Origin of the sequence: Promicromonospora sp. NPDC050880, assembly GCF_044456525.1 — a bacterium.
Taxonomy (GTDB): Bacteria; Actinomycetota; Actinomycetes; order Actinomycetales; family Cellulomonadaceae; genus Promicromonospora.
The window spans coordinates 1-55,244 of record NZ_JBITFV010000017.1 but is presented as its reverse complement, the minus strand read 5'-3'; the positions used below and the strand labels follow the sequence as shown (position 1 = coordinate 55,244).

Below are 55,244 nucleotides of genomic sequence, written 5' to 3'. Positions count from 1 at the left end.
GGCTCGTTCGCCCCTGCAAACCCTTGTCCCACCTTCCCGCAACACGGAAGCATTCGTTGCACGGCGATGCCTGGCACAGCGCCGGGTGCACCACGCACCGGGGTCGGACGCTCCCTCATACCGAGGAGGCACCGCGGGCGCCGGACGACGGAACGGGACGAACGATGCGACGGCAGGCAGCAGCTCTGGTCGGCGCGCTCGTCGCGTCCCTGCTCCTGGTCGGCTGCGTCGCCGCGGTGCGCCCGGCGGACATCCCCGCCGCCGAGCACTACGACACGGTCGAGCAGCTCGTCGCCGACGCCGACGTCGTCGCGCTGGTGCAGGCCGGTGAGGCGCAGGTCGACGTCGTGGACCGCGTGCCGTACACCCGGACCGAGCTGCGGCTGCGCAAGGTGCTGCTGGGCGCCGTCGCCCGGAACGCGAGCATCGCTGTCACGCAGATGGGATCGCGGACCGTGCCGCCCGGGGAGGGCCGGCCCGCCGTGCTGCGCGACGGACAGGAGTACGTGCTGGTGCTGCACCGCACCGGGCCGGGTGAGTTCGAGATCGTCGGTCCCGGCGTGTGGCACGCCGACACGCTGGGCGCCAGCCTGACCCTGTACACCGCCGCCGCCACCTGCGTCCCGGCAGGAATCCCGCAGGTGACGACGCCGTGGGAGCTCGAGGTGAAGCTCGGCGAGGTCGGCGGGGTGCTCGGCACGGGCGTGATCGGCCGCGCCTGACCGTGCGCGCCGTGACCTGGGCCAGACTGGGCGCATGACGCGCAGTCTCGTCCTCACCGCCGACGACGCCGGTACCGACCCGGACGCCGACCGGGAGATCGCGGCCCTGCTGGCCGGCTCACCGCTCACGGCGGTCGGCGTCATCGCCACCGGCACCACCGAGGAGCCGCCGGGCGTCCCGGACGGGCAGCCCCGGGACGCTGCGGCCGGCGTGGACAGGATCACCCGGCTGCTCGCCCGCGCCGGGATCGGCGTGGCCCCCGGCGTCCACGTGACGCTGCCGGAACCGGAGCCCGACGGCGGGTTCGACGACGTCACCGACCGGATCACGACCCAGGCCGACACCGTGGCGCGCGCCGCCGCGGCGGCCGGCCTGCCGGCCCCCGACCGGCTCGACTCCCACCGCGGCACGCTGTACGGCCTGCTGGGCCGGTCCTACCTCCCGGAGGCCATCGGGGTGTGCGCGCGGCGGGGCCTGGCGTTCCGGCTGCCCCGCGGGCTGGAGCTGTACGGCGACGGCGACCCCCTGCTGGCCCGCGACGACGTCCGCGCACGGCACGCGGGCGCCGTCGCGGCCGCCGACGCCGCCGGTGTGCGTCTTCCCCGGGTGATCGCCACCCACCGCGGCGGGGACGCCGAGGCGGGGGACTACCCGGCGCTGCGTGACCACTACCTGCGTCTGCTGGGCCGGCTGCCCGAGGGGACCAGCGAGATCTTCCTGCACCCCGCGCCGGACACGCCGCGGCTGCGGGCGGCGGCTGCCGGCTGGTGGCGCAAGCGGACGTGGGAGCTGCGGCTGCTCGGGGACCCGGTCTTCACCCGCGAGATGGAGCGGCAGGGCATCGACCTGGTCGGACGGTGGTGAGTAGGCTCACGAGCGTGGAGGCCCAGGACGCGGGGGACGCGCCGCGGGGAGCGGGTACGTCGCCGCTGCGCTACGGGCTGGGCATGTTCGGCACGTCGTTGCCGATCAACCTGGTCAAGGGCTCGATGTTCTACGTGTACGTGGAGCTGCTCGGCCTGGACGCGGCCGTCTACGCGACGGTCTACGCGGTCTACGGGGTCCTGGACGCGTTGGACAACCCGGTGTTCGGGTACCTGTCGGACCGCACCCGGTCCCGGTGGGGGCGGCGTCGGCCGTACCTGGTGGTGGGCGCACTGGTGCTGGCGTGCACGACGATCGCCCTGTTCACGGTGCCGGGGCCGGTGGCCGACTCCGCGGTCGGGCTGGTGGTGTGGTTCGCGGTGTTCGCGATCACCACCGAGATGGCGGACTCGCTGATCAACGCCAGCTACGGCGCGCTGCTGCCGGAGCTGTTCACGCAGGAGCGGCGCCGGGCCACGGCCAACGCGGTGCGGCAGGGCGCCCAGCTCGTGGCGCTGGTGGTCGCGCTCGCCCTGACACCCGTGCTGGCCCGGGGCGTGCTGGGACCGGAGGGCTCGGCCGTCGGGTACGGGCGGCTGGCGGTGGTGTTCGGGGTCGTGGCGGCGGCCGTGATCCTGTGGACGGCGTTCGGCGTGCGGGAGGACCCGGCGCTGGACGCGGAGCCGCGCCCGCAGTTCTTCCGGTCGATCGGGCAGGTCCTGTCGACGCCGCAGTTCTGGACGGTCGGGGTGGTCAACGCCTGCTACGGCGCGGCGATGGCGCTGGTGCTGGGCGGGTTGCAGCTCTATGTGGACCACACGCTGGGCGGCTCGGCGCTGGACGCCAGCATCCTGCAGCTCGTCGTGATCGTGGTGGCGATCGGGATGCTGGGCGTGTGGGCCGGCGTCGTGCGGCGCAAGGGCGCGGCCTGGACGTGGCGGCTCGCGCTGCCGGTGGCCGCGGTGGGGTTCGTGCCGCTCTACTTCGCCACGGACCTGCTCACCGGGATCCTCGCCGGGCTCGCGGTGGCGGTCGGGTACTCCGGGGTGCTCGCCACCAACGACCTCGTGATCGCCCGGGTGCTCGACGCGGACGCCGCCCGGCACGGGATGCACCGCAGCGGCCTGTTCCTGGCGGCGTTCGGTGTGCTGGGCCGGCTCAACGCGCTGGTGACGGCGGGAGCCGTACTGTCCCTGGCGGTGTTCTTCGGGTACCGGTCGGGTGCCGACCCCGGGCCGGACCCGGGGCAGGCGTTCCGCGTGTACCTGTCGGTGTACCCGTTCGCGCTGCTGCTGCTCGGCACGGTGGTCTCGCGGTTCATCCGGCTGCCCGCGGCGCCGGACGCCGGGCCGGTCACGCGCTGATCGCGAGCAGCGTCCGGTCCGGCGCCTCCAGGCGGTAGGGGCCGCGATGAGGCGGTGCGGAGACGGACACCCGGTCCCCGCGTACCCGGCGTCGCCGGTCCTGCCTGCCGGCGGGCAGCCCCTCCACGAGGACGGTGCCGTCCGCGTCGATCGCCACGAGGTCCTCGCCCACCCGCACGAGCACCGGCTCGCCCGGCCCGGGGAACCGGCTGACGGCGGTGCGCCGTGGCGGATGCCGTCGAGGATCGCCTCGGGCGTGCGGTCCTCGGCCGCGACCCAGGTGGTGGGCGTGCCGGGCGGGAATCCCTGGTCGGGGGTGTGGAAGTCGCTGCCGCCCAGGAGCACGGGGAGCTCAGGGCGCGCCAGCAGGTACGCCCAGGGGCCCGTGGCGGTCAGGTCCAGGAACCAGGAGATGTGCCACAGCTCGAGGTACCCGGTCCGCACCGGGTACAGCCAGCCGCAGTCGTCCTGGACCGGGTGGTTCACCGACAGCAGCCCGCCGCGCCTCTCGACCTCGGCCGGCCACTGCGCCGCCGGACGCCGGAAGTCGACCCAGCCGATGTCGCCGAACGCGTTGGCGTGACCCGCGTGCGTGGTCACCTCCTGGCCGGGCAGCAGGCACACGTCGTAGGTCGCGGCCACGGCGGGCAGGTGTGGGTGGTGGGAGACGGTGTTGTGGTCCGTCACGGCGAGGAAGTCCAGGCCCCGGCCCGCTGCCGCAGCGGTGAGCTGGGCGATGCCCAGCGTGCCGTCGGAGTGGGTGGTGTGCGCGTGCAGGTCGCCCGCGTACCAGGTCAGCCCGGCGGGTGCGGGCAGATCGCGCCCGAGCCGGGTCCCGCCGCGCTCGCCACGTCCGGGCGCCGGGGCCGGTGCCGGGGGCTCGGCCTCGACCCCGCCCGCGTCGACGCCGGTCGCGATCGTGACGGTGACGTCGACCGGCTCGGCCGGCATCCGGTGCAGGCCGAGCACCACCGCCCACCGCCCGGCGACCAGCTCGCCGGGCTCGTACCCGGGCGTCGCCGCGCCGGGGGTGATCGCGAACCGGGACCGGGCCCCGCCCGACCAGCCGCGCCAGCGTTCCGGGTCGCGGCAGCCGAGGTCGACCACCGCGGCGTCCCGGTCGTGGTCGAGCATCACCTCCAGGCGCGTGACGCCGCCGGACGGCAGCTCGAAGGGGACTTCCAGGTACCTGTTCTCGATCTGGTCGTCGACCGAGAGCCTCAGGCGGCGTTGCTCACGGGTCACGCCCCCGAGGCTATCCCCGGTGCCGGTCAGGGCACGTGTCCGGCGGGTGCGGTTGCGCCGCCGTCCTCCGCCAGGCAGGGTGCGGTGACCGCCCGGGGCGGACGACGACGCGCGGGCGCTCCAGCCTCGGGCCTGTCCCTGCCCCGTCCGCCTCGTCCGCCTCGTCCGCCTCGTCCGCAGGGAGTAGCAGTGCACCGTTCCGAAGCCCCGGCCGTCACCGAGATCGCCGTGGCGGACGCGAAGGCCGGCCCGTACGGCATCGCCTCCGGACCGGACGGCGCCCTCTGGGTCACCCTGGCCCGGACCGGCCGGATCGCGCGGCTGACCCCCGACGGGGCGGTCACCGAGCACGCGCTGGACTCCGCGGGGTGCCTGCCGCTCGTGATCACCGCGGGGACCGACGGCGCGCTGTGGTTCACCCGGTCCCAGGACCACCGGATCGGCCGCATCACGACCGACGGCACGGCACGGTCCGTGGCCGTCCCTACGCCCGGTGCCGGCCCGTACGGGATCACGCCCGGCCCGGACGGGGCCGTGTGGTTCACCGAGATGAACGCCGACCGGATCGGCCGGGTCACCGCCGACGGCCGTGTCTCGGAGGTCGAGGTGCCGGTCGCGGGCGGCATGCCGTCGGCGATCACGACGGGCCCGGACGGCGCGCTGTGGTTCACGCTCAACCAGGCCAATGCCGTGGGCCGGGTCACGGTGGGCGGCGAGATGACGATCCACCCCTTGCCCACGCCGGCCTCCGGACCCGTGGGTATCGCCAGCGACGGGTCCGCGCTGTGGTTCGCGCAGATCGCGGCGGGGCAGATCGGCCGGATCACGCCGGAAGGCGCGGTCCAGGAGTTCCCGCTCCCGGACCGCGACGCCAAGCCGCACGCCGTCGTCGCGGCCGGGCCGGGGGAGTGCTGGTTCACGGAGTGGGGCGGCAACCGGATCGGCCGGATCACCGCGGACGGCGAGGTCAGCGAGCACGACCTGCCCACGCCGTCCTCCGAACCGCACGGCATCACCGTGGGGCCCGACGGCGCGGTGTGGGCGGCGCTGGAGTCCGGCGGGGTCGCCCGGCTCGGGCGCTAGCTAGTCCCGTACGGCGGGCTGGTCCCGCACCGCCGCCGCCGTCTCCACCGCCTGCAGGGCCTCCCGCAGGCCTGCCGCCGTGCCCTCCGCCTGGGCCTGACCCGCGAGCGCGGCCGCACGCGACCGCTCGGCCTCCGTCACCTGCTCCCGCAGTGTGCCCAGTGCGTCGCGGGCCGCGGCGAGCTCGCCCTCCAGACGGGCGGCCGACGCCTCCGCGGCCGCCCGTGCGGTGTCGGCCGCGGCCCGGTCGTGCTGGGCACGCGTGACGTCGTCCCGGGCGGCCTCCAGCGCGGCGCGCACATCGGCGAGGGACTCGCGCAGCCCGACGGCGGCCCCGTCCGCCTGGGCCCGGGCTGCGTCGGCCGCCGCCCGGGCACGCTCGGCGGCGGTCACGGCGGCTCGTTCCTGGGCCAGCTCGTCCCGGGTCGCTGCCAGCGCGGAGCGCGTGTCGGCGAGCTCGGCCTCCAGCCGGGCGACCGTCGCGTGGGTGGTGGCCCGCTCCTGCTCGGCCGCGGCGCGTTCCTCCTGCGCGGTCCCGACGGCCTCGCGTGCGGTCTCCAGCACCGCGCGGAGCTGTGCGAGCTCGGCGTCCGCCTCGTCCACACGGGCGGCCAGCGCGTCCGCCTCACCGACCACCGCCGTCAGCGCCTCGTCCGACGCCGCGGCCGCTGCCTCGTGCTCCGCGCGGGCGGCCTCGACCGCGGCCCGCCACAGCGCGTCCATGCCGCTCGTCAGGAGGGCGCTGACGGTGGCGGGCAGGTCGGGGAGGGCCGACCGTGCCTCGTCCTGCGCAGCCCGCTCCTCGCGCCACTCGCGCAGGTACCTCGTCGCAGCCGCGTTGGAGCAGCCGGCGCGCTCGCGCACGCTCGTCACGGTGACCGTGGCGCCCTCGGCCACGAGGGTGTCGGCAGCCTGGAAGACCCGTTCCTTGTCCCGCACGTCATTTCTCCGTCTCGATCGGTCCGCCGGCGCATCCCGCGGTTCTCTTCCGCAGAGGATCGTTCACCCGCGTAGTAGTAGGCGTAGTACGACAATACTACGCCTACTTTCGATCCCACACAGTGCGCACCCGCTTTCCTGAAGCGGGTGCGCACTGAGGTTGAGAGCGGCTATTTATCAACGATTGGTCGCTCTCCGAGGAGCGCTACTGCGCACACAGGGAGCAGATAGTGAGCGGTGGATCCACGTGCGATCCAGCGGGGCCGCGCGGGGACGACCGCCCGGTCGCGCTCGGCGACGCTCTGCTCAGCCCTCGGCCACGTCGCGGAGGAACACGATGCCGTCCTGGTCCGTGAGCCGCGCCGGGTCCAGGGGCGCGTACCCGAACCAGGGAGACGTCCGGGCGGCGAGCGCCGGGCGAGCGGTGCCGGTCCCCGCGGTCTCGTCCCCGAGCGCGACCCTCAGCCCGGGCGCGTCCACGAGCAGCCGGTCCCGGTCCAGCGCGTACAGCCGTCCCTCGACGGTGTCCGGCTCCGGGACGTCCACGCCCTGGTGGCGCAGCGTCCCGAGCGCCGTGGCCACGAACGCGTACCGGTCGCCCAGCCGGGCGTCGACGAGCGCGCCGGCACCCCACCACTCCAGCCGGGGGTGGTCCCACATGCGCAGGGTGCTGCGGCCCCGCCGGAGGTGGCTGTTGTGGGCGTTGACCAGCACGGGGCTGCGTCCGGCCAGGGCGAGCAGGTTGTCGGCGATCATGGTGTCGCGGATCCCGAGCAGGCGGGTCATGCGCGCGGGTGACGGGTCGGCCATCCAGAAGTGGTAGCGCAGCAGGCCGGTCGCGGTACGCGCGTACAGGTGGGCACGATCCCGTTCTTGCGGTGTGGAGCGGGCCAGGAGCTGCGGGGCGTGGGTGTCGAGCAGGGTCGCCAGGTCGTCCGCGAGCAGGCGCAGCTCCCTGGCCTCGGCGGACTGCCCCACCGATCGGGTGGGGTCCGTCATGGCGGCGGGCTGGGTCCAGCGGTCGTCCGGGCCGATGATGCGGTCGAGCACGTCGGCGGTGCAGGGCAGCAGGTCGGCGTCCACCCGGGCGGCCAGGTAGCCGTGCAGTGCCGTGAGGGCCGCGCGCGGGCTGGCGGCCGCGGAGATCTCCAGGGGCCCGTCGACGCCGGCGAAGCGGACCTGCTGCGCGGCGGGGCGTCCGTCGTTGTGGGCGCGCATCCAGCGCACGAGCTCGCGGTTGCCGGGGTACGCGCCCCAGTCGTGGCTCAGGCCGTGGGCCAGGACGTGGTCGAGGTCGCCCCGGCCGGTCGTGACGTAGTCGTCCACGAGCAGACCCGCGAGGCAGTCGGTCTCCAGGGCGATGGTGCGGTAACCGTACTGTTCGACGAGCTCGCGGAACAGGGTGTTGCGCAACCTGAGCAGGTCCTGCGCGCCGTGCGTCGGCTCGCCCAGTGCCAGGACCTGTGGCGGGCCGGGGACGAGGGCCAGCAGGGAGGCGGCGTCGACGGGATGAACGGTGTGCTCGATGTCTCTCACCATTCCTTCAACGGTATCGTTGAAGGCTCAGTTGAGACCTTGCCGCAGAACGGAGCCGGGTGTGGTGCAGAACCTTCAAACGGGCGCACGGCTGCGGCCCGTCGATCTGGCCCGCGGGCACGGGCTGTCCACGCAGGCGGTGCGCAACTACGAGGACGCCGGCATCCTGCCGGCCGCCGACCGGACACCGGCGGGGTACCGGGTGTACACCCCGCGGCACGCGCGGGCGCTGCGCGCATTCCTTGCCCTGGTGCCCGGCCACGGCCACCAGGTCGCGGCCGCGATCCTGCGCGCGGTGCACGACGGCGCCGTCGGCGAGGCGTACCGGCTGATCGACGAGAGCCATGCGCTGCTCCTGGAGGACCGGCGGACCCTGCGGGCCGTCGAGGACGCCCTGCGCGACCTGGACGGCGCGCCGTCCGCCCGGCCGATCCCGCCAACCGAGCCGCAGGACACGTTCATCGGCCCGCTCGCGGCCCGGCTGCGGATCCGGCCCGCCACCCTGCGTACCTGGGAGCGCGCGGGCCTGGTCCGTCCGCGACGGGACCCGCGGACCGGGTACCGGGTCTACGACGCCGCCGCGGTGCGCGACGCCCGGCTGACCCACCAGCTCCGCCGTGGCGGGTACCTCCTGGAGCAGATCGTCCCGCTCATCGAGCAGGTGCGGACCGCCGGGGGCCTGGAACCGCTGGCGGCGACCCTGGACGAGTGGCAGGGCCGCCTCACCGCTCGCGGCCGGGCGCTGCTGGCCGGAGCGGCCGCCCTGGAGGCCTACCTCGTCTCGGCCGACGGGGCTGCCGTCACCGGCCGGCCCGCAGGCGCGCGGCCTGCTTGATCAGGTGCGTGCGCTCGGCGGCGCTGGTCGCCCGGTCCGCGGCGGCCGTGTAGTGCCTCACGGCCAGCTCGATGTCGTCGGCGCGCTCGTGCAGGTGCGCGGCCACGGCGTCCCACCGGGACAGCCCCGGGTCGACGTCGGCCAGCGCGGCCAGGCCGGCGCGCGGGCCGTCCACCTGCCCGACGGCGACCGCCCGGTTGAGCGCCACGACGGGGCTGTCCGTGAGCCCGGCGAGCTCGTCGTACCACTGCAGGATCTGCGGCCAGTCGGTCTCCGCGGCGCTGGGCGCGTCGTCGTGCAGGGCGGCGATCGCCGCCTGGGCCTGGTACTGGCCCAGGCAGTCGCAGGACAGGGCGGTCTGGAGCACGTCGACGCCCTCGGCGATCATCGCCGTGTCCCAGCGGCCCCGGTCCTGCTCGTCGAGCGGCACCAGCTCGCCCGAGGCGGTGTACCGGGCGTCCCGTCGTGCGTGGTGCAGCAGCATCAGGGCCAGGAGCCCGGCGATCTCGGGGTCCGCACCCTCCGGGCGCACCGCCGAGGACACGGCGAGCTGCCGCGTGAGCCGGATCGCCTCGTCCGCCAGCGAGATCTCGCCGGTGAAGCCCTCGTTGAAGATCAGGTACAGCACGTGCAGCACCGCGCGGACGTCGCCGGGTGTGTCGAACCGCTCGCCGGCGATGGTGCGCTTGGCCCGGGAGATCCGTTGCGCCATCGTGGCCTCGGGGACAAGGAACGCCCGCGCGACCTGGGCCGTGGTCAGCCCGCCCACGGCCCGCAGCGTCAGCGCGATCGCCGACGCCGGGCTGAGCGCCGGGTGGCAGCAGCGGCTCAGGAGCAGGAGCGTGTCGTCCGACTGCTCGGTGGGGCCCTGCGGCGGCTCGTCACCCGCCCGTTCCTCGCGGCGCCGCCGGGCCGCCTCGGACCGCTGCAGGTCGATCAGCTTGCGGCCGGCCACCCGCAGCAGCCACGCCTTCGGGTCGTCCGGCGGGTCCTCGGGCCAGTGCCGCACGGCCTCGATCAGGGCTTCCTGGACGGCGTCCTCGGCCGTCGCGAAGTCTGCTCCGCGGCGGACGAGGACGCCCAGGACCTGCGGCGCCAGCGTCCGCACCCGGTCGTTCACGGCGTCGTGGTCCACGTCCAGCCCTCCTCAGGTCGCCCGGCTCACTCAGCCGGCTCACTCAGAGATCGTCAGGTCCTCGCCGAGGAACGGCCGCACCTCGAGCCACTCGTAGATGGGACGCCCGCCGACGCCGGGTGCGGCGGACAGCTCCGCCGCGGCCTCGTAGGCGCGCTCCTGGGACTCGACGTCGATGATCATCCAGCCCGCGATGAGGTCCTTCGTCTCCGCGAACGGCCCGTCCGTCACCGGCGGGCGGCCCTCGCCGTCGTACCGGACGAACGTGCCCTCCGGCGAGAGCGCGCCCTCGCTCACGAACTCGCCGCTCTGCGTCAGCTTCTCGGCGAAGCGGCGCATGTAGTCGATGTGGGCCGTGATCTCCTCGGGGCTCCACTGGTCCATCGGCACGTCGGTGCCGGGCACCCACTCCGGGCCGGACCGCCGGTAGTGCTTGAGCAGCAGGTACTTCGCCATGGTCGTCTCCCTGGTTCACGGGCCCCGCGGGCCCTGCGTCGTGGACGCGGTTCGTGCGCCCTCGACCCTAGGACGGAGCCGTCGCCGGGTTCTCGACATCAGGATCACCGATCCGGGTGCAGAAGATCGCGGCGCTCTGCCGGCGCCGGTCAGGGGCGCGTCCCGGTCAGCCTGCCCGGCTCCGCACGGCCGTGATCGGCGTGACCGCCGCCGCCGTGCCCGGTGTGCCGCCGGCCGGCCCCGGGCGGACGGCGGACGCCTGGAACGCCGCGCTCATCGTCTCGCCCAGGGCGTCGAGGTCGTCCTCGAACAGGCCCGCGTACGTGGACAGCGTCAGCACCGGCGACTCGTGCCCCAGCATGCGCTGCACGGCCTTGACCGTGGCGCCGCCGGAGATCGCCAGGGACGCCGCGGTGTGCCGCAGGTCGTGCAGGGTGAGCGTGTCGAAGTCCTCGGCACCCGGGGCGAGCGTGGTCCGCGACAGCGCCGTCAGCAGCCGGGTGCGGCTCACCTTCTCGCCGCGCGTCATCGTCTGCCGGGCCCGGTCGTCGGCCGCCACCAGGGCCCACGTCGCAGGGTCGGTCACACCCGTGGGCTGCTGCCCGCCCGCGGCCTGGAGCCGGCGGACGGCGGCGACCACGCCGTCGTCGTACAGGCCGGCGGCGGGCAGGCCCAGGGCCTGCCGGAGGGTGCGGACGGCGCTGCCCGCCGCGTCGACGGCCGGGCGGAAGGCGGACCGGTCGAAGCTCTCCCGGCGCAGCGGACCGCCGCGCGTCCCGGTGAACAGCAGGTCGCCCGCGCCCCGGCCCGCCGCCTGCGCGGCCACCGCCTCGACCAGCGACGCGGGCAGCGGCACCTCCCGCCGGGCGTGGGTCTTGGTGTCGCCGAGCAGGAGCGTGCCGTCGTCCAGCCGCGTGTAGGCCTTGTCCACGCGCACGCGACGGCGCAGCGGGTCCACGTCGGCGACCGTCAGTGCGCTGACCTCGCCCCAGCGCAGGCCTGTCAGGGCCGTGAGCAGCACGAGCGTGCGCGTCTGGGGGGAGGAGGCGGCGTCGGCCACGCGGCGCAGCTGCTCGTGGGACAGGTACCGGTGCGGCTTGGTCTTCGGCGCCCGCGGCAGGGCCGGCACCTTGCCCGACGGCGTCCGTGCGGGGTTGGTGCGCAGCCGGCGGGCGTCCACCGCGGCGTCGAGCAGGGCGACCAGGAGGCGGGCCGCGTCCCGCCGCCGCGCGGGCGAGGCGGTCCGGCCGGTGGTGGGGGAGGTCATGGTGGCCGCCCAGCGGGCCACGTCCTCGTGGGTGACCTGCCGCAGCGGCCGGTCCCCGAACGTGGGCGCGACCAGCGACCGGAACCGCTCGTGCTCGGCCTCGAGCGTGCGGGGCGCGCGGTCCACGCGGGCCTCCTGCCAGGTCGCGAACCACTCGGCGACGGTGATGCGGCCGGCGGACGGGTCGATCCACTCGGCGTGCTTGCCCGCCTCCTCCTGGCGCCGGGCCTCCGCGAGCGCCTCGCGCCGCACGGTGAAGCGGCGGGTGCTGCGCAGGCGCCCGTCGACGCGGTAGCGGCCGACGTAGCCGGTGCGGCCCGCGGAGTCGGTGCGCTGCTCGGTGTACGCCACGGGGGCAGCGTAGTGGGGGTGGCCGGTGGCGGTGCGGCGGCAGGTCGGTCCTGCGTGTCGCGCGGGTCGTGGGTCCTGGGCCGTGCGTCCTCAGAGGGCCCGGGCGTGGCCGGTCAGCGCGTTCCACCCGATGCGGCCGCCCAGCGCGAGGAGCACGGTGCCGGTGACACGGTCGGTGGCGCGGGCGATCGCCCGTCCGGACAGCCAGCGCCGGGCCAGGCCCGCGGCATGGATGAGCAGGGCGAGCCAGGTCATCCCGATGATGTCGTGCTCCACGGCCAGCAGGAGGCCCATGAGCAGGTGGGGCACGTCGTCGGGCAGGAACTGCGGGATGGTCGCGAGGTAGAACACGCCGACCTTCGGGTTGAGCAGGTTCGTGGTGGCGCCGACGGCGAACGACCGCCAGGCGGACCGCTCCTCGCCCGCCCTGCCGGGCACGGGGGAGCGGACGGCGGCGTCGGGCAGCGCGTCGTAGCGGCCGGGGCGGAAGCTCGACCACAGCATCCGGCCGCCGAGCCAGACCAGGTAGGCCGCTCCGCCGAGGGTCAGGGCGCGGTAGGCGGTCTCGGACGCGGCCAGCACCGCCGTCGCACCCACCGCTGCCGCCACGCCCCAGGCCAGGCAGCCCGCGTTGATGCCCAGGGCGGTCGCGTAGGCGTGGCGGCGTCCGCTGACGACGGCGGTGCGCAGCACGAGCGCGCTGTCCAGGCCGGGCATCAGGGTCAGGGGGATCGCGACGAGCGCGAAGAGGAGCAGCGCCTCGGCCGTCGTCATGGGCGCGACGGTACCGGTGTCGGGCAGGCGCATGCCAACGGGTAGTTTGGAGGCATGCGCGTTCTCGTCTCCGGTGGGGCCGGCTACATCGGCTCGCACACCGTCCTCGCCCTGATAGCCGCCGGTCACGACGTCGTGGTGGTCGACGACTTCTCCAACTCCAAGCCCACCGTGCAGGGTCGCCTGGAAGCGCTCGCCGGGCGGGCCGTCCCGTTCCACGCGTTCGACCTGACCGACGTCGACAAGACCGAGCGGCTGTTCACGCACGAGCAGATCGACGCCGTCGTGCACTTCGCCGGGTACAAGGCGGTGGGGGAGTCGGTCACCAAGCCGCTGGAGTACTACCGCAACAACCTGGACTCCACGTTCGCCCTGGCGGCCGCGATGGCGAAGCACGGGGTGACGAAGCTGGTGTTCTCCTCGTCGGCCACGGTGTACGGCGAGAAGGCGCCCGTGCCCTACCAGGAGGACTACGAGCACCTGTCGTCCTCCTCCCCGTACGGGCAGACGAAGGTGATGATCGAGCGGGTCCTGTCGGACGTCGCGCACATCTCCGAGGGCTGGAAGGTGGCGCTGCTGCGGTACTTCAACCCGGTCGGGGCGCACGAGAGCGGGGACATCGGTGAGGACCCGCAGGGCGTGCCGAACAACCTGATGCCGTTCATCGCGCAGGTGGCGGTGGGCCGCCGGGACAAGCTGACCGTGTTCGGCGGCGACTACCCGACCGCCGACGGCACGGCCGAGCGGGACTACCTGCACGTCACCGACCTCGCGGCCGGGCACGTGGCAGCGCTGGAGCACCTCGACGACATGGCCGAGCCCGCGCGCGCGTTCAACCTCGGCACGGGCACCGGCACCTCGGTGCTGGCGCTGCTCAAGGCGTTCGAGCGGGCCGTCGGCCGGGAGCTGCCCTACGAGATCGGCCCGCGCCGCGCCGGCGACCTGCCCGCGTTCTGGGCGGACCCGACGCGCGCCAACACCGAGCTGGGCTGGCGTGCCACCAAGACGATCGACGACATGTGCGCCGACACCTGGCGGTGGCAGTCGAAGAACCCGGAGGGCTTCCCGGACGCCTGAGGGTGCTCCGCCGTCGCCGGCGGGTCAGATGACCGGGTTGCCGATCGGCGGGGTCTCCAGGCGGTCGAAGTCGAGCTGGGGGACGTCCTCGTCCGCGTCGGGCGCCCGGTGCCGGGGACCGGCGCCGGACTCCTTCGGGGCTTGCTGCGGGGGTGGCGTCGGTGCCTGCTGCGGGGTTCGGTCCACGGGTTGGGCGTGCGCCTCCTCGAAGGCGCGCACGATCGACCACGGCAGCCGGATGTAGCCCTCGACGTCGAACCCGTTGGCGATGGCCCAGGCCCGCATCTGGGCCGGGGTGGCGCGGTTGCGGCCGTCGGTGGGCTTCTTGGTCCCCGACTCGTCGACCAGCTTGGGGAACTCGACCGGCGTCGCCTCGACGATCGGCTCGATCACGGAGTCCCGCGAGCAGCCCAGGGTGTCGGCCACGCGCCACAGCTCCTGGCGTGCCTCCAGGTGGTACCGGTCCGCCTCGATCGCCTGGTGCACCAGGGCGTCGAAGAACGCGCGCCGGATGTCGGCCGCCGCCTCGGGGGTGAGCCGGTACAGCGGTTCGGCGTCGGCCAGGTGGGCGGCCGTGGCCGGGGTCAGGCGCCCGTCGTGCAGGGTCTCGGCCACCAGGGCCAGGTATCCGTGCGTGTGCACGTCGGCGACGGCGGCGATGGCGTCGGCGAGCGGCTGCCCGGCGAGCGTGGTGAGGATGCCGGGCCCCCGCCGTCCGGGCCACGGGCGGGGCGGCTCGGCGGCGCGGCTCGGCCCGTCCGGCCACGGGTAGACCCAGGCGCGCAGGGTGACCTGCAGCAGCTCGGGCAGGTCGGGTATCCCGCTCGCGCTCTGCAGGAACCGGCCCAGCAGGCCCGCCACGGCGCGGGCCTCGTTGACCGGGTGTGAGTTGGGCGGTATGCCGCCGCCCTCCAGCGCCACGCCGGCGGCGGTGCAGCAGTCCGACAGCCGCCGGTGCTTCAGGGCCGGCAGGTAGTGGTAGCTCGCGTCGATGATCGTGAGCTGGGCGAAGGCCGGCAGGTCCCAGCCGAGGTGCGCCAGCTCCGCCCGCAGCACCTCGATGCCCAGGCGCCCGTTGTGCGTCACGATCGCCATCTGCGACAGCCGCTCGCGGAGCGTGGCCGCGACGTCGGCGAGCGCTATCCACGCTCCGTCCGGGTGGAGCACCGCCGACCACTCGTCGACGACGGTTCCGCGCTCGTCGACACGCACGACGGCGATCTCCCGCAGGCGCGCCGTCGCGACCTCGATGCCGGTGATGCGTGTGGACACCGCTGCGTACGCCGGCTTGCCTACGCGTTCATCCCTCGCCATGCGCGTCCTTTCTCGACAGCCGTGCCGCCGGCAGCGCTACGACGCGCCACAGGGTGCCATCAGTGCGAGAGTCCTGAAAGTGGAGATCGTACGAATATGTCGGATTCTGTGAAAATCACTACCAAAGATAGCGGACCGCCCCCCGATTATTAACACTTGTCATGGGTGTTTGGCCACTGTCTGGGGTAGGTCAAAAGGGGAGGTCATGGTGTTGTCGAAGCTCTCGGTCATGGACTGGCGCGCGATAGCCGCGCTGGTCTTCGCTCTTCCGTACGCCGCCCTGGTCCTGGTGGGAGAGCGGTTCGGGTGGCTCGAACCCTCGGCGTCCGACGCTCTGACCAGCCCGATCACCATTGTGACACTGGGTTGCCTCCTGGCCGGCGCAGGCCTGGCGCTGACCCCGGTGCTGCAGGGCGGGAGCTACCCCGTCCTGAACATCCTCGTCGGTGGTGCGATGCTGCTCGGCTTCTGCTGGGCGGTGCTGGTGCTCGCGCAGGCGAAGTACGGGTGCGACCCGTTGAACGTGCTGCCCGGCTGCGGGTGATCTTGCGAAAGTTTGCGCCTCAGCCGGCGGGGACGTTTTCCCGTGCCGGCCGTCACGCGGTCGGTACACAATGCGAGCGTGTTCCGCCGCCCCGACAGCCACCGCCTCGCCAGCCGTGAGCTGGTCACCCTCGGTACCGCCAGCCAGGTACCCACCAGGACCCGCAACCACAACGGCTATGCGTTGTTCTGGGACGACGAGGTCATCCTGTTCGATCCCGGCGAGGGCACCCAGCGCCAGATGCTGCACGCCGGCATCTCCGCCACGGCACTGACCCGCATCGCGATCACGCACCTGCACGGCGACCACAGCCTCGGCCTGGCCGGCGTGGTGCAGCGCATCAGCCTCGACGCCGTACCGCAGACCATCCCGGTCACCTTCCCGGCCTCGGGCCGGCGCTGGGTCGAGAACCTGTGCGACGCCACCGCCTACTACCACCAGGAACGCCTGGCGCTCCAGGGGCTGACCCGCGACGGCGAGGTGCACCGCGTACCGGGGGAGCTGCACGGCCCGGCGGTGCTCAGCGCCGCCCGCCTGGACCACTCGCTGGAGGCCTACGGGTACCGGCTCGACGAGCCCGACGGCCGCCGCATGGACCCGGCCCGCCTGGCCGCCGCCGGCATCACCGGGCCCGACGTCGGCCGGCTCGTCCGTGCAGGCAGGCTGGACACCCCGCACGGCACGGTCCGGACGGAGGACGTCAGCGACCCGCGCCCCGGGCAGTCGTTCGCCTTCGTGATGGACACCCGGATCTGCGACGCCGTGTGGCGCCTGGCCGACGGCGTGGACCTGCTCGTCATCGAGTCCACGTACCTGGACCGCGACCGGAACCTGGCACACGACCACGGGCACCTGACCGCCCGGGAGGCCGCGACGGTGGCCGCGCAGACCGGCGTGCGCAGCCTCGTGCTGACCCACTTCTCGCAGCGGTACACCGACCCGGGCGAGTTCGAGCGCGAGGCCCGCACCGTGTTCGACGGCGAGCTCACCGTCGCGGCCGACCTCGGCCGGGTGCGGGTGCCGCGGCGGCGGTGAGCCGGGCGCGCCCACCGCGGGCGCGCCCACCGCGGGCGCGCCCACCGCGGGCGCGTCCGGTGCGGACGCTCGCGGTGGCGACGGTGCCGCAGGTGGTCTAGGCTTCTTGTGAAAGCCGGGGCAGGTCTCCCGGTTAATAGTTCGGCCGCGGCCCTTTCAGTCTTCACTGAGGGGGCCGTTAGGCATTTCCGGGGCCGAGTCGGGCTGCTGAGCCACCATCGTCGAGACCTGCTGGTGCGACACGAGCCACATCTCCGCAGCCGGGTCGATCTCTCGCAGTACACGACGCGCGGCCTTGACCTGGAGGCTGACCACCCCGACGACCAGCAGTGGTTCGAGGTGTGCCACCCGGTTGCGAAGCCGGTGCAAACGGTCGACGTCACGCACCAGGTCCCGTACCGGACGCCGCAGTCCCGGGAAAGCCCCGTGGATCGCGTCCCGCCACAGCAGCTGTCGCCCTGGGTCCCTGCCGGGCAGCAGGAAGCGCCATGTGCCGAACATCAGCTGTGCCAGCACGTCGTCATGGGTGATCGGGCGCAGACCCGTCGCCGAGTCCCTGACGGCAAGCCTTGCTCGTCGCGTCGCCTTGTCGATCTCGTCGCGTCGCACCACTCGTTCGATCAGGCGCGAGGGGTCCAGGAGCCAGTCCCCGCTGTGCGGACGGTCGGTCCGCGGGTCGATCTGGGTTGCGTTCCAGGCGCGCAACTGCGCGTCGATGGCGTTGCGAAGGAACACCTCGACAAGGTGCAACATCATGTACACCGCCGACGACATCTCCACGTTCCATTGATAGAGCTTGAGTGCGGCTCGCAGGTTGCCAGCGGCGGCCCGCAGATAGGGCGCGAGCCGTGGCGCGCTGAGCAGCACGGCGACCGCGCGGTGGTGGGTCGCGGTCAGGGTAGGGACGGCCATCGATGACTCCTCGGAACTGGGGCTGAACGCTCCCCAGGTTCCCAGAGAAGCATCCTCTTGGCCTGCGTTGACCCTCGTTGTTGCATATACGCAACGGCGGTCGTCCGTGGGCCCGGGCCGCTGGCCAGGAACCGGTGTCCACGGGCAGTTCTCCCCGTTGACCTGCCGGTGGGCCGCCACCACGATGCGGGTCATGAGCAACCCGGCGAACCTGATGACCTGGGACGGTGCCGTCAACCTCCGCGACCTCGGCGGCCTCCCTCTGGAGGACGGCACGACCACCGCGGCCGGGCAGGTCTGGCGCTCCGGGGCGCCCGACCCGATCACCTCCACCGGCTGGGCGGAGGCTGTCGAGGCGGGGCTCACGACGGTGGTCGACCTGCGCAACCCCGCCGAGGTCAAGCTGGCTCGCGACCTCCTGCCCGGTGCCGTCCGTCCCACCGGGATCATCACCCGCAACACCCCTACCGAGGATCCGGGCGACCCCCACTTCCAGGCTGCCTGCGGCCCCTGGCTGGACCACCCGCGCTCCTACGCACCCACCACGGCCATGTACCCGCACCTGGTCGGTGCGGCCTTCCGGGCGCTCGCGGACGCCCCGGGGCCGGTCCTGGTGCACTGCTCGGCGGGCCGTGACCGGACGGGCATGATCACGGCGATGCTGCTGTCGCTGACGGGTGTCGAGCACGAGGCGATCGCCACGGACTACGAGCAGGCCTTCCGCGGGACGAGCCATCGCGGGGGTGGTGTCGCCTACGACGTCGAGCGGGGTGCATGGGTGCAGCACCCGGGTGAGACGTGGACGGCCCGGCAGATGGACGGGCGGGTCCGCGAGCGCCGTGCGGCGCTGCTGGACTGGCTGGCGGGGCTGGATGTGGTGGCGTACCTGCGGTACGTGGGTCTGGACGAGGCGCGGGTCAGGCGGTTGCGGGAGCGTCTGCGGTGAGCGTGGCGGGCAGCTCGAGCGTCATGTAGGTGCTGTGCGGGTCGAGGGTGTAGTCGCCGAACGGGCCGCACTCGGTGAAGCCGTGCCGGGCGTACAGGCGGCGGGCGGGGGCGAAGTAGTCCTGGGTGCCGGTCTCGAGGCTGACGCGCCGGTAGGTGCGGCGGTGTGCCTCGGCGAGGATCGTGGCCAGCACGGCGGAGGCGACGCCGCGGCCGCGGGCGGTGGTGGCGGTGCGCATCGACTTGATCTCGCCGTGGGTGGCGGGGGTGCCGGGGCGGGCGTCGAGCTCGTTGAGGGCGCCGCAGCCGAGCAGGGTGCCGTCGTCGTCGCGGGCGGTCCAGAAGGTGAGGGTGGGGGCGAGCAGAGCGGAGTGGTCCAGGGCGTGCACGCTCTCTGCGGGGGAGGTGGCGTACATGTCGGTGAGGTGCTCGTCCAGCAGCTGGCGGACGTCGTCACGGGCGGGGGAGTCGGTCTCGATGTGCACGCCACCATCTTGCGGGTGGTGGCGGGGTGGTGACGTCCGTATGGCGGGCCCGTGTGGCGCACGTCACGCCCTGGGGGTAGGAATCTCCAGGTGCGCGCACGCCCGTGCGCCTGTGCCGGCCGACGAGGGCCGGGGACCGAGGAGAACGACGATGTCGCTGCCGAGCCCGAGCTACACGATCACCCTGCGCGTGGAGGTGGCCGCCTCGCAGCGCGCCACGAGCACGGTGGTAGCGGCGGTGGCCGACGCCGGGGCCGCGGTGATGGGCGTGGACATCGCGCACTCGACGTCGCACGGGCTGGTCGTGGACGTCACGTGCGACACGATCGACGCGGAGCACGGTGAGCGGGTGGTGGCGGCGGTCGACGCCGTCGAGGGCGCCCACGTGCTCAAGTGGAGCGACTCGACGTTCCTGATGCACCTGGGCGGCAAGATCGAGGTGACGAACAAGGTGCCGCTCAAGACGCGCCGGGACCTGTCGCGCGCGTACACGCCGGGTGTGGCGCGGGTGTGCCTGGCGATCGCGGACAAGCCGGAGGACGCGCGCCGGCTGACGATCAAGCGCAACACGGTCGCCGTGGTCACGGACGGTACGGCGGTGCTGGGCCTGGGGAACATCGGGCCGGCGGCGGCGCTGCCCGTGATGGAGGGCAAGGCGGCGTTGTTCAAGGAGTTCGGCGGGGTGGACGCCTGGCCGGTATGCCTGGACACCACGGACACCGACGAGATCGTGCGCATCGTCAAGGCGATCGCGCCCGTGTACGGCGGCGTGAACCTGGAGGACATCGCGGCGCCGCGCTGCTTCGAGATCGAGGCGCGGCTGCGTGCTGAGCTGGACATCCCGGTGTTCCACGACGACCAGCACGGTACGGCGATCGTGGTGCTGGCGGCTCTGGTGAACGCCCTGAAGGTGGTGGGCAAGGACCTGGCCGAGGTGCGGATCGTGGTGTCCGGGGTGGGTGCGGCGGGCAACGCGATCATCCGGCTGCTCAAGGCGCAGGGCGCCCGGCACGTGGTGGCGTTCGGGCGGGACGGAGCGCTGCACCCGGGTGTGGTCACCGACGACCCGCACCGGCGCTGGATCGTGGAGAACACGAACGTCGACGGGTTCTCCGGCACGCTGCAGGAGGGCCTCAAGGGCGCCGACGTGTTCGTCGGGGTCTCGGCGGGCGGCATCCTGTCGGGTGCGGACGTGGCACAGATGGCGCAGGACGCGATCGTGTTCGCGCTGGCCAACCCGACCCCGGAGGTGGACCCGCTGGAGGCGGCGCGGACCGCCGCGGTGGTGGCCACCGGGCGCAGCGACTATCCGAACCAGATCAACAACGTGCTGGCCTTCCCCGGCCTGTTCCGGGGGCTGCTGGACACCGGTGCCCGGGACATCACCACCGAGCTGCTACGGGTGGCGGCCCTGGCGATCGCTGACGTCGTGGGTCCGCAGGAGCTGAACAGCGCCTACATCGTGCCGGGCGTGTTCGACCACCGGGTCGCCGAGGCCGTCGCGGACGCGGTGCGCGCTGGCGCGGAGGCGTCCGGGACGGCCTCGGCGACCCGGTAGGCGGGCGGGTCAGCCCAGCAGGCCGCCGAGGGTGGCGTTGACGGCGCTGCTGACCAGCGCGGCCGCGCCGAAGACCATGGCGAGCAGGGCGCCGGTGGAGGCCACCAGCGGGATCCACCAGCGCACGGAGTCGCGTGGGGCGGAGGAGAGGACGGGACCGTCGGTCCGGTCGGACGAGGCGTAGTTCGGGTGCACACTGTTTCTCACACCCTGATAGACGTCCGGGAGGGCAGGATCGATGCCCGCCGACCGGTAACGGTTCGGGAACGGTCGTCCCCGACCGGGACGGCGGGCCGACGAGGGAGGGTTGAGGTGGGCGTGAAGAGCATCGGGTTCCTGTCCTTCGGTCACTGGACGCCGCACCCGCAGTCGGGGACGCGCTCGGCGTCCGACGCGCTGCTGCAGTCGATCGACCTGGCGGTGGCCGCCGAGGAGCTGGGCGCCGACGGCGCCTACTTCCGCGTGCACCACTTCGCCCGCCAGCTCGCCTCCCCGTTCCCGCTGCTGTCGGCGATCGGCGCCCGCACCAGCCGCATCGAGATCGGCACCGGCGTGATCGACATGCGCTACGAGAATCCCCTCTACATGGCCGAGGACGCCGGCGCGGCCGACCTCATCTCGGGCGGCCGCCTCCAGCTCGGCATCAGCCGCGGCTCACCCGAGCAGGTCGTGGAGGGCTACCGGTACTTCGGCTACGAACCCGCCCCGGACGACGCCGGCGCCGCGGACCTCGCTCGCGAGCACACCGCCCGGTTCCTGCAGGTGCTCGACGGCGAAGGGTTCGCCGAACCCAGCCCCCGGCCCATGTTCCCCAACCCGCCCGGGCTGCTGCGCGTCGAACCCCACTCCGAGGGCCTGCGCCGGCGCATCTGGTGGGGCGCCGGCTCCCGCGCGACCGCCGAGTGGACCGCGACCCAGGGCATGAACCTCATGTCCTCCACGCTGCTCACCGAGGACACCGGCATACCCTTCCACCGTCTGCAGGCCGAGCAGATCCAGCGGTTCCACGACGCCTGGGCCGCCGCCGGCCACGAGCACACGCCACGGGTCTCCGTCAGCCGCAGCATCTTCCCGATCACCGACCAGCGCGACCGCCAGTACTTCGGCATGGAGGTCCACAGCCAGGACCAGGTGGGCCGCCTCGAGACCGGGACCGCCCGATTCGGCAAGACCTACGCGGGCGAGCCCGACGCCCTGATCGAGGACCTGCGCGAGGACGAGGCGATCGCGGCTGCGGACACGCTGCTGCTGACGGTGCCCAACCAGCTCGGCGTGGACTACAACGCCCACGTCATCGAGAACATCGTCCAGCACGTGGCGCCCGCGCTCGGCTGGCGCTGAGGATCGATCGGAACGGAGCCCGGACGGCGGGTGAGCGGGGATCTCACCCGCCCACCCGCTGTCGGCCCCGCCCCGGCGGTGGGACTCTGACGGACATGAGCATCATCCGCACGCCCGAGCCCGCCCAGGCGACCGGCGCCTGGGCGGAGCAGTACGCCGGGGACCTCGAAGCCCTCGGCTACGTGCCGAGCCACACCCGCGTCATGGCCACCAACCCCCAGGCGCACCAGGCGTTCGAGGACCTGACCGGCGCCGTCGCGCAGAGCATCGGCCTGCGCCTGTACGAGCTCGTCACCCTCGCCGCAGCCGGCGCCATCGGCTCCCAGGCGTGCCGCCTGGCCCACGGCCGCAGGTCCCGCAGCCTGTTCGACGACGCCCAGCTCGAACGCATCGCGCTGGACTACCACGCCGCCGGCCTGAGCGACCTGGAGGTCGCGGCCATGGAGCTCGCCGAACGAGTCGGCGGCGACTCCAGCGCCATCACCGAGCGCGACACCCAGCGGCTGCGCGAGCTGGGTCTGGACGACCGGCAGATCGTCGACGTCGTGCTGGCCGCCGCCGCACGCAACTACTACAGCCGCGCCCTGCACGCCCTTGCCGTCGAGCCCGACGTGCCGCCCGACCTCCCCGACAGCCTCCGCGAGGCGCTCCTGACGGGCATGCACCAGCCCGGCCGCTAGGCCGCACAGGGGCTGACCGCGCGCGCAGCCTCCGGCACCGCCGGGTCCGCACGGCCCGGGGCCACCACCAGCGACCGACGCCGCACCAGATCACTCACCGTGCCGAGCGCGTCGCACCGCTCCACCAGGTAGACGCCGGACCACGGTCCCCGCGGACCGCCGCCGACCGCCGCGAGGACCGACCGCTGAGCCGTCCACCGCTCCCAGTGCCGCACGAACTCGTCCGGCTGGACCACACGGCCCCGGTCGAGCTGTCCGTCCAGCGCGTCCGCCAGCGAGACGTCCACCGCGACCAGCACCGGGTCCCAGCCGAACCAGCGGGCCGCCAGACCCAGCAGCTCCCGCCGGCGCTCGCGGGTGGCGGTGTCGTGGACGAGCAGGGGCCTGGTCGCGCGCGGCCCGCGCACCAGGTGCAGCACCGTCGCCAGGAAGTGCAGGGTGTGCGCCGCCCACCGGTAGGCGCCGTACGGCACCCACGACGGCAGCCGCCGGGCCAGGCGGCGCCGGTGCCGGTCGGGGTCCAGCACCACGGCGCGCGGCACCTCCCTGGCCACCTGGGCCAGCAGCGTGCTCTTGCCCGCGCCCGGCACACCGCCCACCACGACCAGCAGACCGCCAGGGACACGAGGAGAGCCGGCAACAGAGCCGGACGGATCAGGGGAGCTCCGGACAGGGCGCGGCCGGGGGAGTGTGGCGGGTGTCGTCACGTGGTCCTCCATACGTAGGGGGCCGGGTGAGCAGCATCGCGCGTGCGGGTCCGCGCCTCCCGGGAACACCCTGGACGGGCGCTGGGCCAGGAACCGGACCACGACCTGACCGGGGGCGAAACCCCAGGTCACGGTCGCGAACAGATGCTCAGTTCCACTCCTAGGAACGAACAGAACCGTCCGTTTTGTTCCCCCTGGTTGTCAGGAGAGTGGGGAGGACGTGGGACGGGCCCGCACACACCGTGGCACCATCACCGGGTGAGCACCGCACCCGACCCGCAGCACCTGCGCGACCTCGCCCTCCTGCGCCGCGTCCGCGACCGCATGGACCGCGAGTACACCCAGCCGCTGGACGTCGCGGCGCTCGCGGCCGGGGTGCACATGTCGGCGGGCCATCTCTCGCGCCGGTTCAAGGCGGCCTACGGGGAGTCGCCGTACAGCTACCTCATGACGCGGCGCATCGAGCGGGCCATGATGCTGCTGCGGCGCGGTGACATGAGCGTGACCGAGGTGTGCTTCGCGGTGGGTTGCTCGTCGCTGGGCACGTTCAGCACCCGGTTCACGGAGCTGGTGGGCGTACCGCCCAGCGTGTACCGCGAGGACCCGGTGCTGGCGGGTCAGGGCGTGGACACCGCCGGGCTGCCGGCGTGCATCGCCAAGCAGGTCACCCGGCCGGTCAGGAATCGAGAAGCGCGCACCGGCTGACCGGATCTAGCGTGGCTCTCATGAGCACGCAGCCGAGCATCACCATCCACCAGACCTTCCTGCCGCACACCGACCCCGAGGCGTCGCTGGCGTTCTACCGTGACGCCCTGGGCTTCGAGGTCCAGCTCGACGTGGGGCAGGGCACCATGCGCTGGATCACCGTTGGACCCGCCGGGCAGGACACCTCGATCGTGCTGACGCCGCCCGCCGCGGACCCGGGCGTCACGGACGCCGAGCGGCAGACGGTCGCGGAGATGATGGCCAAGGGCACCTACGCCGCGGTCATCCTCGGTACGCACGACCTGGACGCCACGTTCGAGCGGGTGCAGGCCAGCGGGGCCGAGGTCATGCAGGAGCCCGTCGACCAGCCCTACGGGTTCCGGGACTGCGCGTTCCGCGACCCGGCGGGCAACACCGTGCGCATCAAGCAGCTCTGAGGCCCGCACCGTGTGCATCCCCGGCCTGTCCGTACCTCCTGGAAGGTCCAGCATGAACGCAGCCAGCACGACCACCACGACGACCGGCACGACGACCGGCACGACGCCCGGCACCGCCTCCGCGACCGGTACGCCCGACGCCGTCCACCCGGCCGACCGGCACGACACGATCGCCGTGCACGGCGCGCGGGAGAACAACCTGCGCGACGTCAGCCTCCGGGTGCCCAAGCGCCGCCTGACGGTGTTCACCGGCGTGTCCGGATCCGGCAAGAGCTCGCTGGTGTTCGCCACCATCGCCGCCGAGTCGCAGCGGATGATCAACGAGACCTACAGCGCGTTCGTGCAGGGCATGATGCCGTCGCTGTCCCGTCCCGACGTCGACCTGCTGGAGGGGCTGACCACGGCCATCGTCGTCGACCAGGAGCGGCTGGGGGCCAACCCGCGGTCCACGCTGGGCACCGTGACGGACACGAACGCGCTGCTGCGCCTGTTGTTCAGCCGTCTCGGCACACCGTCGGCGGGCCCCGCGGTCGCCTACTCGTTCAACGTGCCCGCCCGGACGGCCAGCGGCGTGATGACGTCGGCCACCGGTGAGAAGCAGATCGTGCGCGAGGCGCTCTACCACGGCGGGATGTGCCCGCGGTGCGAGGGCCGCGGCACCGTCTCCGACATCGATCTCGCCGAGCTGGTCGACGAGGACAAGTCGCTCAACGAGGGCGCCATCACCGTGCCCGGCTACAAGGCGGGCGGCTGGTCGGTGCGGTTCTTCACCGAGTCCGGGTACCTCGACGGCGACAAGCCGATCCGCGACTACACCGACACCGAACGGCACGACTTCCTCTACCGGGACGCGACCAAGCGCAAGATCGGCGGCGCCAACCTCACCTACGAGGGACTGGTGCCGCAGGTGCGCCGCTCGATGCTCACCAAGGACCGCGACGCCCTCCAGCCCCACCTGCGCGCGTTCGTGGACCGGGCCGTCACGTTCATCACCTGCCCGGAGTGCGACGGCACCCGCCTGGCCGCGAGCGCCCGCGCCTCGAAGATCCGCGGCATCAGCATCGCCGACGCGTGCGCCATGCAGATCAGCGACCTGGCCGCGTGGGTGCACGGCCTGGACGAGCCGTCCGTGGCGCCGCTGCTGAGCAACCTGGGCAACCTGCTGGACAAGTTCGTCGAGATCGGTCTGGGCTACCTGTCCCTGGACCGGCCGTCGGGCACGCTGTCCGGGGGAGAGGCGCAGCGCACCAAGCTGATCAGCCACCTCGGCTCCGCGCTGACGGACGTCACCTACGTGTTCGACGAGCCCACCATCGGCCTGCACCCCCACGACATCCGGCGCATGAACGACCTGCTGCTGCAGCTGCGCGACAAGGGCAACACCGTGCTCGTCGTCGAGCACAAGCCCGAGACCATCGCGATCGCCGACCACGTGGTCGACCTGGGGCCCGGCGCCGGCAGCGCCGGCGGCACGATCTGCTTCGAGGGCACCGTGGCCGACCTGCGCACCAGCGACACCCTCACCGGGCGGCACCTGGGCGACCGCGCCCGCCTCAAGGACAAGACCCGCACGGCCACGGGCACGCTGGAGATCCGGGGCGCGAGCACCCACAACCTGCGCGACGTCGACGTCGACGTGCCCCTCGGCGTGCTGTGCGTCGTCACCGGTGTCGCAGGCTCCGGCAAGAGCTCCCTGATCCACGGCAGCCTCGCGGGCCGTGACGACGTCGTCATCGTCGACCAGTCCGCGATCAAGGGCTCCCGGCGCTCCAACCCCGCCACCTACACCGGGCTCCTGGACCCCGTCCGCAAGGCGTTCGCCAAGGCCAACGGCGTCAAGCCCGCCCTGTTCAGCGCCAACTCCGAGGGCGCCTGCCCCACCTGCAACGGCAACGGCGTCGTCTACACCCAGCTCGGCTTCATGGACACCGTCGCCACCACCTGCGAGGAGTGCGAGGGCAAGCGGTTCCAGGCCGCCGTCCTGGAGTACCGGCTCGGCGACGGCGAGACCGGCCGGAACATCGCCGAGGTCCTGGGCATGTCGGTCACCGAGGCCGAGGAGTTCTTCGGCAGCGGCCCGGCCCGCACCCCGGCCGCGCACAAGATCCTGCAGCGCCTGTCCGACGTCGGCCTCGGCTACCTCACGATCGGACAACCCCTGACCACCCTGTCCGGCGGCGAACGGCAACGCCTCAAGCTCGCGACCTACCTCGGCGAACCCGGCGGCGTCTACGTCCTGGACGAGCCGACCGCCGGCCTCCACCTCGCCGACGTCGAGAACCTGCTCGCGCTGCTCGACCGGCTCGTCGAGCACGGCAAGTCCGTCGTCGTGATCGAGCACCACCAAGCGGTCATGGCCCACGCCGACTGGCTCATCGACCTCGGGCCCGGCGCCGGCCACGACGGCGGGCAGGTCGTGTTCGAGGGCACGCCCGCCGACCTGGTCGCCCAGCGGTCCACCGTCACGGGGGAGCACCTGGCACAGTACGTCCAGCCGTAGGCCGTCCGTCAGCCCCCGGCACGCACCAGACCCGACTCGTACGCGCACACCACCATCTGCGTCCGGTCCCGCAGCCCGAGCTTGCTCAGGATGCGGGACACGTGCGTCTTGACGGTCTGCTCCGCCAGGAACAGCTCCGTGGCGATCTCCGCGTTCGACCGACCGCCCGCCACCAACCGCATCACGTCCAGCTCCCGGTCCGTCAACGCCCCCAGCGTGGCGTCCGGCGCGGAAGGCCGCGTCGGACGCGCCGCGTAGTCCGCGATCAGCGCCCGCGTGATCTTCGGCGACAGCAACGCCTCACCCGCGGCCACCACCCGCACCGCATGCGTCAGCTCCTCCGGCGGCGAGTCCTTCAGCAGGAACCCGCTCGCCCCCGCCCGCAACGCCGAGAACACGTACTCGTCCGCGTCGAACGTCGTCAGGATGATCACCTTGGGCCCCGTACCCGGCATCCCCATGATCGTGCGCGTCGCGTCCAGACCGTTCACCTTCGGCATCCGGACATCCATCAGCACCACGTCCGGCCGCGTGCGCCGCACCACCTCGGCGATCCCCACGCCGTCGTCCGCCGTCCCCACCACCGTGATGCCCTCGTGCGCCTCAAGGAGCGCCGCGAACCCCGCACGGATCATCGACTGGTCGTCGACCACCAGCACACGGATCGGTTCGGCGTCGGAGAGCGGCACCCACCCAACCTAGCCGACACCCCCGACTTCGCTCTCACGGGTGACGCGACACACCCACCCCAGCGCATAACCTGCCGGTGATGGACCACCCACACACCGCACCCGCGACAGCGGGCACCGCGCCGGGCACCGCACCCGCCCGCGGCGCTCGCCGACCCCGGCTGCGCTCCCTGCGTTCCCTGGCCCGGCTCGACCTGACCGCGTCCTCCATCGCCCGCCGAGAGGTGGTCTGGCTCTGGACCGTGGTCATCGTCGCCGCCGTCGCCCTCGCCGCCGTCGGCTGGCCCGTGACCGCCACCGGCTACGACACGCACCCCGCCGCGGCCATGAGCCTCACCCTGCTGCACTGCGCCGCCGCGATCCTCGCCGTCCGCTGGCCCTGGGCCGGCCTCGGCGCCTCCGTCGCAGCAGCCCTGCCGCTCATGATCGTCACCTCCCACGCCGGCCCCGCCTGGCCGTGGCCCTGGCCCGTGACCGTGCTGCTCACGCACTGCCTCACCGTGCTCGTGCTGGCCCTGCGCCACCCCTGGTACTGGGCCGCCTCCCTCTGGCTCGCCGGCGCCCTGCTCACCGTCCTGACGCCCGCGGCCCTGTCCCACCACCTCGCCCAGGGCGGCGTCGCCAACGGCGTCGTCCTGGTCTCCCTCAGCGGCGGTATCGCCCTGGTCGGCGTCCTCATGCGCCTGTGGATCCTCAGCATCGTCCGCATGGAACAGGCCGAACGCCTCAGCGCCGCCGAGACCAGCCGCCGCCGCGAGCTCGAGGAACGCAACCGCATCGCCCGCGAGCTGCACGACGTCGTGGCCCACAGCATGTCCGTCATCACCGTCCAGGCCACCACCGCCCGCTACCGCCAACCCGGCCTCGAACCCGCCGTCCAGCAGGAGTTCGAGGAGATCGCCACCTCCTCCCGCCGCGCCCTGGCCGAGATGCGCGGCCTCCTCGGCATCCTCCGCGGCCACGACACCGCCCCCACCGCACCCCTGCCCGGACTCGCCGACGTCGCCGACCTCATCGAGTCCACCCGCGCCTCCGGCATCGAGATCACCTACACCGGCACCACCGCAGAAGTCCCGGAAGCCGTCGGCCTCACCGCCTTCCGCGCCGTCCAGGAAGCCCTCAGCAACGCCCTGCGCCACGCCCCCGGATCCACCGCCGCCGTCACCATCACCCTCTCCGACGACGCCCACGACCTCCTCGTCAACGTCACCAACACCGCCCCCGCCCGCAACGACGAACCCACCCCCGGCGCCCGCCTCGGCCTGGCCGGCATCCGCGAACGCGCCGCCGCCCTCGGCGGCACCGTCACCACCGGCCCCACGCCCGACGGCGGCTTCGAGCTCACCGCCACCCTCCCCGTCACCCAGGACGACGACCCACTACTCACGTAGGGGGTCCGAATGGCTCCCACGGGGGACGCCACACCCACGACCCCGTTCCTAGGTTGACGCCATGACGACGACCGAGGCCCCGCCGCGGGCGGCCCGACAACGCCGCACCGCCCGCAACGCGCAGACCAACGACTACTTCGACCTCGTCGAACGAGCCAACGCCGCAGGCCTCATGGGCCGCCGCGTCGGCTGGTACGTCGGCCGCACCACACTCGTCGCCGCCGCACTGGCACTCGCGTTCACCCTGCTGCTCACCCTGGGCCACACCTGGTGGCAGCTCGCCGTGGCCGCCCTGTTCGGCATCGTGTTCACCCAGGGCGCGTTCCTCGCCCACGACGGCGGGCACATGCAGATCTTCGCCTCCGGCCGCCGCAACGAGTGGTTCTCCCGCATCGTCGGCAACCTCGTCGTCGGCCTCTCCATCGGCTGGTGGAACCGCAAGCACAACCGCCACCACGGCCACCCCAACGTGATCGGCAAGGACGGCGACATCGCCACCGGCGCACTCGTGTTCGTACCGGGCCAGGAGCAGGGCCGCACCGGCATCCTCGGCTGGGTCACCCGCCGCCAGGGCTGGCTGTTCTTCCCCATGCTGACCCTGTTCGGCCCCGTGCTGCACGCCAACTCGGTCCAGACCCTCGCCACCGTCCCCGGGATCAAGCACCGCGGCGCCGAGGCGGTCCTGCTCGGCATCCGCCTCATCGGGTTCCCCGCCCTCGTGCTCCTCACGCTCGGCCCCGCCCTCGGCACCGCGTTCCTCGCCGTCCAGCTCGCCGTGTTCGGCACCTACATGGGCGCCACCTTCGCCCCCAACCACAAGGGCATGCCCCTGCTGCCCAAGGACCTCAAGATCGACTTCCTGCGCCGCCAGGTCCTCACCTCACGCAACATCCGCGGCGGCCGGTTCGTCGAGTGGGCCATGGGCGGCCTCAACTACCAGGTCGAGCACCACGTCTTCCCCCGCATGCCCAGCGTCAACCTGCGCCACGCACGCCCCATCGTCCAGGACTTCTGCGCCGAGCACGACATCCACTACACCGAGACCGGACTGCTCGAGTCCTACGGGATCATCGTCGACTACCTCAACCGCGTCGGCCTCGGGCACGCCGACCCCATGGACTGCCCCATCGTCGCGCAGTACCGCTGACCCCACCCTCAGCACCCGGACGACGGCGCTCGCAGTGAGCGCCGGGACGCCGTCGGCGGCGTCGCACCCCGGAACCACCGAGGCGCGACGCCGCCGACGTGCGTCGTCACGCGGCCGGTACGACCGCGTCCAGGAGGGCGAGCTCGTCCTGCGTGAGGCGCAGGGCGCCCGCGGCGACGTTCTGCTCCAGGTGGGCGACGCTGCCGGTCCCGGGGATGGCCAGCACGTGCGGGCCGCGGTGCAGGGTCCAGGCGAGGCGGACCTGCGCCGGGGTGACGCCGTGGGCCTTCGCCACCGTGGCCAGCTCGGCGTCGCCTGTCGGGGCGCTGTCGGACGGCGCGCCGTCTGCCGGTGCGGAGCCGGACGGGCTGGGCGCCGCACCCGCGACCGCGAAGAACGGCACGAACGCGATGCCGTGCTCCCCGCAGAGCGCGAGCAGCTCGTCGGCGGACCGGTTGGTCAGGCCGTACTGGTTCTGCACGCACACGACAGGCGCCACCGTCAGTGCCTCGGTGAGCTGCTCCGGCAGCACGTTCGAGATGCCGAGGTGCCTGATCAGGCCGGCGTCGCGCAGCTCGGCGAGGGCGCCGAAGTGCTCGGCCACCGACTCCCGGTCCTGCTCGTGCCCGGTGCCCCAGCGCAGGTTGACCACGTCGAGGTGGTCACGCCCGAGCTGGCGCAGGTTCTCCTCGACCTGGCCGCGCAGCTGGTCGGGGCGGGCCATCGGCTCGAACCCGCCGTCCCGGGACCGGGCCGGGCCCACCTTGGTGGTGATGACCAGGTCGTCGCCGTAGGGCTGCAGGGCGGTGCTGATCAGCTCGTTGGCGGAGCGGCCGGGCGTGAAGTAGAACGCGGCGGTGTCGATGTGGTTCACGCCGAGCTCCACGGCCCGGCGCAGGACGGCGATCGAGTCCGCGCGCGGCCGCGGCGGGTCCCAGGGCATGCCCATGAGCCGCATGGCGCCGAGGCCGATGCGGTGGACCGTCCGGTCGCCGAGCTGCCAGGTGCCGGCTGCGGCGGCGTCGGGGGTCGTGGTGGTGGTCGGGTCGGTGGGTGTTGTCGTCATGCGTCCAGCGTCACGCCGTCTGCCGCCGGTCCCGGCACGATGGCAGGTTGTTGCCGTCCTTGGCACGGGGGAGCGGCAGGAGGGAGGATCGTGGTCATGCAGACGGGCCAGGCCGTGACCATCGTGCGCGGGGAGCAGGAGCTCATGGAGCGCACCATGCACCTGTTCGCGACGGCCACCGAGGTGTCGTGTGCCGCCAACGACCTCGCGACGTGGGCGGCCGCCCAGACGTCGGAGGAGCTCGCCCACCTGGTCCGGCACCGCCGGCCCGGCGACGTGAAGATCCGCAAGGTCTACCGTTCCGCCCTGCTGCTGGACGCCTTCGCGGCCCGGGGTCTGGCCCGCGACCGGGACCGGCACGGTGCGCAGATCCGGATCACCACCGAGGAGATCAACGAGACGATCATCCTCGACCGCCGGCTGGTGATCATCGCCGGCGACCTCACCGCAGGACAGCGCAGCTACAGCGTGATCACCCAGCCCGAGACCGTGCAGGGCGTCACCTCGCTGTTCGAGGCGGCGTGGCGCTCGGCCACCGACCTGGCCGTCTACGACGCGCGGATCGCCGACATCCGCCGGATCGCGCCCCAGGTGCTGGACCTGCTCGGTCAGGGCGTCAAGGACGAGACGGCCGCTCGCATGCTCGGGCTGGGCGTGCGCACCTACCGCCGTCGGGTCGCGGAGCTGATGGAGGCGCTCGGTGCCGGCTCCAGGTTCCAGGCGGGCGTGCGGGCTCGGGAGCTTGGGCTGGTCTGACGTCGGGCTGGTCTGACGTCGGGCCGGGGCGGGCGTCGGGAGGGCCGGGGCGGGGGAGCGGGGCGTGTCAGTGGCGGGTGCGAGACTCCTGCCGTGACTGAACGCGCCCCCGTACCGACCGACACCGTCGTCCGGCTCGCCGCGATCCTCGAGCGCCTGCCGGAGTGCAAGGAGCACGACGCCTGGACGGGTGTCGCGTGGAAGACGCGGGGAGCGACGGTCGCACACGTGTTCGGGGGAGAGGACGGCCTGGTCCGGATCACGTTCCGCGCCGAACCCGACGAGGTCGAGGCGTTCCAGCACCTGGGCCCGCACTACTTCAAGGCGGACTGGGGAAGCAACGTCGTCGGACTCGTGCTGGACGAGGCCACGGACTGGGAGGAGCTGACCGAGCTGCTCACCGATTCGTACTGCATCCAGGCACCGCAGCACCTGGCGGAGCAGGTCGACCGGCCGGGCATCCGGGATGCCGGATGAGTAGTGTCGTGTCATGACGCACTCAGGTGGAACGGTGGATCGCACCCTGGTGCAGAACTGGGTGCGCGACTACGAGCGGCTGTGGCGCACGCCCGGCACGGAGCGTCTGGCCGACCTGTTCAGCGCCGACGCCTCGTACCTGACGTCGCCGTGGGCGGAACCGATCGTGGGGCTGCCGGCGCTGCGGGAGTTCTGGGACGCGCACCGCGACGGCCCGGACGAGGCGTTCACGATGACCAGCGAGGTGGTTGCGGTCGACGGTGCGACGGCGGTGGTACGGGTCGCGGTGGAGTACGAGGCCCCTGACGGGAGCTGGCGCGATCTGTGGCTGCTCACGTTCGACGGCGCCGGACGCTGCGCGGCGTTCGAGGAATGGCCGATCGCACCGTCCCGTGATTCTGCCGTGTGATTTCGCCGTGTGACTGCGTCTGTGTGACCGCGTCCGCGTAGCTGCGTCGTGGCGAGTGGTTCAGGCCAGATTCTGCACCTGGTGCTTGAGTTTCCGGTCTTCAGCAGCAGAACCGATAATGTACATTATGTCATTTCGGCGGCGATGCAGGGGTGTCTTGCCTCTGCCCCGCGGTGCAGGCGGCCGGGTTCATACCTTCGCGCTCAGAGTCCCCGCGCACCGCTTCGCGCCGAGCTCTCTCACGAGCCCTGCGATCGCTGCGCAAGCCCTGCGATCGCTGCGCAAGTTTGCTGACCGCAACGTGGCGGGCTGCCGCGTGAGCCGGCACGTTGCCCGCGGCGCCACGGGCCGCCGAAGAGTCTTTCGGCCGTTCGGTCCATTGCACGACGCCGGAGCCTGTGTTCGGTCCGATGCCCTGAGATCGGTCGTGCGATGGGCCGATCTCAGGGCATCGGACCGAACACACTGTCGCCACCGATGCATCGGACCGAACGCGCTGTCACCGCCGGTGCATTCGACCGAGCTCGCCGTTGCTACCGGTGCGGATGACCGAAACCCCCCTGGCGCCGCCGTGCGGATGACCGAATCAGCTCGCCGTGGCAGTGTGGATCGCCGAACGGGACTGGCACGTCTTCGTGGTTGGCCCCGGTTGCACGCCGGGCCGTTCTGGATTGGTCACCCTTCCCCGCCCTCTTCCACATCAGGTCGTAACCACTGCTCTAAAGGATTGTGTATAGCGCAACACAAACCTATGCAAACCTCAGCATATTGGGGCGGCAGCGCACCGGAAACGAGCGGCGATCGGCGGCGTCCGGGACATACGATCCGGAGACGATGAACCTCGACGGCATGCTCGCGGCGTCCACGCGCACCGTGGTGCTCGTGGAGGGCGACAGCGACCGTGCGGCGATCGACGCCCTCGCTGCACGCTGGGCGCTCCCCCTGCCGGACCTCGGCGTGCAGATCATCGCCATGGGTGGCATCACGAACATCGGCCACTACCTCGCGGCCCTGGCAGAGGTCGCCACTCCGGAGGTCGCCACCCCGGAGATCACCGATCCGCACGACGGCACCCGGCCCCCCGCGCCCGGCACCGGCCCCGCAGAAGGGCACCGGTCCCCCGCCGTCGAGCACACAACCCCGCCCCCCACCGGCCCGGCCCGGACGGTACGCCTGTGCGGCCTGTACGACGCCGCCGAGGCGCGCTTCGTCGTCAACGGCCTCGACCGCGCCGGCCTGCGCCCCTCCGCGAGCGCCGCTCCCCTGGCGAGCGCCGGTTTCTTCCGGTGCGAGCGTGACCTGGAGGACGAGCTGCTCCGGGCCGTGGGCACCGAGCGGTTCCTGGCCCTGATCGGGTCGGAGGGTGAGCTGGGCAGCTTCGAGCGGCTGCGGCGTCAGCCGGCCCAGCAGGGGTGGTCCACCATGCGGGTGCTGCACCGGTTCCTCGGGAGCCGGAGCGGCCGTAAGGAGCGGTATGCGCGCCGCCTGGTGGAGGTGCTCCCCCTGGACCGGGTGCCGGATCCGCTGGACGCGGTCCTGCGGTGGGCGGTGGGTGACGGCGTCGCTCAGGGGCGTCGCGGGTCCAGCACGACCATCCCGGCGCGCGGGGCGGAGTCCATGGCCGGGACCAGCTCGGCGGCCTCGGCCATGCCGACCACCCGGTCCAGCAGGTCCTGCGGGCGCAGCGCCCCGGACGACACGAGGCCGAGCATCTCGGGGTAGTCGGCGGCGGCCATGCCGTGGCTGCCGAGCACGTCGAGCTCCCAGGCGATGACGCGGCCCATGGGGACGCGCGGGCCGCCGTCGACCGGGGCGAAGAGCCCTACCTGGACGTGGCGGCCGCGGCGGCGCAGGCTCGTGATCGCGTCGGCGCAGGTCTGCTCGCTGCCGACGGCGTCGACGGCGACGTGCGCACCCCCGTCGGTGAGCTGGTGCACCACGGCGGGTACGTCGAGCCCGTCGGCGAGCACGGTGTGCGTGGCGCCGGCGCGGCGTGCGGCGTCCAGGGCGGCCGGGGTGCGGTCGACGGCCACGACGTGGGCGCCGCGGGCCACGGCGATCATGACGGCGCTGAGCCCGACGCCACCGGCGCCCACCACGACTGCCCACTCCCCTGCCCGGACCTGGGCGCGTCCGGCCACGGCGCGGTAGGCGGTGGCGAACCGGCACCCGAGGCTCGCGGCGGTCTCGAACGTGATGTCGTCCGGGACGGGGACGAGGTTGGCGTCGGCGGCGTGCAGGACGACGAGCTCGGCGTAGGAGCCCCAGTGGGTGAAGCCGGGCTGGGTCTGGTCGGGGCAGACCTGGGCCTGCCCGGTGCGGCACCAGTGGCAGGTGCCACAGCCGCTGACGAACGGCACGGTGACCCGGTCCCCCACGTGCCAGCGCGTGACGCCCGCGCCCACCTGCGCGACGGTGCCGGCGAGCTCGTGCCCGGGGACGTGCGGCAGGGTGGTGATGTCGGCGTCGTGCCCGGACCAGGCGTGCCAGTCGCTGAGGCACAGGCCGGTGGCGTGGACGCGCACGACGACACCGCCGTCGGGCGCCACGGGGTCGGGCACCTCGCGGACCTGGACGGGGCCGTGGAACTCGTCGAACTGGATGGCGCGCACCCGCGGATTCAACCACGGGCACCCGCACCGTGTCCGGCAGGCGCCCCTACTCCCCTGCCAGGATCCGCCGCACCGGGTCGAACGCCTCGGTCAGCTCCTGCCCCACCACCACGTACGAGATGCCCAGGCGCTCGCGGCGTTCGCGGGTGTGCCCGGGCCGGCGTGGTGGGGGTGGGTCTTGTCGCAGGTCAGGGGCGCATTCCGGCATATCGGGAGTGTCAGTGGTGGCGCTTAGGGTGGCGGTCATGGTCGCTCCTCCGCGCCTTGAGCGCATCACTGTCGACGAAGCCGTGCGCCGTTATCTGGCGGCGGTGGAGGTCGAGACGATCCGTGGTGTCCTGTCTCCTGCGACGGCGCGCAGCTATACGCGTGACGTGACGGAGTTCGGGCGGTTGGCGGGCCGGGAGCGGGTCCTGGACGACGTGACGGGTGCTGACGTGGACACGGTGCTGGTGCGGTACCAGTCGGCGCCGGACGCCCGGTACACGGATCCGGGCCGTAAGCCGGGTCCGGGGCGCAGTACGGCGACGGTGAACCGGTTCCGGCAGTCGGTGACCCGGTTCTTCGCGTACGCGGCGCGGGAGTGCTGGGTGCAGGCGGACCCGATGCAGTGGGCGGCTCCCCCGGCGAAGGTGCGGGGCACGTTGCGCACGGCGCGGACGGCGTTGTCGGCGGGGGCGGCGCGGAGCCTGCTCGCGGTCGCGCCGACGGACGCGCCGGCGCGGACGGACCAGGATCTGGTGCTGCGGGACCGGCTGGTGGTGGCGCTGCTGCTGGTGCTGGGTCCGCGGGTCTCGGAGCTGGCGCGCGCTGATCTGGACGACGTGGCGCGGGAGCCGGGGCGGGCGACGTGGCGGATCCGCGGCAAGGGTGGCAGTACCCGCACGGTGACGCTGTCGCCGCCGCTGTCCAGGGCGTTGGAGGACTACCTGTCGGGTCTGCGCCCGTCGCTGGCGGCCAAGCGCCCGCAGGACGACGACGCGCAGCGTGCCCTGCTGCTGTCGTGGCGTGGCCGCCGGATCGACACCCAGGCGATCCGGGCGCTGCTGGCGCGGGCGGTGCGCCGCATGCCTGCCCCGTACCAGCGGGAGGCGACGCCGCACGCGCTGCGGCACACCACGGCGACGCTGCTGGTGGCCGACGGGTGGGACGTGAAGGTGGTGGCGGAGCTGCTGGGGCACGCGTCGATCGCCACGACCGGTGTGTACCTGGACCGGATCGAGGGTGAGCTGGCGGCGGCGATCCGGTCGCATCCGCTGGCGGGCGCGATGGAGTGAGGGAGCGCGCTCAGCGGGGTGCGGACGAGGGCAGGGTCACCGTGACCCTGGTCCCCTCCCCCGCGGTGCTCTGCACCTCGAGGGTGCCGCCGTGGGCGTCGACGATGGCCTGGGCGACGGGAAGCCCGAGGGCGATCTCACGGGGCCGGCGGGGGGCGCCGTCGGCCCCGTGAGAGCGTGTGGTGAGTCGTGCGAGCTCGTCGGGGTGCAGGCCGGTGCCGGTGTCGGCCACCTCGAGCAGGACCTGGCGGCCCGCCGGGCCGTCCGTGACCCCGGTCGGTGGCCTGTGCCCGCCGGGACCGTGGTCGTCCCGGACGTCGACGCGCAGCGTGACGGCGCCGCCGCGTGGTGTGTGCCGGAGGGCGTGACTCACCAGGGTGTCGACCATCTGCGCCAGGAGCTCCGGGTCGCCCGGCACCGTGGCCGGGTCCGTGCCTGGGTGCGTGTCCGTGGTGGTGTCGGTGTCCGGTGTCGTCATGGTGAGTGTCAGACCGGCGGCCTCCACCGCGGGGCCGAGCTCCTCGGCGCGGGCCCGTACGACCCGGGCCAGGTCCACGTCCCTGGGGTGCACGTCGAGCTGCCCCGCCGCGAGGCGGGCGCTGACCATGAGCTCGTCGGTCAGGTGCAGCAACCGCCGCCCGTTGCGCTCGATCACGCCCACGTACCGGTGCTGCTCGGGCGTGAGCGTGTCCGTGTCCAGGAGCTGTGCGTACCCGAGCACCGAGGTCAGGGGCGAGCGCAGCTCGTGACTGAGCATCGCGATCAGGTCGTACTGCGTCTGCCCGGCGGGTTGCGCCCGGCGGTCCCGTACCAGCCGTGCCACTCCCGCACTGCCGAGGGCCACCACGAGGGCGACCAGGGGCATCACGACGGTCCGGGGCACGAGCAGGTCGACGGCGGCCTCGGGTGCCGCGAGCGCCGTGGCGACCTGGACGCCGGTCGCACCGGCGACGGCCAGCACCACGGCGGACCATGACCCGCGCAGTCCCAGGGTGGCTGCGGGCAGTACGAGCAGCGCGTCCGCGGCGGTGACGGCGGCGCCGGAGCCGTGCTGCAGGGCCACCAGGGCGCCCATCTGCGCCAGCGGCAGCACGGACTGCCACGTGTCGGCGACGCGGGCCCAGGGGATCAGCACGCCGGCGTTCTGCACGGCCAGGACGAGCAGCAGGCCGAGCCACATGCCGAACCAGGTGGCGGCCCCTGCGTGGACCGGTCCGCCCGGCACGAGGAAGGTGAGCAGCCATGTGATCGCGTACAGGACCGTGAACGGCACCTGCCGCAGTCCTACCGCCTGGGGTGCCAGGAACCGGTCCACGAGCCCTCCTCCGCTCGGTGACGGCCCCTGCCCCAGGCCGCCCCGCCTAGTTCCGACGGTAGGCAGGAACGTCGTGCCGCGCCCGTCGTGGTACGGGTGTCATACGGGCGTCATACGGGTGTCAGTGGAACGTGGAGGCGTAGTACGTCTGCTGGTCCACGTTCTCCACGGTCACGTCTCCGGTGCGTTCCAGGTGGCGGCGCAGGTGGTCGGCGAACCGCAGCGACTCGTCGTTGAACCGGGACACGTCGTAGGCGCACACCACGCGGTGCTCGGCGAGGTGGGCGACCAGGGTGTCGATCATGTCCATGAAGGTGCGGGTGGACCGGCGGTGCGGGTGCACGAGCGTGAACCCGACGTACCAGACCGCGCCGCGGGCGGCGTGCTCGGGGTAGCGGGCGGCGAAGAACTCGGGGCTCACCCAGGGCACGGCGGCGAGGTCGGTCGCGAGCGTCGTCAGCCCCACCGCCTCGCCGTGCTCGTCCCGGGCCAGCAGCTTGGTCACGCGGGGGTCGGCCATCTCGGCGTCGAACTCCCGGCGGTGCAGCACGTGCCGGGCGGCGGCGCGGGTGCGCAGCGGCTCGAAGGCCTCCAGGTACAGGGCCCAGAACCGGTCCGCGACCGCGCCGGAGACCGTCTCGCGCAGGACGACGTCAGCGTCCATGGCCCGGCACCCCCCAGCCGACGCTGCGGTAGGTCGCGACCACCACGGCGCACACGGGCAGCGTCCGGCACGTGATGCCCACGATGCGGCGCCCCTGGGGCCGGTAGGCGCCGCCGCGGGTGGCGGACAGGTCCTCCAGGCTGTGCGTGAGGTCTGCGGAGACCTGCTCGCGCGAGGGCCCCTCGTGCTCGACGAACAGGCCGGCCCCGTCGCCGTCGTCGTGCCGGGACCAGGCGATGCCCGCCCAGGCGTCGTGCCCGGGCAGCGAGGCGTGCGCCCGGGCGTACACGCAGTACAGGGCGTCCCCGTGCGCGCCGCGCAGCTGTCCCGGCCCGTGCACCTCCTGGACGCGGCTGCCGGGCGGGATGATCGAGCTGAGCCGGATGAGGTTGAAGTCGCTGACGCCGGCGCTCGCCAGGGCGGCGTCGAACGCGGCCAGGGTGGTGCGCCCGGTGCCGGTCCCGGCACTGACACGGATGACCAGTGGGTCGGGCCGCGGGTCGGTCAGTCGGTCAGTCAGTGGGTCAGTCATGGTGTCCTCGAGGACGGGAGATCGCCGGACTCGCCGAGCCCGCCGGTGCGCCCGGCCGCGGCGTCCAGCAGGTCCAGCACGGAACGCAGCACGGCGTCGGGCGCCGCCTGCCCCTTGGTCAGGAACACGGTACGGCCCAGCTGGAGGTCCTTCCGTTCCTGCGTGCCGACCTCGGCACCCGAGTAGACGACCAGCGGCACCCGGCGCAGCCGCCCGTCACGCCGCAGGTCGGCCACCAGCTCCCGCCCGCCCCCGCCGGACACGGTGAGGTCCAGGACCACGAGGTCCGGGTCGGCGCCGTGCGCCAGCGCTCCCCTGGCCTCCTCCACCGAGCGCGCCTGCCGGACGGCGAGACCCCCGTTCTCCAGGACGGTCGCCACCACGCTGCGCAGGTCGTCGTCGTCCTCGACCACGAGGATCCGGCTGTGGTGCGGCTGGCGGCGGATGACGTCCCGGACGGTCTCGATCAGGCGTGCGGGGTCCACGGGCTTGACGAGCCAGTCGTCCGCGAGCGCCGCGGTCTCCAGCACGTCGCCCGGCCGCGTCCCGGACACCACCACGACCGGCACCCCGGCCGTGGCCGCGGACCGTCGCAGCTGGCTGAGCACCTCGGCGCCGCTCGTGCCCGGCATCGCGAGGTCCAGGACGAGCACGTCGGGATGCTCGTCGTCGATGACGTCGAGCACGGCCTGCCCGTCGGTGACGCCCACGACGTCGTACCCGCGTGCCTCCAGGACCGCGCGGAGCACCTCCACGACGTCCGGGTCGTCGTCGGCGACCAGCACCCGGGTCGGTGCCTGGACGCCCTGCTGCCGGGGCTCCGGGGCCCGGCCCGTCTCCGGTGCGGCGCGGCGCAGCGTGAACCGGAAGCTGGATCCGTGCCCCTCGCCCTCGCTGACGGCCCACAACCGTCCGCCGTGCAGCTCCACGATGCTGCGCGCGATCGGCAGCCCGAGCCCGGAGCCACCCCGCTCACGCGTCGTCGAGGCGTCGATCTGCTCGAACCGCCGGAAGACGGCCTCCAGCTTGTCGGGCGGGATGCCGCGTCCCTCGTCCTCGACACGCAGCTCGACGAAGTCCCCCACGGGCACGCTCGTGACGCGCACGGTGCTGCCCGGCGGGGAGAACTTCACCGCGTTGCCCAGCAGGTTGGTCAAGGTCTGCACGATGCGCTCGGCGTCCGCACGGACGACCTCCGTGCTGTGCTGCGGTGCCAGGGTGACGCCGGCCTCGTCGGCCAGGACCGAGACCTGGTCCACCGCGGCGGCCACCAGCTCGCCGACCGGGTGGTCGGCCAGCTCGAGCTGTGTCGTGCCGGCGTCCAGGCGCTCCACGTCCAGGATGTCGTCCACGAGCCGCGCGAGGCGCTCGCTGCTGCCCAGGGCGATGTGGACCATGCGTGCGGCCTGTTCGGGCGCGTCGTGGAACGCTCCACCGTCCAGGAGGCCGAGCGCACCGCGGATGGCGGTCAGCGGGGTGCGCAGCTCGTGGCTCACCACGGACACGAACTCGTCCTTGATGTTCTCCATCTCGCGTCGTTCGGTCACGTCACGGAACGCGACGACCGCGCCGCGGATCCGGCCGTCGTCGCGCAACGGGCTGGCCGTCACCTCGACGGGCACCTCCTTGCCGTCCAGGCGCAGGTAGACGTCCTGCTCGGCCGTGACCGTGATGCCGTCGCGCACCGCCTCGGTGATGTAGCAGTTCTCCGCGGGCAGCCGGGTGCCGTCCTGCGCCGGGGCGTGGAAGGTGGCGTGCGCGTCGCGGCCCACCAGCTCACCGGCGGGCGCACCGAGCGTGTGCGCCGCGGCCGCGTTCACGAACGTCACCCTGCCCTGCAGGTCCACCCCGTAGATCCCGTCGGCCACGGACTCCAGCGTCCGCTCCCGCTCGCTGGCCAGCGAGCGCAGCTGCGCGGTGCGTTCCCGCACCCGTCGCTCCAGCCCGTGCCGCAGGGACTCGTTGTCCACCACCACCAGGATCTGCCGCACCACGACCGCCACGAGCACCGCGACCCACAGCGCGTTCGCCACCCACGGCAGGCCCGCACCGCCCTGCGCCTGGGTCACGCGGGTCAGCGCGGCGGCCAGGAACAGGCAGAACGTGACCACCGTGCCCAGCACGGGAGTCCCCTCCCCGGACCGGGTCACGACCGGGGCACCGGAGGCCGCCGGATGGCGCGCGGCCAGGGCGATGGCGAGGTAGCCGCCCACCCACCCGGCATCGACCGGGCTGCCGAACGTGAACCCGTCCGTCGCCGACAGCAGAGCGAACGCCACGTCCGCCACCGTGTACAGCACGAACCCGCCACCCACCAGCACCAGCGGCACCCGTTCGGCGGCACTGGACCGAGTCAGCACCTGCACCGCGAGCGTGGCCAGCAGCGCGTCCACCACGGGCAGCGCATACGCCGTGAACGCCGGCTGCGTGGCCTGCGCGACCGGGTCGAGCGCCACGGCGAACAGCGCGATGTACAGCACCGAACCGCCCACCACCACGCTGTCCAGGAGCATCCGCACCAGGTCCTGGCCGCGCGGCCGCACCGCAGGGAACAGCGACAGCCCCACCACGCCGAACAGCAGCGCCGCGATGTAGACGGCGTCACCCGTCTCCGGGTCGCCCGCCAGCCCGGAGTACACGTTCCCGGCCAGCCCCACCACACCACCCAGGGACAGCGCACCCCAGGCCCGACGCCGGCGCCCCCTGGACTGCACCGCACGCCACCCGCAGCTCACCGCCGTGACGACACCGGCGGCCGCGAGCGCCACCATCGAGATCTGCTGGCGCACGGACTGCTCCAGCGGCCCGGCCAGCGCCACGACGAACAGCAGGAGCGCCGTGCCGCCGACCCAGCACCAGCGGACGAAGCTCTCCCGTGACCCCTGCGCGGAGCGCGGCGACCCCATACGGCGAGAGTAGGTCAGCCGTGTGGGCCCTGCATTTCACCTTCCGCTTTTCACCTTCCGCTTCTCACTCTGCCCGCGCACCGCGCCCTGACCAGGGACGCGTCAGGTCCACCCGAGCAGGTCCGCGATCTGATCGGGCAGCGTCAACGGGTCGAACGGCTTGGCCAGCACCCCGGCGACCCCGAGCTCCTCGTACCGGCGCCGCTCGGCGGGCTGCACCTTCGCCGTCAGGAAGATGACCGGCACGTCCTGGGTGCGCGGGTTCTCCTGGAGACGGGAGAACGTGGCCGGCCCGTCCATCGCCGGCATCATGACGTCCAGCAGCACCGCGTCCGGGGGGTCAGCCTCGCACGACGCGACCGCCTGGGCACCGTCCGCGGCCACGTCCACGTCCCACCCGGCAACCACCTCCAGGCCGGTCCGGACGACCTCCCGGATCGCCTCCTCGTCGTCGACCACCAGGATCCGTCGGCTCATCGGGCCTCCTCCAGGGCACGCACGTCGGACAGCTTCGGCTTCCGCCCCCTGGACCTGCAGCCAATCCTCCCACCGACCGGGCGCTCGCGGCGGAGGAACACCGGGTGCAGGCCGACGCGCCGGTCATTCCGAGATCCCCGAGGTGGGAGCGGGTACCGTGAGTGCGTGCCGTCCCGCAAGTTTCCCAGCCTGCCGAAGCTCACCCTCGACCTGCCCCCGGACTTCGTCCGGCAGGTGCGCACGTTCGCCACGCGCGCAGCGATCGTGGCGGCCGCCGTGCCCGTCACCGCCGCGGTCGCGCTGACCGTCACGGACAAGATCCGGCGGCGCATGCACCCGCTCACGGAGAAGTTCCCCACCGAGAAGCCCCTCACCGAGTACATCGACGAGACCGCCACCACCGTCTACACCTACGGCGCCGACCTGTACGAGGCGATGCTGGAAGCCATCCGCGGCGCCCGCACCTCGGTGATGCTGGAGTCCTACATCTGGAAGGACGACGAGGTCGGGCGGCAGTTCAAGCAGGCCGTCATCGACGCCGCCGACCGTGGTGTCGACGTCTACGTCATCGTGGACGGCTTCGCCAACCTCGTCGTGCCCTACTCGTTCTTCCGCTTCCCGCCGTCGGTGCACGTGCTGCGGTTCCCCGTGCTGCGCCGCGGCATGGCCTACCTGAACGTCCGCACCTCCGGGCGCGACCACCGCAAGATCCTCGTGGTCGACGACGAGATCGGGTTCGTCGGCGGGTACAACATCGGCTCCCTGTACGCCACCCAGTGGCGCGACACCCACGTACGCCTTGCCGGACCGTCCGTGTGGGAGCTGCGCAACGCGTTCGTCGACTTCTGGAACCGGCACCGCAAGCCACGCCACCCCGTGCTGACCGACATCGGGTCGAACACGTGGATGCCGCACCTCAAGGCGGCCCGCAACGCCCCCTCCGAGCTCGTCTTCCCGATCCGCGGCATCTACCTCGACGCCATCGACCGCGCCACCAGCCACGTCTACATCACCCAGGCGTACTTCATCCCCGACCACGACATCCACGCCGCGCTGCTGGCGGCCGCCGCCCGCGGCGTCGACGTCCGCGTCCTGGTACCGCACCGCTCCAACCACGTCGTGGCCGACTGGCTCGCCCGCGGCCAGTACGCCTCCCTGCTGCGCGGCGGCGTCCGCATCTTCCTGTACCAGGGCGCCATGGTGCACGCCAAGACCGCGACCATCGACCGCCGCTGGACCACCATCGGCACCGCCAACATCGACCGGCTCAGCCTCACCGGCAACTACGAGGTCAACCTCGAGATCGTCGACCCCGGCCTGGCCGCCCGCATGGAGGACGTGTTCGCCATGGACCTGTCCAACGCCACCGAGCTCACCCTCGCCCAGTGGGAGGAGCGCGGCACCGTCGCCAAGATCGGCGAGTACCTCCTCATCCCGCTGCGCCCCCTGCTGTAGCACGGGAGCACAGCGGGACCAGGCCGACGGCTCAGACCGTCCTCACGCCGCCAGCGACTCCCCCGCCGTCAGCCGCGCATAGACGTACTGCCCACCGAGCCGCGCCGTGTCCAGCCACCGGCCCGTCAGCATGTGCCCGATGTCGGACAACAGCCCGTCGTGCACCGGGACCACCGTGACCGCCGGAACCGAACGCGCGAAGTCGATCGCCTCCCGCAGCTTCATCCACGGCCCCGACACCGGCACCAGCAGCACGCCGACCCGGCCACCGGGCACCTGCGCGGGCGGCACGAAGGAGTCGCCCGGGTGGTACACGCTGCGCCCGCCGGCCTCGACCAGGTAGGTCACGTTCACCGGCAGACCAGGCACCTCCGGGTGGATCTCGGCGTGCGCACCCCCGCCCACCGTGACCCGCGCACCGCCGACCTCCAGCACGTCACCGGGCGTCACTGCGTGCAGGCGCTCGCGGGCCGCGCCCGCGGTGGCCAGGTTCTCGATGGCGGACGCCGGCCCCCAGACCTGCGCCGCGGGGGTGGTGCGGAGGTGTTCTGCGACGGCGGCCGGGTCCAGGTGGTCGGCGTGGTCGTGGGTGATCAGCACGGCTGTGGCGCCCGTGAGCGCGCCGGTGTCGCTGAAGGTTCCGGGATCGATGACGACGCGTGCGCCGTCGGGCAGAGCGACCGAGACGCACGCGTGCCCGTGGAAGGTGAGCTGCATGGTGGCAGGCTACGCCCGCCGGGCGAGTGGTGCGGTCAGACGGCGGACCGTGCGGCCCGCCGCTGCGCCAGCTCGTCGCCCTCGACGGCGGGGACGCCGGGCTCGCCCTGCTCGATGGTCTCGGTCGGCATCTGGGACAGGGTGCCCTCGATCTCGCGCCAGACCCGCCCGACGGCGATCCCGAACACGCCCTGACCGCCGGCCACGAGGTCGACGACCTCGTCGGGCGAGGTGCACTCGTACACGCTCGCGCCGTCGGACATGAGGGTGATCTGGGCCAGGTCCTCGACGCCGCGTTCCCGCAGCGCGGTGACGGCGGTGCGGATCTGCTGCAGGGAGACGCCGGTGTCCAGGAGTCTCTTGACGACCTTGAGCACCAGGATGTCGCGGAAGCTGTACAACCGGTGGGTGCCGGACCCGGTGGCGGGCTTGATGCTCGGCTCGACCAGGCCGGTGCGGGCCCAGTAGTCGAGCTGACGGTAGGTGATGCCGGCGATGTGGCACGCCGTGGTGCCGCGGTAGCCGGTCGTGGCGTCCTGCTCCGTCAGGTCCTCACCGAAGAGGAGACCCTGCGCGCCGTGCGGGACCGTAGCGCGTGTGGCTCTCTCACCGCTGGTGTTCACTGTGCCTCCTGGGGTGTCGTGGCCACGCTATGGCGCGTCGTAGGTGATTTCAAAGATGCGCGCCGTGAAACGCCCGGCGTGTCGCGAGTTGTTCCCCGGGCGGGGTGGCGGTCAGCCGTTGCGTCCGGGTCCGGGGCTCCCTCCGCCGGGTGGTCCGAGGAAGTCCTCGGGGGTGACGTGGTCCAGGAAGTCGCGGAAGCGCTCGACCTCGGCCTGCTGGTCGACGTCGACGATCTCGACGCCGGCCAGGGCCACGATCTCGGCCGAGCACAGGACGGGGCTGCCGGTGCGCACGGCCAGCGCGATCGCGTCGGAGGCGCGTGAGTCGAGGTGCACGCCGTTGCTCAGCACGAGCTCGGCGAAGTAGATGCCGCCCTCCAGGGCGACGATCTCGACGCGTTCGAGCACGACGCCCACGGCGCCCAGCACGTCCCGCAGCAGGTCGTGGGTCATGGGCCGCGGGGTGGCCAGGCCGGCCTGCGCCATCGCGATCGCGCTGGCCTCACGGGCGCCGATGACGATCGGGACGGCGAGATCGGCGGCGCTGTCGAGCAGCAGCACGACGATCTCCTGATCGCGTTGCTGCTGTCGCACACCGAGGATCTCCACGGGAACCATCGGTACGTCGTCCGGCCTCACTCTTTCACCGTACGGCGTCCGGCGGTCGCGCGTCGCGCGCTCGGAGCAATTTTCTGGTCACGTGGTGGTCGGCCACGTGCCAAAGAAGGGTGAAATCCCGTCTCAGCCGAGGTCGTCGATGCCCTGCCGGATCCAGGCGGCGTGCAGCCGGGTGAACAGCTCGCCCATCTCACCGGCCATGCTGGCCGCGCGGCCCCGCGCGGCGGTGGCCTGCTGGCTGCGCAGCGGGGCCACGACCTGGTCCACGAGCGTGACCTGCCGGTCGGCGGCGGTGCGGAAGGAGCGCAGGTGGCGGGGTTCGATGCCGAACTGGGCCAGGGCCGCGGCGATCCGGACGACGTCGACGGCGCTGGAGCCGAAGGTGCCGCCGGAGGCGGGCAGCAGCCCGGACCGGGCCAGGTCCTGCACGAACTCCTCGGTGACGCCGGCGGCGTCGGCCACGGACCGTGCGGTCCAGCGGCGCCTCGCTGGCGCGCCGATGCCGGCCAGGCGCGGTGCGGGGTGCTCTGCCGAGTCGGGGTCGGCGTCCATCGCGGCCAGGCGTTCCTTGATGGCCTTCAGCGGCATGTAGCTGTCGCGCTGCTCGGTCAGGACGAAGCGCAGGCGTTCGACGTCGGCCTGGCTGTACTGCCGGTAGCCCGAGGGGGTCCGCACGGGCTCGATGAGGCCCTGCTCCTCCAGGAAGCGCAGCTTGGAGTGCGACACGGAGGGGAACTCCTGGCCCAGGGCGCGCAGCACGTCGCTGATGCGCATGGTGGGCTGCCGGGAGATGCCCCGGGGCCAGGGCGCGTCGGCGTCACCCGGGTCCCGGCCCGACGCGGGGTCGGGACCGGGCTCGGGGTCGCGGTGGACGCGTGCGGCGCCGGCCGTCACGGGGCGGGCGTCCCCGCGCCCCACTGCGTCGGCGCCTGCGGGCTGGCGTGGAAGGTGAGGCGGAACTTGCCGATCTGCACCTCGTCGCCCGTGACCAGGGTCGCGGCGTCGATGCGACCGCGGTTGACGTAGGTGCCGTTCAGTGAGCCGATGTCGCGGACGACGAACGAGTCGCCCTCGCGGACGAACTCGGCGTGCTTGCGGGACACGGTGACATCGTCGAGGAAGATGTCGGCCTGCTCGCTGCGCCCCGCGACCGCACGGCCGGTGTCCAGGAGGAAGCGTGCGCCGAATCCCGGCCCGCGCTGCACGATGAGCAGGGCGGAGTGGCGCGGGAGGGCGGCGACGGCTGCGGCTTCTTCCGGGCTCAGTGCCGTGCGGGGCGCCTGCTCGTCGGAGGTCGGGAACGCGATGCGACCCAGGTTGGCCGTGGTATCGGGCCCGACCGGATGGGCGCTGGGGTCCGTCATCAGGTCTCCTCGGGTGCGGGGGTGGGGTGCTGGGATGGGTCCGTCGTACTGCCGTGTACTGCTGTTTCGGGGTCAACGCACGGGGCGCCGCCCAGGTTCCACTCAACCTACCCCGATCGAGATGGAAGCGGGAACCAGGCCAGGGAACCAACCCGGATAAAACTACCCACGTCACGGCGGTTCCGCATGCCAGTTCCGCAAGGTCGTTCCGGGTGCGCCCCGGTCACTGCCCGTCGTCGGGCTCGGCGTGCTCCGGTTCGCCCGGGATGCGTACCGCGTCCACGGTGACCTGGTCGGACGGTGTGGTGGTCGCCTCGCCGCCCTCCTCCCGGATCCGGGGCAGTGCGCCCCCGGGGATCTCCAGGGCGCGGTCGATCGTCTTCGGGTCGCCGATGGCGGTCCACTCGTACGGGGAGGCCACGGCGGCGCCGTCGAGCACGACGCCGCCGCCCGAGTCCACGAAGTAGCTCGTGGTGACCAGCCGGACCCCGTTGACCTCGATCGCCTCGGCGCCGGCGTTGCGCAGCTCCTCCAGCAGGTTGAACAGCACCTGGGCCTCGAGCGGCTTGTCGCCGTCGGCCACGTGGATGTGCACCCCCGGACCCTGCGCGGGCAGCCGGCCCGACAGGATGCCCTCCTGCTGCGCGCGCTGCTGCGCGAGGTCGCGGGCCGCCTGGTCGCGGCCGTCCTCGGACTGCAGGTCGTCGCGGATCTCCTCCAGGTCCGAGACCTCCGCGTCGAGCTGGTCGGCGCGCTGCGTCACCTCGTCCAGGAGCCGCACGAGCTCGTCCTGGCGCAGTCCGCTGAGCTGGTCGCCCGTGGACTGCCCCACCTGGACCGCCAGCGCGAAGCCCAGCAGCAGGCACAGCAGGCCCGCCAGCAGCTCCGAGCGCGTGCCGCGAGGGCGCAGGAGATGGGCCGCGCGCCGCCAGCCGGACGCCGCCGGGGCGGCGCCGGGACGGGAGCCGTCCGGATCGGCGGGCTCGGCGGGCTCGGCAGGCTGGGCGGCCTCTCCAGGCTCGTCCGCCGTCGGGTCCGTCGGGTCAGGCTGATTCGGCTGATCGGCGGTGGGCGTCTCCTCTGGGTCGCCGCTCTCCGTCGCCTGTACCGGGTCCACCGGGTCCACCGGGTCCACCAGGTCCACCAGGTCCTCAGTGGCGTCGTGCGCTGTCGGCGGCCGGCTCGAGGATGCGTCGGACGACGCCGCGTCCGGCGCGTCCGGCGCGTCCGGGGTCTCGTCCGGTCCGCCCGCCGGCTGGTCGGGGGTCTCCCGGTCCTTGCCCGTGCTCACGCTCACGCCTTGAAGATGTGCCGGCGGATGGACGCCGCGTTGGAGAAGATCCGGATGCCCAGCACCACCACGACCGCGGTGGAGAGCTGCCCGCCGACACCGAGCTGGTCGCCCAGGAACACGATGAACGCCGCCACCACGACGTTCGACAGGAACGAGACCAGGAACACCTTGTCGTCGAACATCCCGTCGAGCATGGCCCGGAAGCCACCGAACAGGGCGTCCAGCGCCGCCACCACCGCGATGGGCAGATACGGCTGCAGCATCAGCGGCACGGTCGGCTGCAGCACCAGACCGGCGACCACCCCGATCACGAGCCCGATGATCGCGATCATCCGTTGTCCTCCTCGGATCCGTCCTGAGCACTGTCCTGGGCACCGTTCCGGGTGCTGTCCTGAGCACGAGGCACGTGCGCGTACCGCAGCGTCGGCGACCCCGCACCGGGCAGGTACATCCCCTCGCTGGTGGTCACCTCGTTCTTGATGTCGTACTCCGCGCTCAGCAGCTGCAGGAACCCCAGCCCCGCCGACCGCGCGAACTCCACCTGCATGTCCTCCGGGTCACCGACGGCCTCGATCGTGTACGTCGGCCCGTTCAGCGGCTGCAGGTCCACCAGGATCGCGTCACCCGCGTTCCGGATCGCCGACAGCGACGTCAGCCGCTGGTCGTTGACCGCCACGGCCTCCGCACCCGCGGCCCAGAGCTCGTTGACCACGAACTGCACGTCCGCGTCCCGCACCCGCGACTCCGCCGGCGCGTCACCCGGCTCCACCAGCCCGCCACCCGACCCGTCGGTCAGCCGCACCACCAGGCCCGGGCCCCGTACCGCCACCGCACCGTTGACCCACCGGTCCAGCGCGTTGATCTCCAGCAGCGCAGACGGCAGCAGAGCGTCCACCTGCAGGCCGTCCACCTGGGCGCTCAGGGCCGCCGCCCGGTCCGACAACGACTCCACCTGCACGCTGCGCTCGCGGATCTGCTCGATCAGCACCGCACGCCCCCGCGACACCTCCGGCTGCGGTGCTCGCAGGTCCAGCACGGCCACCGTGGTCGCAGCCCCGAGCACGGCGGCCACCAGGGTCATCGACAGCAGGCTCGGGAGGCTGCGCCGCGGGGCACCCGCCGCCGTCCCCGCCTCCCGGGCGCGCCGCTGCGCCATCTCCGCGTACCCGGGGTCCAGAGGGCGCTCGGTGACCTCGCGCAGGAGCGTCATCGACTCGTCCGGACGGCGGCCCGGGGAACGGGCCGGTGCCGCCGGTCCGCTCATGCCCCCGCCGCCAGCCTGCGCACCTGCGCGACGTACTGCAGGCCCGCCAGCCAGTACAGGCCCACGCCCCACCACGTGAAGGCCCAGCCCACCACGTGCGCGACCGCACCCAGCCAGCCCGGCACCTCGGCGAGCAGCAGCAGCGGGAACGCGTACAGCAGCGCGAACGTCGCCACCTTGCCCACCATGCTCACGTTCAGCGTGCCGTACCCGAGCCGGGCCAGCACGGGCACCGTCAGGGCCAGCAGCACGTCCCGCGCCACGATCGCCACCACCAGCCACAGCGGCACCACCTCGCGCCACGCCAGGCCGATCAGGGTCACGAAGATGAACAACCGGTCCGCCAGCGGGTCGAGCATCTGCCCGAGCCGGGTCACCTGGTTCAGGCGCCGGGCCAGCACACCGTCGAGCCAGTCCGTCACACCGGAGACCGCGAGCACCAGCAACGCCCAACCGTCCTCGCCCACCACGATCAGCCAGGCGAAGACCGGCACGAGTGCCAGCCGCACCAGGCTGATCACGTTGGGTACGGTCAGGACCCGGGAGCTCATCTCCGCCCCAGTGGACACGCAAAACCGCCCTTGCTCACGCCGGTTCGTCTCGGCCGCCATCCTACGGGGCGGGCGTTGCGTATACGCACTGGCACGCCGCAGGTCCCCGGATCCGGCCTGACGTGCGGCTCCGGGGACCTGCGTGCCGCACGTCACGCCCCCTGCCTCTGTGCCGAAGCACCCCGCAACCGATAGGGTGGTGACACATCCCCTTGGAGTTCGTCGTCTTCCCGTGTGCGCACACACCGTGCGACAGGCCCGCAGCCCTGCTGCGGGGAAGGTGTTTTCGGGAGCGAGCGACGCGAGGGCCCTCACCTCGGCCCTGACTCCCTCCGACGACGAACGGTGCACCACTGCATGTCTCTCGACACCCATGACCTGATCGCGCCCACCGAGCACGACACGGCCCCCGACACCGGCCACGACGCCGACCAGGCCACCGCCGCGACGACCGGCGACGACACGGCCCCCGAGGCCACCACCAGCACGCCCGCGACCACCGAGCCCACCGGCCCGACCTTCGCGAGCCTCGACCTGCCCGCGACCCTCATGGCCGCCATCGACGAGCTCGGCTTCGTCACCCCCTCGGCCATCCAGGCCCGCGCCATCCCCGAGCTCCTGGCCGGCCGCGACATCACCGGCGTCGCCCAGACCGGAACCGGCAAGACCGCCGCCTTCGGCCTCCCGCTCCTCGCCGCCGTCGACCCCGCCCTGCGCAAGGTCCAGGCCCTCGTCCTGACCCCCACGCGCGAGCTCGCCATGCAGGTCGCCGACGCCATCGAGTCGTTCGCCAGCAAGATGGACGACGTCCGCGTGCTGCCCGTCTACGGCGGCGCCCCCTACGTACCCCAGCAGCGCGCCCTGCGCGACGGCGTCCACGTCGTCGTCGGCACCCCCGGCCGCATCAAGGACCACCTCGAGCGCGGCGCCCTGCGCCTGGAGGACATCCGCTTCCTCGTCCTCGACGAGGCCGACGAGATGCTCCGCATGGGCTTCGCCGAGGACGTCGAGGAGATCTTCGGCCAGGCACCCGCCGAGCGCCAGGTCGCCCTCTTCTCCGCCACCATGCCCCCGGCCATCCGCAAGGTCGCCGACCAGCACCTCACCGACCCGGTCCAGATCGCCGTCGCCCGGCAGTCCTCCACCGTCACCGCGGTGCGCCAGACCTACGCCGTCGTGCCCTTCCGCCACAAGGTCGGCTCCCTCGCCCGCGTCCTGGCCACCTCCGACGCCGACGCCGCCATCGTCTTCACCCGCACCCGCGGCGCGGCCGAGGACGTCGGCTCCGCCCTCATCGAGAAGGGCATCTCCGCCGCCACCATCTCCGGCGACGTCGCCCAGAAGGAACGCGAGAAGATCGTCGAGCGCCTCCGCTCCGGCGCCCTCGACGTCCTCGTCGCCACCGACGTCGCCGCCCGCGGCCTCGACGTCGACCGCATCGGCCTGGTCGTCAACTTCGACGTCCCCGGCGAGCCCGAGGCCTACGTCCACCGCATCGGCCGCACCGGCCGCGCCGGACGCACCGGCGAGGCCCTCACCTTCGTCACCCCCCACGAGCGCGGCAAGCTCCGCTCCATCGAGCGCACCATCCGCACCCAGCTCGAAGAAGTAGACATCCCCTCCCCCAAGGACGTCTCCGCCCACCAGGTCAAGCGCACCCTCGACAAGGTCGCCGCCCGCCGCGAGGCAGGCCGTCTCGACATGTACACCGAGATGATCCGCACCTACGTCCAGGACAACGACGTCGACCCCATCGACGTCGCCGCCGCCATGGCGGCGCTCGCGGTCGGTGACGACGGGCCCCGGGCCCGCGCCGAGCAGGAGGAGTACGAGCGCGAGCGGGCCGAGGCCAAGGCCGCTGCCGCCCGGCGCAGCACCCGCGACGGCGACCGGCACGACCGCACCTCGCGGGGCCGGTCCGAGGGCGAGCGCGGCATCCGCCGTCCCGCCCGCGGCACGCGGTACCGCATCGCCGTCGGTCACACGCACGGCGTGCAGCCGGGCGGGATCGTCGGTGCGCTGACCGGCGAGGGCGGCATCACGGGCGCCGACGTCGGCAAGATCGACATCTTCGGCAGCTTCTCGCTGGTGGACATCACCGCACCGCTCGACAACGAGGCGCTCGACCGGCTGGCCCGTGCCCGCGTGGCCGGCAAGCCGCTGCGCATCACGCTCGACCGCGGCGCCCCGCGCGGTGGCGAGCGTGGCCCGCGCGGCGGTGGCGACCACCGCCGCCCGGACGGCGACCGCGGCCCGCGTGGCCGCTCCGCCCACTGGGAGGCCCGCAGCACCCGCTGACCCCACGCGAACGAGAGACGGCCGGCACATCCTCAGGATGTGCCGGCCGTTCTGTCTCGCCGCGGTTCCTATCTCGCGGGGTCGTGGCCGGGTTCCGGAGCCTCGCCGAGCTCCGCGATGAGGGCCACCAGCCGGCGGGCCTCCGCCATGGCGTGCTCGCCGTCGGCGCGCTGGATGCCCATGACGGCGAGCACGTCGCCGTCGGACAGGTCGAGGTGCACCCACGGATCGTTGGGACCGAACCGGACGGTCACGATCTCGGGCCAGGAGAGGCGCCGGCTGGAGGCGTAGTTGACCACGGTCAGGCCGTCCGGGTCCGGCACGGCGCGCACCGCGCCGAACCGCCAGGCGATCACGGCGCCCAGCAGACCGAACACGATGATCGCGATGCGGTTCGCGGTGTCCGCGCCCTGACCGGTCGCCGCCAGCGCGACGAACGTGCACCCGCCGGCCGACAGCAGCGCGAGCCCGTACGCCACGGGCGTGCCGAACCGGCCGCGGAACACGCGGAAGCGCTCGGCTCCCCCGTCCACCCCGTTGCCGGCCCGCGCGCCCATGACGCCTACAGCCGCGAGGCGTGGATGGACGTGACGATGATGGCCCGCGCACCCACGCCGTACAGGGCGTCCATGATCCGGTTCGTCTCCCGGCGCGGGACCATGACCCGGACCGCGCACGCGTCGCTGTGGTGCTGTGCCGACACCGTGGGCGACTCCTTGCCGGGCGTGATGGCCACGGCCTCCTCCAGCCGTGAGGCGGGCACCACGTAGTCCATGAGCACGTACTCCCGGGCGGTGATCACACCCTCCAGCCGGCGGGTCAGGATGTCCAGGCCGGCCGGGGGCTCGGTGTCCGACCGCCGGATCAGCACGGCCTCCGACCGCAGGATCGGCTCGCCGAAGACCTCCAGGCCCGCGGCCCGCAGCGTGGTGCCGGTCTCCACGACGTCGGCGATCACGTCCGCGACGCCGAGGCGCACGCTCGACTCCACGGCACCGTCCAGGTGCACGATCGCGGCGGGCTCCACGCCCTGCTTCGCCAGGTGCTGCGCCACGAGCGTCGTGTACGACGACGCCACGCGGCGCCCCGCGATCTGCGCGATCTCGGTCACGGGTTCGGTCTCGCCGGGCCCGGCGGGTGCCGCGTACCGGAAGGTGGACCGCGCGAAGCCCAGGCCGAGGTGCTCGACGGCGTCGGCACCCGAGTCGAGCATCAGGTCACGACCGGTGATGCCGACGTCGACCGTGCCCGTGCCCACGTAGACCGCGACGTCGCGGGGGCGCAGGAAGAAGAACTCGACGTCGTTCTCGGGGTCGGCGAGCACCAGCTCGCGGGTGTCGCGGCGCTGGCGGTAGCCCGCCTCACGCAGCATCTCGGAGGCGGGGCCCGACAGGGCGCCCTTGTTGGGGACTGCGATGCGCAGCATGTGGTGTTCCTCTCTGGGTGTACGTCGGACCTGCGGACCCGGGTCTCCCGGCGCCGGCCCGACCGGTGGGGTCGAGCGGCGCCGAGGCCGGGTCACAGATGCGTGTACACGTCCTCGAGGGTCAGGCCCTTGGCCACCATCAGGACCTGCAGGTGGTACAGGAGCTGCGAGATCTCCTCGGCGGTCTCCGTGTCCGACTGGTACTCGGCGGCCATCCACACCTCGGCGGCCTCCTCCACGACCTTCTTGCCGATCGCATGGACGCCCGCGTCCAGCTGGGCCACGGTGCCCGAACCCGCGGGGCGGGTCTGGGCCTTCTCGGTCAGCTCGGCGAACAGGATCTCGAAGGTCTTCACGACCCCAGCCTAGTCGGGCGACGGGGGCGCCACCGGCCGCCGTCCCACGTTCTGGCCATGTCGCGACTATGGCGAGGGCCACTCCGCGGGCAGCGTGCCGTCGTCCGCGGGCGTCAGCACCCCCTGGTACGGGGTGATCAGGTGGAAGCCGACGTCGTCGCCCGGCTCCTCGCCCGAGGCGGCGGACAGGAGGACGAGGACCGTGCCGTCCTCGTCCGCGAGACCGGACGCCGGGTCCAGCGGGTCACCGCCCGGGTGAGCGTCGCCACTGCAGGTCTCCGGCGTCGAGACCACGGCGATCCGCTCGCCGGCCGTGACGTCGAGCTCCGGCTGCGGCTCGCCCCGGCCGGGCGGCGGGTCGGGCCGCTCCAGCACCTGCACCACGTCGACGAGCCAGCGCTGGGACTCCACGCCGTACATCAGCACCGTGTCGTCGCGCGCCACGACCGTCCCGCGCAGCACAGCGCCCGCGGCGGCCGCCGCCTCCTCCGGGGTGCCGAACCGCACCCAGTCCACGCAGGCCACGGCCGGCGGCTCCGGGCTGGTCACGGGACGCCCGTCGCCTCCCCCGGCCGCGCTCTCCGTCGCGGCCCGGGGCTGCGCTCCCCCGGCCGGGGGGGGCCCGGGGCGCCCCGCCCCCCCCCCCCGCGGGGCCCCCCCCCCCCCCCCCGGGTGGGGCCCCGGCCCCCCCCCCGGGCGGGGGCCCCGCCCCCCCCCGTGTGGCCCCCCCCGCGCCCCCCCCCCGCGT

At 73.2% G+C, this 55,244-nt stretch carries 57 protein-coding genes and 2 pseudogenes; 24 read left to right on the top strand and 35 right to left on the bottom strand.

The annotated features are described in order from the left end of the window. Positions 1-164 precede the first annotated feature (164 nt). The 3 genes from ACIBBF_RS21670 to ACIBBF_RS21660 are packed head-to-tail and all read left to right on the top strand — an operon-like array spanning position 165 to position 2,951. Positions 165-722, top strand: coding sequence for a hypothetical protein (locus tag ACIBBF_RS21670; RefSeq protein ID WP_397417456.1), 558 nt, complete (start codon positions 165-167; stop codon positions 720-722). Between the two features lie 34 nt (positions 723-756). Next, the gene (locus ACIBBF_RS21665) at positions 757-1,587 is read left to right on the top strand and encodes a ChbG/HpnK family deacetylase (protein ID WP_397417454.1); all 831 of its coding nucleotides are present in this window, start codon (positions 757-759) and stop codon (positions 1,585-1,587) included. A gap of 14 nt (positions 1,588-1,601) precedes the next feature. Then, the gene (locus tag ACIBBF_RS21660) at positions 1,602-2,951 is read left to right on the top strand and encodes an MFS transporter (protein ID WP_397417452.1); all 1,350 of its coding nucleotides are present in this window, start codon (positions 1,602-1,604) and stop codon (positions 2,949-2,951) included. Here ACIBBF_RS21660 and ACIBBF_RS21655 read toward each other — a convergent pair. Both ACIBBF_RS21655 and ACIBBF_RS21650 read right to left on the bottom strand, forming a co-directional pair. After that, positions 2,941-3,135 (bottom strand): hypothetical protein, encoded by a 195-nt coding sequence (locus tag ACIBBF_RS21655; RefSeq protein ID WP_397417449.1) that lies wholly within the window; start codon positions 3,133-3,135, stop codon positions 2,941-2,943. The genes ACIBBF_RS21660 and ACIBBF_RS21655 overlap by 11 nt on opposite strands. A gap of 50 nt (positions 3,136-3,185) precedes the next feature. After that, positions 3,186-3,902 (bottom strand): annotated as a pseudogene (locus tag ACIBBF_RS21650) (CehA/McbA family metallohydrolase); the annotation flags it as partial. A gap of 483 nt (positions 3,903-4,385) precedes the next feature. On the opposite strand from ACIBBF_RS21650, the gene ACIBBF_RS21645 reads away from it, so the two are divergent. Next, a complete protein-coding gene (locus ACIBBF_RS21645; protein ID WP_397417447.1) occupies positions 4,386-5,279 on the top strand; it encodes a virginiamycin B lyase in 894 nt (297 codons plus the stop codon). Here the strand turns inward: ACIBBF_RS21645 and ACIBBF_RS21640 are convergent, their stop codons facing one another. Then, a complete protein-coding gene (locus ACIBBF_RS21640; RefSeq protein ID WP_397417445.1) occupies positions 5,280-6,218 on the bottom strand; it encodes a DNA-binding protein in 939 nt (312 codons plus the stop codon). A 306-nt stretch (positions 6,219-6,524) separates the two neighbouring features. Beyond that, positions 6,525-7,757, bottom strand: coding sequence for an erythromycin esterase family protein (locus ACIBBF_RS21635; RefSeq protein ID WP_397417443.1), 1,233 nt, complete (start codon positions 7,755-7,757; stop codon positions 6,525-6,527). A 58-nt stretch (positions 7,758-7,815) separates the two neighbouring features. Here ACIBBF_RS21635 and ACIBBF_RS21630 point away from each other — a divergent pair, with 58 nt between their 5' ends. Then, a complete protein-coding gene (locus tag ACIBBF_RS21630) occupies positions 7,816-8,589 on the top strand; it encodes a MerR family transcriptional regulator (RefSeq protein ID WP_397417441.1) in 774 nt (257 codons plus the stop codon). Here the strand turns inward: ACIBBF_RS21630 and ACIBBF_RS21625 are convergent. The 4 genes from ACIBBF_RS21625 to ACIBBF_RS21610 form a co-directional block, all read right to left on the bottom strand. Beyond that, positions 8,555-9,724: an RNA polymerase sigma factor gene (locus ACIBBF_RS21625; protein WP_397417439.1), complete on the bottom strand. Its 1,170-nt coding sequence runs from the start codon at positions 9,722-9,724 to the stop codon at positions 8,555-8,557. The two genes, ACIBBF_RS21630 and ACIBBF_RS21625, sit on opposite strands and share 35 nt — an antisense overlap. 39 nt (positions 9,725-9,763) lie before the next feature. After that, complete coding sequence (locus ACIBBF_RS21620; protein ID WP_119145476.1) at positions 9,764-10,180, bottom strand: YciI family protein; 417 nt, start codon at positions 10,178-10,180, stop codon at positions 9,764-9,766. Positions 10,181-10,346: 166 nt separating this feature from the next. After that, the gene (locus ACIBBF_RS21615; protein WP_397417436.1) at positions 10,347-11,798 is read right to left on the bottom strand and encodes a tyrosine-type recombinase/integrase; all 1,452 of its coding nucleotides are present in this window, start codon (positions 11,796-11,798) and stop codon (positions 10,347-10,349) included. A gap of 90 nt (positions 11,799-11,888) precedes the next feature. Continuing rightward, entirely contained in the window at positions 11,889-12,572 is a 684-nt protein-coding gene (locus tag ACIBBF_RS21610; RefSeq protein WP_397417433.1) for a LysE family translocator, read from the bottom strand. A gap of 54 nt (positions 12,573-12,626) precedes the next feature. Here ACIBBF_RS21610 and galE point away from each other — a divergent pair, with 54 nt between their 5' ends. Continuing rightward, on the top strand, positions 12,627-13,649 hold the full coding sequence (gene galE, locus ACIBBF_RS21605; protein WP_397417431.1) for a UDP-glucose 4-epimerase GalE: 1,023 nt from the start codon (positions 12,627-12,629) through the stop codon (positions 13,647-13,649). A gap of 24 nt (positions 13,650-13,673) precedes the next feature. Here the strand turns inward: galE and ACIBBF_RS21600 are convergent, their stop codons facing one another. Then, on the bottom strand, positions 13,674-14,963 hold the full coding sequence (locus ACIBBF_RS21600; protein ID WP_397417429.1) for a hypothetical protein: 1,290 nt from the start codon (positions 14,961-14,963) through the stop codon (positions 13,674-13,676). A 205-nt stretch (positions 14,964-15,168) separates the two neighbouring features. On the opposite strand from ACIBBF_RS21600, the gene ACIBBF_RS21595 reads away from it, so the two are divergent. Further along, a complete protein-coding gene (locus ACIBBF_RS21595; RefSeq protein ID WP_397417427.1) occupies positions 15,169-15,507 on the top strand; it encodes a hypothetical protein in 339 nt (112 codons plus the stop codon). Between the two features lie 78 nt (positions 15,508-15,585). Beyond that, positions 15,586-16,542: a ribonuclease Z gene (locus tag ACIBBF_RS21590; protein WP_397417425.1), complete on the top strand. Its 957-nt coding sequence runs from the start codon at positions 15,586-15,588 to the stop codon at positions 16,540-16,542. A gap of 156 nt (positions 16,543-16,698) precedes the next feature. Here the strand turns inward: ACIBBF_RS21590 and ACIBBF_RS21585 are convergent, their stop codons facing one another. Next, the gene (locus ACIBBF_RS21585) at positions 16,699-17,454 is read right to left on the bottom strand and encodes a hypothetical protein (RefSeq protein WP_397417423.1); all 756 of its coding nucleotides are present in this window, start codon (positions 17,452-17,454) and stop codon (positions 16,699-16,701) included. 193 nt (positions 17,455-17,647) lie between these two features. Here ACIBBF_RS21585 and ACIBBF_RS21580 point away from each other — a divergent pair, with 193 nt between their 5' ends. Then, the gene (locus tag ACIBBF_RS21580; RefSeq protein ID WP_397417421.1) at positions 17,648-18,400 is read left to right on the top strand and encodes a tyrosine-protein phosphatase; all 753 of its coding nucleotides are present in this window, start codon (positions 17,648-17,650) and stop codon (positions 18,398-18,400) included. On the opposite strand, the gene ACIBBF_RS21575 is transcribed toward ACIBBF_RS21580, so the two are convergent. Next, positions 18,372-18,884 carry a GNAT family N-acetyltransferase gene (locus ACIBBF_RS21575; protein ID WP_397417419.1) on the bottom strand — a complete coding sequence of 171 codons (513 nt, stop codon included), beginning with the start codon at positions 18,882-18,884 and terminating at the stop codon, positions 18,372-18,374. The genes ACIBBF_RS21580 and ACIBBF_RS21575 overlap by 29 nt on opposite strands. 151 nt (positions 18,885-19,035) lie before the next feature. On the opposite strand from ACIBBF_RS21575, the gene ACIBBF_RS21570 reads away from it, so the two are divergent. Further along, on the top strand, positions 19,036-20,442 hold the full coding sequence (locus ACIBBF_RS21570; RefSeq protein ID WP_397417417.1) for an NAD-dependent malic enzyme: 1,407 nt from the start codon (positions 19,036-19,038) through the stop codon (positions 20,440-20,442). A gap of 9 nt (positions 20,443-20,451) precedes the next feature. Here the strand turns inward: ACIBBF_RS21570 and ACIBBF_RS21565 are convergent, their stop codons facing one another. Further along, positions 20,452-20,649, bottom strand: coding sequence for a hypothetical protein (locus ACIBBF_RS21565; protein WP_397417415.1), 198 nt, complete (start codon positions 20,647-20,649; stop codon positions 20,452-20,454). Positions 20,650-20,760: 111 nt separating this feature from the next. On the opposite strand from ACIBBF_RS21565, the gene ACIBBF_RS21560 reads away from it, so the two are divergent. Both ACIBBF_RS21560 and ACIBBF_RS21555 read left to right on the top strand, forming a co-directional pair. Then, positions 20,761-21,783: an LLM class flavin-dependent oxidoreductase gene (locus tag ACIBBF_RS21560; RefSeq protein WP_397417546.1), complete on the top strand. Its 1,023-nt coding sequence runs from the start codon at positions 20,761-20,763 to the stop codon at positions 21,781-21,783. Between the two features lie 95 nt (positions 21,784-21,878). Beyond that, positions 21,879-22,463 carry a carboxymuconolactone decarboxylase family protein gene (locus ACIBBF_RS21555; RefSeq protein ID WP_397417413.1) on the top strand — a complete coding sequence of 195 codons (585 nt, stop codon included), beginning with the start codon at positions 21,879-21,881 and terminating at the stop codon, positions 22,461-22,463. Here ACIBBF_RS21555 and ACIBBF_RS21550 read toward each other — a convergent pair. Further along, positions 22,460-23,062, bottom strand: a complete 603-nt coding sequence (locus ACIBBF_RS21550) for an AAA family ATPase (protein WP_397417411.1) — start codon at positions 23,060-23,062, stop codon at positions 22,460-22,462. The genes ACIBBF_RS21555 and ACIBBF_RS21550 overlap by 4 nt on opposite strands. A 432-nt stretch (positions 23,063-23,494) precedes the next feature. Between ACIBBF_RS21550 and ACIBBF_RS21545 the strand changes: the two genes are divergently transcribed. From ACIBBF_RS21545 to ACIBBF_RS21535, 3 genes are read left to right on the top strand one after another with little or no spacing between them, the layout of a single operon-like run. Further along, positions 23,495-23,875, top strand: coding sequence for a helix-turn-helix transcriptional regulator (locus ACIBBF_RS21545; RefSeq protein ID WP_397417544.1), 381 nt, complete (start codon positions 23,495-23,497; stop codon positions 23,873-23,875). A 20-nt stretch (positions 23,876-23,895) separates the two neighbouring features. Continuing rightward, entirely contained in the window at positions 23,896-24,312 is a 417-nt protein-coding gene (locus ACIBBF_RS21540) for a VOC family protein (protein WP_397417408.1), read from the top strand. A gap of 52 nt (positions 24,313-24,364) precedes the next feature. Beyond that, entirely contained in the window at positions 24,365-26,812 is a 2,448-nt protein-coding gene (locus ACIBBF_RS21535; protein ID WP_397417405.1) for an ATP-binding cassette domain-containing protein, read from the top strand. 8 nt (positions 26,813-26,820) lie between these two features. Here ACIBBF_RS21535 and ACIBBF_RS21530 read toward each other — a convergent pair whose 3' ends face one another. After that, on the bottom strand, positions 26,821-27,501 hold the full coding sequence (locus tag ACIBBF_RS21530) for a response regulator (protein WP_397417402.1): 681 nt from the start codon (positions 27,499-27,501) through the stop codon (positions 26,821-26,823). A gap of 80 nt (positions 27,502-27,581) precedes the next feature. On the opposite strand from ACIBBF_RS21530, the gene ACIBBF_RS21525 reads away from it, so the two are divergent. Further along, the gene (locus tag ACIBBF_RS21525; RefSeq protein WP_397417399.1) at positions 27,582-28,892 is read left to right on the top strand and encodes a sensor histidine kinase; all 1,311 of its coding nucleotides are present in this window, start codon (positions 27,582-27,584) and stop codon (positions 28,890-28,892) included. Between the two features lie 61 nt (positions 28,893-28,953). Further along, positions 28,954-30,039 (top strand): fatty acid desaturase family protein, encoded by a 1,086-nt coding sequence (locus tag ACIBBF_RS21520; protein ID WP_397417396.1) that lies wholly within the window; start codon positions 28,954-28,956, stop codon positions 30,037-30,039. Positions 30,040-30,145: 106 nt separating this feature from the next. On the opposite strand, the gene ACIBBF_RS21515 is transcribed toward ACIBBF_RS21520, so the two are convergent. Beyond that, complete coding sequence (locus ACIBBF_RS21515) at positions 30,146-31,105, bottom strand: oxidoreductase (protein ID WP_397417394.1); 960 nt, start codon at positions 31,103-31,105, stop codon at positions 30,146-30,148. A gap of 96 nt (positions 31,106-31,201) precedes the next feature. Between ACIBBF_RS21515 and ACIBBF_RS21510 the strand changes: the two genes are divergently transcribed. From ACIBBF_RS21510 to ACIBBF_RS21495, 4 genes and pseudogenes are all read left to right on the top strand, one after another. Beyond that, positions 31,202-31,861: a DNA-binding response regulator gene (locus tag ACIBBF_RS21510; protein ID WP_397417391.1), complete on the top strand. Its 660-nt coding sequence runs from the start codon at positions 31,202-31,204 to the stop codon at positions 31,859-31,861. 93 nt (positions 31,862-31,954) lie between these two features. Beyond that, positions 31,955-32,338 (top strand): MmcQ/YjbR family DNA-binding protein, encoded by a 384-nt coding sequence (locus ACIBBF_RS21505; RefSeq protein WP_397417388.1) that lies wholly within the window; start codon positions 31,955-31,957, stop codon positions 32,336-32,338. A 13-nt stretch (positions 32,339-32,351) separates the two neighbouring features. Next, the gene (locus ACIBBF_RS21500; protein WP_397417386.1) at positions 32,352-32,747 is read left to right on the top strand and encodes a nuclear transport factor 2 family protein; all 396 of its coding nucleotides are present in this window, start codon (positions 32,352-32,354) and stop codon (positions 32,745-32,747) included. Between the two features lie 834 nt (positions 32,748-33,581). After that, positions 33,582-33,761 (top strand): annotated as a pseudogene (locus tag ACIBBF_RS21495) (TOPRIM nucleotidyl transferase/hydrolase domain-containing protein); the annotation flags it as partial. A gap of 551 nt (positions 33,762-34,312) precedes the next feature. Here ACIBBF_RS21495 and ACIBBF_RS21490 read toward each other — a convergent pair. Both ACIBBF_RS21490 and ACIBBF_RS21485 read right to left on the bottom strand, forming a co-directional pair. Beyond that, positions 34,313-35,359: an alcohol dehydrogenase catalytic domain-containing protein gene (locus tag ACIBBF_RS21490; protein WP_397417384.1), complete on the bottom strand. Its 1,047-nt coding sequence runs from the start codon at positions 35,357-35,359 to the stop codon at positions 34,313-34,315. A gap of 46 nt (positions 35,360-35,405) precedes the next feature. Continuing rightward, a complete protein-coding gene (locus tag ACIBBF_RS21485) occupies positions 35,406-35,606 on the bottom strand; it encodes a hypothetical protein (protein WP_397417382.1) in 201 nt (66 codons plus the stop codon). On the opposite strand from ACIBBF_RS21485, the gene ACIBBF_RS21480 reads away from it, so the two are divergent. Continuing rightward, a complete protein-coding gene (locus ACIBBF_RS21480; RefSeq protein ID WP_397417380.1) occupies positions 35,605-36,636 on the top strand; it encodes a tyrosine-type recombinase/integrase in 1,032 nt (343 codons plus the stop codon). The two genes, ACIBBF_RS21485 and ACIBBF_RS21480, sit on opposite strands and share 2 nt — an antisense overlap. 10 nt (positions 36,637-36,646) lie before the next feature. Here the strand turns inward: ACIBBF_RS21480 and ACIBBF_RS21475 are convergent, their stop codons facing one another. The 5 genes from ACIBBF_RS21475 to ACIBBF_RS21455 form a co-directional block, all read right to left on the bottom strand. Further along, complete coding sequence (locus tag ACIBBF_RS21475) at positions 36,647-37,951, bottom strand: sensor histidine kinase (RefSeq protein ID WP_397417378.1); 1,305 nt, start codon at positions 37,949-37,951, stop codon at positions 36,647-36,649. Positions 37,952-38,072: 121 nt separating this feature from the next. Next, a complete protein-coding gene (locus ACIBBF_RS21470; protein ID WP_397417376.1) occupies positions 38,073-38,615 on the bottom strand; it encodes a hypothetical protein in 543 nt (180 codons plus the stop codon). Then, positions 38,605-39,147 carry a pyruvoyl-dependent arginine decarboxylase gene (locus ACIBBF_RS21465; RefSeq protein WP_397417374.1) on the bottom strand — a complete coding sequence of 181 codons (543 nt, stop codon included), beginning with the start codon at positions 39,145-39,147 and terminating at the stop codon, positions 38,605-38,607. The genes ACIBBF_RS21470 and ACIBBF_RS21465 overlap by 11 nt, the downstream gene beginning before the upstream one ends. Further along, the gene (locus ACIBBF_RS21460; protein WP_397417372.1) at positions 39,144-42,053 is read right to left on the bottom strand and encodes a response regulator; all 2,910 of its coding nucleotides are present in this window, start codon (positions 42,051-42,053) and stop codon (positions 39,144-39,146) included. The genes ACIBBF_RS21465 and ACIBBF_RS21460 overlap by 4 nt, the downstream gene beginning before the upstream one ends. Positions 42,054-42,155: 102 nt before the next feature. After that, the gene (locus ACIBBF_RS21455; protein WP_397417370.1) at positions 42,156-42,530 is read right to left on the bottom strand and encodes a response regulator; all 375 of its coding nucleotides are present in this window, start codon (positions 42,528-42,530) and stop codon (positions 42,156-42,158) included. A gap of 165 nt (positions 42,531-42,695) precedes the next feature. On the opposite strand from ACIBBF_RS21455, the gene ACIBBF_RS21450 reads away from it, so the two are divergent. Beyond that, entirely contained in the window at positions 42,696-43,985 is a 1,290-nt protein-coding gene (locus ACIBBF_RS21450) for a phosphatidylserine/phosphatidylglycerophosphate/cardiolipin synthase family protein (RefSeq protein WP_397417368.1), read from the top strand. Positions 43,986-44,027: 42 nt separating this feature from the next. Here the strand turns inward: ACIBBF_RS21450 and ACIBBF_RS21445 are convergent, their stop codons facing one another. The 9 genes from ACIBBF_RS21445 to ACIBBF_RS21405 all read right to left on the bottom strand — a co-directional run bounded on the left by ACIBBF_RS21445 (position 44,028) and on the right by ACIBBF_RS21405 (position 50,416). Next, a complete protein-coding gene (locus ACIBBF_RS21445) occupies positions 44,028-44,702 on the bottom strand; it encodes an MBL fold metallo-hydrolase (RefSeq protein ID WP_397417366.1) in 675 nt (224 codons plus the stop codon). Positions 44,703-44,737: 35 nt separating this feature from the next. Next, complete coding sequence (locus ACIBBF_RS21440) at positions 44,738-45,325, bottom strand: MerR family transcriptional regulator (RefSeq protein ID WP_119145523.1); 588 nt, start codon at positions 45,323-45,325, stop codon at positions 44,738-44,740. A gap of 111 nt (positions 45,326-45,436) precedes the next feature. After that, complete coding sequence (locus tag ACIBBF_RS21435; protein ID WP_397417541.1) at positions 45,437-45,943, bottom strand: bifunctional nuclease family protein; 507 nt, start codon at positions 45,941-45,943, stop codon at positions 45,437-45,439. Between the two features lie 123 nt (positions 45,944-46,066). Next, on the bottom strand, positions 46,067-46,837 hold the full coding sequence (locus tag ACIBBF_RS21430; RefSeq protein ID WP_397417364.1) for a MerR family transcriptional regulator: 771 nt from the start codon (positions 46,835-46,837) through the stop codon (positions 46,067-46,069). Further along, complete coding sequence (locus ACIBBF_RS21425) at positions 46,834-47,307, bottom strand: FHA domain-containing protein (protein WP_397417362.1); 474 nt, start codon at positions 47,305-47,307, stop codon at positions 46,834-46,836. Before ACIBBF_RS21425 ends, ACIBBF_RS21430 begins: the two co-directional genes overlap by 4 nt. Positions 47,308-47,530: 223 nt before the next feature. Then, on the bottom strand, positions 47,531-48,604 hold the full coding sequence (locus ACIBBF_RS21420; protein WP_397417359.1) for a DUF881 domain-containing protein: 1,074 nt from the start codon (positions 48,602-48,604) through the stop codon (positions 47,531-47,533). Continuing rightward, the gene (locus ACIBBF_RS21415) at positions 48,601-48,933 is read right to left on the bottom strand and encodes a small basic family protein (RefSeq protein ID WP_397417357.1); all 333 of its coding nucleotides are present in this window, start codon (positions 48,931-48,933) and stop codon (positions 48,601-48,603) included. Before ACIBBF_RS21415 ends, ACIBBF_RS21420 begins: the two co-directional genes overlap by 4 nt. After that, on the bottom strand, positions 48,930-49,865 hold the full coding sequence (locus ACIBBF_RS21410; protein WP_397417355.1) for a DUF881 domain-containing protein: 936 nt from the start codon (positions 49,863-49,865) through the stop codon (positions 48,930-48,932). The genes ACIBBF_RS21415 and ACIBBF_RS21410 overlap by 4 nt, the downstream gene beginning before the upstream one ends. Beyond that, a complete protein-coding gene (locus ACIBBF_RS21405) occupies positions 49,862-50,416 on the bottom strand; it encodes a CDP-alcohol phosphatidyltransferase family protein (protein WP_397417353.1) in 555 nt (184 codons plus the stop codon). The genes ACIBBF_RS21410 and ACIBBF_RS21405 overlap by 4 nt, the downstream gene beginning before the upstream one ends. A 357-nt stretch (positions 50,417-50,773) precedes the next feature. On the opposite strand from ACIBBF_RS21405, the gene ACIBBF_RS21400 reads away from it, so the two are divergent. Beyond that, positions 50,774-52,714 (top strand): DEAD/DEAH box helicase, encoded by a 1,941-nt coding sequence (locus ACIBBF_RS21400; protein ID WP_397417350.1) that lies wholly within the window; start codon positions 50,774-50,776, stop codon positions 52,712-52,714. Between the two features lie 68 nt (positions 52,715-52,782). Here ACIBBF_RS21400 and ACIBBF_RS21395 read toward each other — a convergent pair whose 3' ends face one another. From ACIBBF_RS21395 to ACIBBF_RS21380, 4 genes are all read right to left on the bottom strand, one after another. Then, complete coding sequence (locus ACIBBF_RS21395; RefSeq protein WP_397417347.1) at positions 52,783-53,271, bottom strand: PH domain-containing protein; 489 nt, start codon at positions 53,269-53,271, stop codon at positions 52,783-52,785. A 5-nt stretch (positions 53,272-53,276) separates the two neighbouring features. Further along, positions 53,277-54,140 (bottom strand): ATP phosphoribosyltransferase, encoded by an 864-nt coding sequence (gene hisG / locus ACIBBF_RS21390; RefSeq protein WP_397417345.1) that lies wholly within the window; start codon positions 54,138-54,140, stop codon positions 53,277-53,279. Between the two features lie 92 nt (positions 54,141-54,232). Next, a complete protein-coding gene (locus tag ACIBBF_RS21385; protein ID WP_397417343.1) occupies positions 54,233-54,496 on the bottom strand; it encodes a phosphoribosyl-ATP diphosphatase in 264 nt (87 codons plus the stop codon). Between the two features lie 66 nt (positions 54,497-54,562). Continuing rightward, positions 54,563-55,045 carry a hypothetical protein gene (locus ACIBBF_RS21380; protein WP_397417340.1) on the bottom strand — a complete coding sequence of 161 codons (483 nt, stop codon included), beginning with the start codon at positions 55,043-55,045 and terminating at the stop codon, positions 54,563-54,565. Positions 55,046-55,244: the final 199 nt, after the last annotated feature.

Bases quoted from the DNA above. Each gene is read 5' to 3' on its own strand.
- ACIBBF_RS21585 (WP_397417423.1), bottom strand. From the start codon at position 17,454: ATGGCCGTCCCTACCCTGACCGCGACCCACCACCGCGCGGTCGCCGTG.
- ACIBBF_RS21580 (WP_397417421.1), top strand. From the start codon at position 17,648: ATGAGCAACCCGGCGAACCTGATGACCTGGGACGGTGCCGTCAACCTC.
- ACIBBF_RS21405 (WP_397417353.1), bottom strand. From the start codon at position 50,416: ATGAGCTCCCGGGTCCTGACCGTACCCAACGTGATCAGCCTGGTGCGG.
- ACIBBF_RS21435 (WP_397417541.1), bottom strand. From the start codon at position 45,943: ATGGTTCCCGTGGAGATCCTCGGTGTGCGACAGCAGCAACGCGATCAG.
- ACIBBF_RS21570 (WP_397417417.1), top strand. From the start codon at position 19,036: ATGTCGCTGCCGAGCCCGAGCTACACGATCACCCTGCGCGTGGAGGTG.
- ACIBBF_RS21445 (WP_397417366.1), bottom strand. From the start codon at position 44,702: ATGCAGCTCACCTTCCACGGGCACGCGTGCGTCTCGGTCGCTCTGCCC.
- ACIBBF_RS21665 (WP_397417454.1), top strand. From the start codon at position 757: ATGACGCGCAGTCTCGTCCTCACCGCCGACGACGCCGGTACCGACCCG.
- ACIBBF_RS21470 (WP_397417376.1), bottom strand. From the start codon at position 38,615: ATGGACGCTGACGTCGTCCTGCGCGAGACGGTCTCCGGCGCGGTCGCG.
- ACIBBF_RS21525 (WP_397417399.1), top strand. From the start codon at position 27,582: ATGGACCACCCACACACCGCACCCGCGACAGCGGGCACCGCGCCGGGC.
- ACIBBF_RS21415 (WP_397417357.1), bottom strand. From the start codon at position 48,933: ATGATCGCGATCATCGGGCTCGTGATCGGGGTGGTCGCCGGTCTGGTG.
- ACIBBF_RS21595 (WP_397417427.1), top strand. From the start codon at position 15,169: ATGGTGTTGTCGAAGCTCTCGGTCATGGACTGGCGCGCGATAGCCGCG.
- ACIBBF_RS21535 (WP_397417405.1), top strand. From the start codon at position 24,365: ATGAACGCAGCCAGCACGACCACCACGACGACCGGCACGACGACCGGC.
- ACIBBF_RS21635 (WP_397417443.1), bottom strand. From the start codon at position 7,757: ATGGTGAGAGACATCGAGCACACCGTTCATCCCGTCGACGCCGCCTCC.
- ACIBBF_RS21520 (WP_397417396.1), top strand. From the start codon at position 28,954: ATGACGACGACCGAGGCCCCGCCGCGGGCGGCCCGACAACGCCGCACC.
- ACIBBF_RS21410 (WP_397417355.1), bottom strand. From the start codon at position 49,865: ATGAGCGGACCGGCGGCACCGGCCCGTTCCCCGGGCCGCCGTCCGGAC.
- ACIBBF_RS21395 (WP_397417347.1), bottom strand. From the start codon at position 53,271: ATGGGCGCGCGGGCCGGCAACGGGGTGGACGGGGGAGCCGAGCGCTTC.
- ACIBBF_RS21460 (WP_397417372.1), bottom strand. From the start codon at position 42,053: ATGGGGTCGCCGCGCTCCGCGCAGGGGTCACGGGAGAGCTTCGTCCGC.
- ACIBBF_RS21465 (WP_397417374.1), bottom strand. From the start codon at position 39,147: ATGACTGACCCACTGACTGACCGACTGACCGACCCGCGGCCCGACCCA.
- ACIBBF_RS21620 (WP_119145476.1), bottom strand. From the start codon at position 10,180: ATGGCGAAGTACCTGCTGCTCAAGCACTACCGGCGGTCCGGCCCGGAG.
- ACIBBF_RS21670 (WP_397417456.1), top strand. From the start codon at position 165: ATGCGACGGCAGGCAGCAGCTCTGGTCGGCGCGCTCGTCGCGTCCCTG.
- ACIBBF_RS21425 (WP_397417362.1), bottom strand. From the start codon at position 47,307: ATGACGGACCCCAGCGCCCATCCGGTCGGGCCCGATACCACGGCCAAC.
- ACIBBF_RS21555 (WP_397417413.1), top strand. From the start codon at position 21,879: ATGAGCATCATCCGCACGCCCGAGCCCGCCCAGGCGACCGGCGCCTGG.
- galE (WP_397417431.1), top strand. From the start codon at position 12,627: ATGCGCGTTCTCGTCTCCGGTGGGGCCGGCTACATCGGCTCGCACACC.
- ACIBBF_RS21515 (WP_397417394.1), bottom strand. From the start codon at position 31,105: ATGACGACAACACCCACCGACCCGACCACCACCACGACCCCCGACGCC.
- ACIBBF_RS21510 (WP_397417391.1), top strand. From the start codon at position 31,202: ATGCAGACGGGCCAGGCCGTGACCATCGTGCGCGGGGAGCAGGAGCTC.
- ACIBBF_RS21455 (WP_397417370.1), bottom strand. From the start codon at position 42,530: ATGAGCCGACGGATCCTGGTGGTCGACGACGAGGAGGCGATCCGGGAG.
- ACIBBF_RS21485 (WP_397417382.1), bottom strand. From the start codon at position 35,606: ATGACCGCCACCCTAAGCGCCACCACTGACACTCCCGATATGCCGGAA.
- hisG (WP_397417345.1), bottom strand. From the start codon at position 54,140: ATGCTGCGCATCGCAGTCCCCAACAAGGGCGCCCTGTCGGGCCCCGCC.
- ACIBBF_RS21600 (WP_397417429.1), bottom strand. From the start codon at position 14,963: ATGGCGAGGGATGAACGCGTAGGCAAGCCGGCGTACGCAGCGGTGTCC.
- ACIBBF_RS21610 (WP_397417433.1), bottom strand. From the start codon at position 12,572: ATGACGACGGCCGAGGCGCTGCTCCTCTTCGCGCTCGTCGCGATCCCC.
- ACIBBF_RS21545 (WP_397417544.1), top strand. From the start codon at position 23,495: ATGGACCGCGAGTACACCCAGCCGCTGGACGTCGCGGCGCTCGCGGCC.
- ACIBBF_RS21400 (WP_397417350.1), top strand. From the start codon at position 50,774: ATGTCTCTCGACACCCATGACCTGATCGCGCCCACCGAGCACGACACG.
- ACIBBF_RS21500 (WP_397417386.1), top strand. From the start codon at position 32,352: ATGACGCACTCAGGTGGAACGGTGGATCGCACCCTGGTGCAGAACTGG.
- ACIBBF_RS21480 (WP_397417380.1), top strand. From the start codon at position 35,605: ATGGTCGCTCCTCCGCGCCTTGAGCGCATCACTGTCGACGAAGCCGTG.
- ACIBBF_RS21540 (WP_397417408.1), top strand. From the start codon at position 23,896: ATGAGCACGCAGCCGAGCATCACCATCCACCAGACCTTCCTGCCGCAC.